We start from the raw sequence: 57,671 nt of genomic DNA on the forward strand, positions 1-57,671 counted from the left end.
TATTACCTTTTGCTAACAACTGAACTAATCGTTCATCGGTATTAATAAATAGGTCTAAGGTTTCTAGTATCGATAGTTGTTGACGGGTGATCTCGGCGATAGCAATTTTTTCGCGATAATCAGTGATGAAAAAACATAAGCTTAGCGATGTAAAAACAACTAAGCTTATGAGAATTTTTTTAATTATCATCAAATTTTGTCTGTAAATGCAGATTAAGGTTCACTACTTTCTAGTGTTGTTTCCCGCATTAAGTCTAATTCAAGTTTGGCATACCTGTGCTCAACAAATTCATATACGTTGGTACTAAGCGCCAGTTTAAAAAAGTTAATTGCCGCATTAACATCACCTTGCAGTTGACTGTACTTACCTAAATAAAAATAGGCTTCACATAAGCGTTCTGTGAGTGCTTCATTTGAATTTACATCGTCTGCCATCCGATCAATAAAAGTACCTTGGCTCATTTCGCCTAAGTAAAGTTTAATAACATTTTTTGCCCAAACACTTTCATCTATCTGTTGTGCATACACCACTAAGTCTTGATTGGCTTTTTGCTGATCTAATTCTACGTCCGCCAAATATTGCCACAACAGACGATAAGGATCGTTCTGCTGGTATTGTCTAAAGACTTTAAAGTCATCTGCAGCTAAATTTGGCCGACCACCATAATACAGCGCAATGCCACGATTTAAATAAGCGTATTCATGATCGGGAGCCAATTCTATCGCGGAATCAAAGGCATCGTATGCCTGATTAAATTCTTGTAACTGAGTAAAATGAATACCTAAAAAATTGTAGGCGTCTGACATATCAGGTTTTAGATTAATCGCTTGGTTAAAGTCAAAGCGAGCTAAAGCACGTAAACCCACTTTGTCGTATTCAACCCCGCGCTGATAAAACAATTCTGCTCTTTGGCCATCGCTGATTTCAGCGCGTTGTAACACTTGTGTTAATCGTGCCAGCGCTATTTCATTTTTATAACTAATGGCAATGGGTTCAGCAATAATCAAGTCGCCAATAACAGATTGCTCAGGGCTTGTTGATAAGCAACCTTGAGTGAGCAATAAACCTGAAATAAGTAACACTTTGGAAAGTAAAGCTTGAGAAAGTTGTGTTTTAGAAAGTAAGCGCACGAAAAGCAGTATCCTAGTGAGTATTTATGCTATTGAGTATATAAAAAAGGGAGCAATTAAGCTCCCTTTTTGTGTACAAGATGTCAGATAGGTTTTACAAACGTACCTGATATACTTGATTTATAACAAAAGAATTATTCTGCTGCGTCAGTTGTAGGCGCTGCAACAGGTTTTTCCATTGCTTCTTTCATGCTTAAACGTACGCGACCTTGACGGTCAACTTCTAGTACTTTAACCGTTACGTCTTGGCCTTCTGTCAATACGTCGCTAACGGCGTTAACACGTTCTTCAGAAATTTGAGAAATATGTACCAAACCGTCTTTACCTGGCAATACGTTAACAAACGCACCAAAATCAACGATACGTACAACTTTACCCGTATAAACAGTGCCCACTTCAATTTCAGCCGTTAATGCAGTAATACGTGCAATAGCATCTTTAGCTTGCTCGCCATCAGTCGCCGCAATTCTAACCGTACCATCGTCTTCAATTTCAATAGTCGTGCCGGTTTCTTCAGTTAACTGACGAATAGTTGCGCCACCTTTACCGATAATGTCACGGATTTTATCTTGAGGAACTTTCATGGTATGGATACGTGGAGCAAATTGAGAGATATCATCACGATGTCCGCCAATAGCTTCATCCATAACAGCTAAGATGTGATTACGCGCTGCTTTTGCTTGGTTTAAAGCAAGTTGCATGATTTCTTGCGTGATACCTTCAATTTTAATGTCCATTTGAAGTGCAGTAATACCACCGGTAGTACCCGCTACTTTAAAGTCCATATCGCCTAAGTGATCTTCATCACCTAAGATGTCAGAAAGTACAACAAAGTCATCGCCTTCTTTAACTAGGCCCATAGCAATACCAGCAACTGAAGCTTTGATGGGTACACCAGCATCCATAAGTGCTAATGACGTACCACAAACAGAAGCCATTGAAGATGAACCGTTTGACTCAGTAATTTCAGACACTACGCGTACTGAATACGGGAATTCTTCAGCAGAAGGCATAACAGCCAACATACCGCGTTTTGCAAGACGACCATGGCCGATTTCACGACGCTTAGGAGAACCAACAAAACCCGTTTCACCAACACAGTATGGAGGGAAGTTATAATGTAGCATGAAGCTATCAGTTTTCTCACCCATAATAGTGTCAAGACGTTGTGCATCACGTTGTGTACCTAAAGTAGCAACAACTAAGGCTTGGGTTTCACCACGAGTAAACACAGCAGAGCCATGAGTACGTGGTAATACGCCTGTCATTACGTCTAGTGCGCGGATCATTTCAGGATCACGACCATCAATACGCGGCATGCCTTTTGTAATACGACCACGAACTACTGTTTTCTCTAAGTCGTGGAATAAATCTTTGGCTTCTTGCACGTCAAGCGCAGGATCAGCCGCTAATAATGTTTCGATAACACCATTGCGAATTTCTTTAATTTTTTCGTAACGAACTGCTTTTTCAGTGATTTGATACGCTTCGTTTACCTGGCTTTCAGAAAGCTCTGTAATTTTAGCGATAACATCAGCGTTCTTAACCGGTGCAACCCAATCCCATTTAGGATTGTTAACTTCTGCAGCCATTTCTTTAATCGCCGTAATAGCTGTTTGCATTTGCTCATGACCAAACATAACAGCGCCAAGCATAACTTCTTCAGAAAGTACGTCAGCTTCTGACTCAACCATTAATACGGCAGAGTCTGTACCAGAAACAACTAAGTTCAACTGAGAAGCTTCTAATTCAGATTGTAATGGGTTAAGAATGTATTTTCCGTCAGTATAACCAACGCGCGCTGCACCAACAGGGCCGCTAAAAGGCATGCCTGAAATGGCTAATGCCGCAGAAGTACCTAATAAAGCGATGATATCTGGAGAAATTTCTGGGTTAGCAGAAACTACAGTGATGACGACTTGAACTTCGTTAGTAAACCCTTCAGGGAATAGTGGGCGAATTGGACGATCGATTAAACGACAGATTAATGTTTCTTCTTCTGAAGGACGGCCTTCACGTTTAAAGAAACCACCTGGGATTTTACCTGCAGCGTAAGTACGCTCTTGATAGTTAACCGTTAATGGGAAAAAGTCTTGTCCTGGTTTTGCTTCTTTTTTACCAACAACAGAGACTAATACTGAAGTATCGTCCATGCTAGCCATAACGGCACAAGTGGCTTGACGAGCAATAACGCCCGTTTCTAGAGTTACGGTATGTTGACCGAACTCAAATGTTTTAGTAACTGGATTAAACATTTAGTTAGTTCCTTAGATATTTTTGATTTTAATCAATCTGTACAATTATTTATTCACTTAGTTAATCATTAAATATTAAGGCGTTACCGATAAGTTACGCACTAAGCTGAACAAAAAATTATACAGTTTGATTGATTAGTTTTTTACAAATACGAAATTTGCACGCACATTATACTTAACACCTATGTTTTTACTAGCCTGAAAGCATAAATGATGGGTTTAAAAGAGAAAAACCTGAAGATTTTTGCCTATATTCGCTATTTTGACAATTTAAAAGCAAATGGCATTGATTTAGACTTATAAGGATAACCACTAGCATCAACTAGAATCAATTTTTGATACTCTATCGGGGAGTAGTAAAGCTGTCGCCCAAGCAATATAATCGCCTAACAAGTTACCTGCTAAGACACTTTTATTGATTTGCAATTTAACTGAAAAATGTATATTCCCTATATCTGATTTCTGATTTCTGATTTTAACGCTACGAATACCTTATACTTTTCAGTTTATGAGATCATCTCCATGGGTGACATAGGCATTATACTTTTGCATAAACCCTAGCTGTCAGACGGTATAGTACGAGCAATTTCGCTTATCTATCAGGCTTAAATTTAAATTTTATGCCCGATAACAGCTAAGTAGCTAGATTGTGCTGCTGATCGCTGTAAAACAGCGTAGACACAGTTTCATCTCCCTCAAACTTAGGTGAGTAAACTTAAGGGATAAAAAAGGAGCCATTAGGCTCCTTTTTATGATTTTTGCTTATTCTGTAATAAAGCTCGTCTTAACGACGTATACCTAATTTACCGATTAAGACAGTATAACGTTCAACGTCTTTGCCTTTTAAGTAATCAAGTAATTTACGACGTTGGCTTACCATGCGTAGTAAACCACGACGTGAATGGTGATCATGGATGTGCTCTTTGAAGTGACCTTGTAAGTGGTTGATTTGTATAGCTAACAAAGCAACTTGTACTTCTGGAGAACCAGTATCACCTTCAGATTGTCCGTATTCTGCAACGATAGCAGCTTTTTCAGCAGCATTTAAAGACATAATATTTACCTTAATTTTTAGTGTTTAAAATCGCGTCGAGCCGAACACTAAATCAGCAGGACGTTCTAAGAGCGCACAGTCTATCAATAACTGCTGTAATTGCAACCTAAACCTAGGGTATAAGGTTATCCAACAACAGTGATACGTTTAGGATTAACTAAACCATCATCATCGATTTCTCCAACGCCAATAAACTCACCCGTATCAACATCATCGCCAATGAATACTTGTACTAGACCATTTGCCGGCGTATTTGAGCACTGTACAGGGTTACCGTGGCGTAAAAAGTTTGCTGACATATCATCAACAAAAACCGCAGGAATACCATCACAAGCGGTTGTCATCGGTAATAATAAGTCATCTAAATACACCGATGGCGGAACATCTTCAGCGACGGCTTGTGCTAACAGAGTTTCTAATGTTTTGATTGTCACCATTTTTTCTGTCGGGTAATTACCCACAGCACTGCGACGTAAATGAGCAACATGAGCACCACAGCCCAAAAGCTCGCCTAAATCGTCAATAATGGTGCGAATGTAAGTACCTTTAGAGACATGAATATCTAAATCAACTTCATCACCTTCAAAGCGTAATAAGTCCAAGCGAAATACCCTAATGTCACGTGACTCTCTAGGTACTTGAATACCTTCACGAGCATATTTATATAAAGGTTGCCCTTGATACTTTAACGCTGAATACATTGATGGGATCTGTTGAGTTGTACCGCGAAATGAGTCTAATGCTATGGCTAATTGCTCAGCACTGACATCAACAGACTTTTCACTAACAACTTCACCATCCGCATCGCTAGTGGTAGTACGCACACCTAATTTAGCGGTAACTTGGTAAGTTTTATCGGTATCAAGTAAGAACTGAGAAAACTTAGTTCCTTCACCCAAACATATCGGTAACATACCCGTAGCTAATGGATCTAAAGCGCCGGTATGACCTGCTTTTTGCGCGAAATAAATGTGTTTAACTCGCTGCAGCGCATTGTTAGACGACATATCATAGGGTTTATCAAGTAATAAAACACCGTTAATAGCACGGCCTTTTCTTTTCTTCGCCATGGTTATTCGCTCTCTGGGGCCGGGGCTTCGTCTATTTCACCTTCGTGATTCTTCTCGTCTTCAGCAACCGCTTTATCAACTAGGTTACCCATGCGAACACCTTCAACCATAGAGCTATCATAAATAAATCGTAGCTCTGGCATAATGCGGGCATTAATACGTTTAGCTAACAAAGTGCGAATGTAACTTGCCGCTTCATTTAATACTTCGATTGAAACATCAACATTTTGACCTTCCAAAGTGAAGAAGGTAACAAATATTTTTGCATAAGCTAAATCACGGGTAATTTCTACCGCATTTACCGTCACCATGCCTAAACGTGGATCTTTTACTTCGCGCTGAATAATCATCGCGATTTCTTTTTGAATTTCTTGTGCAACTCGATCAGTACGAGCAAATTCTCTGGCCATAAATAATTCCTACAACGTAATGAGCTAATATTGATGACAGTATACCTGCATCAATATTAAGTATTACGTATATTTTGTAAATGAAAATGGAGGCTAAGCCCCCATTTTAACTAAACCATGAAAACTAAACGCGATTAAAGTGTGCGTTTAATCTCAACCGTTTCAAATACTTCGATTTGGTCACCAACACGTACATCATTATAGTTCTTAACACCGATACCACATTCAGTAGAGTTACGAACTTCTGCTACATCATCTTTAAAGCGACGTAAAGATTCCAACTCACCTTCGTAAATAACTATGTTTTCACGTAATACACGAATCGGTGCTGAACGTTTGATAATACCTTCAGTAACCATACAACCAGCAATTGCGCCAATTTTTGGTGACTTAAATACATCACGTACTTGTGCTAAACCAATGATCTCTTGCTTAAACTCAGGAGCAAGCATACCGCTCATTGCTGCTTTAACTTCGTCAATTAAGGCGTAGATAACGCTGTAGTAACGTAAGTCAATTTTATCAATCTCAATGACTTTACGCGCTGCTGCATCGGCACGAACATTAAAACCAATCACAATTGCGTTAGAAGCCGAAGCTAAAGTTGCATCTGTTTCAGTAATAGCACCAACGCCACTACCAATAATGCGTACTTTAACTTCATCAGTAGAAAGCTTAGTTAATGAATCTGAGATGGCTTCAAGTGAACCTTGAACATCAGATTTAAGTACTACATTAACTTCAGAAACTTCACCAGTTGCCATGCTTGCAAACATATTTTCAAGTTTAGCTTTCTGTTGACGCGCAAGTTTCACATCTCGGAACTTGCCTTGACGGAATAAAGCCACTTCACGCGCTTTCTTCTCATCTTTAACAACAGTTGCTTCATCACCTGATATAGGTACACCACTTAAGCCAATAATTTCTACTGGAATAGATGGACCTGCAGATTGAATAGTGTTGCCGTTTTCATCACGCATAGCGCGAACACGACCGTATTCTAAACCACAAAGTACGATATCACCTTGGTTCAATGTACCTTCTTGAACAAGTACAGTCGCCACTGGGCCACGACCCTTATCAAGTTTAGACTCAACAACCACACCATTAGCCATTTTATCAACAACAGCCGTAAGTTCTAGAACCTCTGACTGTACTAATATAGCGTCAAGTAATTCGTCAATACCTAAACCTGTTTTAGCTGATACATGACAGAACTGAACGTCTCCGCCCCACTCTTCAGAAAGTACGCCGTGCTGTGATAATTCACTCTTAACACGATCGGTATCTACACCTTCTTTATCCATTTTGTTGACAGCGATGATAATTGGCGCGTCAGATGCTTTAGCATGCTGAATAGCTTCAATTGTTTGTGGCATTACACCATCATCTGCAGCTACAACAATAATAATAATATCGGTTGCTTTAGCACCACGTGAACGCATGGCTGTAAAGGCCGCGTGACCAGGAGTATCAAGGAATGTGATCATTCCGTGCCCTGTTTCTACATGGTAAGCACCGATATGCTGGGTAATACCACCTGCTTCGCCATCAGCTACTTTAGCTTTACGAATGTAATCAAGTAATGATGTTTTACCATGGTCAACATGACCCATAATAGTCACCACAGGTGCACGTGTAATAGCTTCACCGGTATGATCGCGATCTGAAAGTACCGCTTCTTCTAAAGCATTTTCTTTCACTAACACAACTTCACGACCCATGTCTTCAGCAACTAATGCTGCAGTTTCTTGGTCAATCACTTGGTTAATGGTTGCCATAGCACCCATTTTAAACATGGCTTTAACGACTTCAGCGCCTTTAACCGACATTTTGTTCGCTAACTCTGCCACCGAAATTGTTTCGCCAATGCGAACTTCGTTTAGCTTAATTTCAACTGGCTTAGTGAAACCATGCTTTAAGCTTTGCGGTGAAGATAAGCCTGACTTGCCTTTACCTCTAGCATTACGACCACGGTTATTTCTATCTTGGCCAGCAGGTTTTTTCTTCTTGCGGCGACGACCACTTTCATCTGCCGAGTCACTTTTATCTTCAGCTTCTTGCGCGTATTTAGAAGAGGTTAAATGTACCACTTCTTTTTCTTTCGCTTTACGTTCTGCTTCTTGCTCTTTCCAACGTGATTCGTTTTCTTCAGCAAGTTTACGTGCTACTTCTGCAGACAAGCGGGCTTCTTCTTCAACTTTAGCGGCTAATTCAGCATCTTGCTGTAAGCGTAATTTTTTCGCTTCTTCAGTTTCAGCTACCACTGGTGCTGGTTTAGCAGCCGACTCTTCAATATTTTTTGCTTTCACTACAGCAGCTTGCTTAGCTTTAGCGTCTGCTTCAACTTTTGCTTCGGCTTTAGCTTCTGCCTGCACTTCTGCTTTTACTGCAGCTACTGCAAGCGCGTTTACTACTTCTTTAGCATCAGCTTCTGCTTTAGCTTTCGAGTCAATTTCTGCTTGAATGAGAGCTTCTTCAGCCGCTTTCGAATCAACTTCAGCTTGTTGTTGCTCTTCTAAATCGCTACGTTTTACGTAGGTACGCTTTTTACGTACTTCTACTTGAACCGACTTAGCTTTGCTGCCGTGACCTAACACCAAAGTAGACTTTTGCTTACGGCTAAGGGTCATTTTGCTTGGGTTAGCGGTTGAGTCATCACCATGTTGCTTTTTCAAGTGGTCAAGTAATGCTTCTTTTTCTTCTTGCGAAACAGAATCAGTTGCCGATTTATTCACGCCAGAGTCAGCCAATTGGCTAACTAAACGCTCCACCGGTGTACCGATCTCTGTGGCAAGTTGTTCTACTGTTACGTTTGCCATCTATATAATTCTCCCGGTGAGTTATTCTTCGTTAAACCAACAAATATTACGTGCAGCCATAATTAGCTCGCCCGCTTTGGTTTCATCTAATTCTTCAATGTCTGATATTTCATCAACACCTTGTTCAGCAAGATGTTCTAATGTTGTAATACCACGACTCGCTAATACAAACGCTAAATGACGTTCTAAACCGGCAAGATTTAATAAATCTTCTGCTGGCTCTGAACCTTCAAGTGTTTCTTCACTGGCTAATGCTTGCGTAGTAATTGCCGCTTTTGCACGTTCGCGCAATTCTTCAACCATGTCTTCATCCATGCCGTCAATATCAAGCATTTCAGCAACAGGTACGTAAGCAATTTCTTCTAACGATGTGAAGCCTTCTTCTACTAACATCAAGGCAAAGTCTTCATCAAGGTCTAGCTTGTCAATAAATAGCGTTAATACTTTATCGTTTTCAGCTTGGTGCTTTTCGTTCATGTCTGCAACGGTCATGACGTTTAGTTCCCAGCCCGTTAATTGGCTAGCTAAACGTATATTTTGACCACTTCGACCAATCGCCATGGCTAAGTTGCCTTCTTCAACAGCGATATCCATGGTATTTTTATCTTCGTCAACAATGATAGAGGCAACTTCTGCCGGTGCCATTGCATTGATAACATATTGTGCCGGATTGTCATCATATAAAACGATATCAACACGTTCACCGCCTAACTCACTTGAAACGGCTTGTACGCGTGAACCACGCATACCAACACAAGCACCAACAGGGTCAATGCGTTTGTCGTTACTTTTTACAGAAATTTTTGCACGAGAACCTGGGTCGCGAGCTGCGCCTTTGATCTCAAGCATTTCTTCGCCAATTTCTGGTACTTCAACACGGAAAAGTTCAATTAACATTTCAGGTTTTGTACGGCTAACAAATAACTGCGCACCACGTGCTTCTGGTTTAATTTCATAAAGTAAACCACGAACACGATCGCCTGGACGGAAACTTTCACGCGGTAACATGTCATCGCGGTAAATAATCGCTTCTGCATTATTTCCTAAGTCTAAAATAACACTGTCACGGCTGGCTTTTTTCACCACACCTGTGATTATTTCGCCAATTTGCTCTTGGTAAGCATCAACAATAAGACCACGCTCTGCTTCACGTATTTTTTGTACAATAACTTGTTTTGCCGTTTGCGTTGTTACACGGTCAAACTTAACAGATTCGATTTGATCTTCAACATAATCACCAACGTTTAATTCTGGTTCATCATATTGTGCTGCTGCCAAACTAATTTCAGCATACGGGTTTTCCATTGGTGTATCGCTTTCTTCAACGATTAACCAACGACGAAAAGTATCAAATTCACCCGTTGTACGGTCTATACTGACACGAACTAAAATGTCGCCTTCGTATTTCTTTTTTGTCGCTGTTTCTAAAGCGGTTTCCATCGCTTCAAAAATGCTTTCTCGTGGTAATGCCTTTTCATTAGAAACAGCATCTACAACCAGTAATATTTCTTTACTCATGCTAGTTAGCCTTTCTCAGTATTTTAAATTTATTTACGATGGTTATAAACAAGGTGAGCCTTATCTATGTTACTGATAACAAGTTCATATTCTTCGTTATCAACCATTACAATTAAACTGTCGTTTTCAACAGTAACTAATTTACCTTTGAATTTCCGACGGCCATTCAATGGCATTGAAATTTTTACTTCTACCGTTTCATCAACAACCGCTTCGAAGTGCGCTTTATCAAAAAGCGGGCGATCAAGCCCGGGTGATGAAACTTCTAAGCTATATTCACTACTGATTGGGTCTTCTACGTCTAGCATAGCCCCTACTTGACGACTGACTTCAGCACAGTCATCAACATCGATACCATTTTCATGGTCGATAAATATTCGTAAAACCGAGTGGTTACCCGCGCTATGAAATTCAACGCCTAATAACTCCTTACCCGTTTCTTCAACGGCAGGACGTAACATTGCGGTTAGTTTGTGTTCAAATTTAGCCAATCATTTTCTCCAATTTGGAAGAGTCCAGAAACAAAAAAAGGGCATAAAGCCCAGCGATATACCTTGCTGCTATTGCACCTTTTCACAAAGTTAAGATACAAAAAAGCCCCATTACGCGGGGCTTATTCACTGAACCCACGATGTAAACCAAGCAATAACTCTCTTGGTTCTGTATAACAATATCTTAGAAAGTTTACCTAATTGCGATAAAAATCTATTCAGTGAAATATTGCTACATTCAAGCTGCGCGTATTATATAGAATAGCTATTTTTATAGCAAGTTAATTTTCTTAAACACTATAAGGCTAAAGTAGTAAGCTAAGCGCGCGCTCGCGAAAAAATTTACTACAAACTTTACCGACATGAGTATAATAATTATGGTGGCATAATCAATTTGTTGACGACTGCCAGAGTTTCTATCTGGGTAAGCCCAGAGCTATTTCTTTGCTGTAGTGAATTAAACAACCTTAGCTAAAGCCACTGAAATACGGTGGCTTTTTATTTTTTCATTGGATTTTAAAAGCCATTAACTTGTGGCTTCATTGTTTAACTTTACTCGTTTTTTTTCACCACAAGTAATTAACCACACATTAAAATGAATATCCTTACGGTTCGTATGTTGTTTATTGCCAGATAAACACGGATAATAGCGCGAATTTCCACAGTAATGTATTGATCAAATGACTGATTATCTCTTGCTACTTGTTGGCACAGTATTAGTAAATAACTTTGTCTTGGTTAAATTTCTAGGCTTATGCCCATTTATGGGTGTGTCGTCTCGCACTGAAACTGCCATAGGTATGTCGTTTGCGACAACATTTGTTATGACGCTAGCTTCTTTACTGAGCTACATAGTCAATAGTTATATTCTAGCGCCCTTAGGTTTAGAATATTTAACCACAATGACCTTTATTTTAGTGATTGCTGTTGTCGTGCAATTTACTGAAATGGTTGTGCATAAAACCAGTGCAAACTTATATCGCTTGTTAGGTATTTTTCTGCCACTTATCACTACTAACTGCGCCGTACTTGGTGTTGCGCTATTAAACCTTTATGAGCAACATAATTTTTTCGAATCTATAATTTATGGTTTTGGCGCCGCTGTTGGCTTTTCTTTAGTATTAATCATGTTTTCAGCTATGCGAGAAAAACTGGCTAATGCCGATGTACCCGCGCCATTTAAAGGCTCAGCTATTGCCATGATCACGGCAGGTTTAATGTCATTAGCATTTATGGGCTTCACAGGATTGGTTAAGTTTTAATGAGTACAATCATCGCAATATTAGTACTGGGTGTTCTGGCCGCCTTATTTGGTGCCTTGTTAGGTTTCGCTTCAGTGCGGTTTAAAGTACAAGGTGATCCACTAGCTGAACAGTTAGATGCACTGCTGCCACAAACACAATGTGGCCAATGTGGTTACCCTGGTTGTAAACCTTATGCAGAAGCCGTTGCTAATGGTGAAGCTATAAACAAATGTGCGCCAGGTGGTGAAGACACCATTAAAAAAATTGCTGAATTAATGGGTGTGGAAGTACAGCCTTTAGATGAAAATCATGAAGCAGATAACTCACCTAAAGTCGCTTTTATTATTGAAGAAGACTGTATTGGCTGTACCAAGTGCATTCAAGCCTGTCCGGTTGATGCCATTATAGGTACAACTAAGCAAATGCACACGATCATTACTGATGAGTGCACGGGTTGCGATTTATGTGTTGCACCTTGCCCAGTAGATTGTATAGAGATGATCTCAGTTGCCACAACAACACAAAACTGGCAATGGGATTTAAATAGTATACCTGTAGTAAAAATAGATTAAGACGAGGTTTGGGTGGAATCGGTAATTGAACGTATAAAACGAGGAAGTTTTTCGCAGTTTCATGGCGGCATACATCCGCCTGAGCAAAAATTTCTCACCTGCTCTAAACCCATTGCAAGTGCGCAAATTCCTGAACAGTTGATTATCCCTATTCGTCAACATATTGGCCAAGCAGGTAATGTCATGGTCAAAGTCGGTGACAAGGTGCTTAAAGGACAAATGTTAAGTGATTGTGACAGCCCAATGTCGGTGCCGATTCACGCCCCTACCAGTGGTACAATCACGGCAATTAAGTCAATGGCAATCCCTCACCCTTCTGGCTTGAGTGAAGCTTGCATTATATTAACACCTGACGGTGAAGACACTTGGCAACAGCGTCATATTTGTCCTGATTTTCACTCATTAAGCAAAACGCAAATATTAGAAAAAATAGCCAATGCAGGTATTTCTGGTATGGGAGGCGCAGGCTTTCCAACACAAGTCAAAGTAAGCACCTTAGCTAAAATAAATTATTTAATTATCAATGCTGCTGAGTGTGAGCCCTATATCACTGCTGATGATTTATTGCTCCAAGAACATAGCCCAACCATTCTAGATGGCATTAAAATTCTTGACCATTTATTAACACCAAAAAACATTCTTATTGGTATCGAAGAAAATAAAACTAAGGCTATTGCAGCCTTAAAAAAAGCCACCGCAGATACTGACCATATCGACGTTTGTGTTATTCCAACGAAATACCCAAGTGGTGGTGAAAAACAACTGATACAAATATTAACCGGTCAAGAAGTCCCTAGTGGCGTTTTACCAAGCTCTTTGGGTATAGTGATGCAGAACGTTGCCACCTGCTTTGCTATTGCTGACGCCGTTATTAATGACACACCACTGATCAAACGCGTTGTTACCGTTAGCGGCCAAGCGCTAGAAAAACCACAAAATATCTGGGCACTTATTGGCACTCCCGTTGGTTTTTTAACGGGTCAATGTGGCTACAACAATAGTCAAAATAGGCATTTAATCATGGGTGGCCCTATGATGGGTTTTAGTTTACCTCATGATCAAATTCCGGTGATAAAAACCACCAACTGTATATTAGCGCCTAGTGAAATTGAAATAGCCTCACCCTTTTCGTCAACGAGTAGTAAAGAGGTTGAGTGTATTCGTTGTGGTCAATGTGCCGATGTATGCCCTGCACAGTTGCTACCACAAGAATTACTATGGAGTGCAAAAGCAAAAGATCAAGCACAACTTGCAAAGCTTAATCTATTTGACTGTATTGAATGTGGTGCTTGTGCCTACGTTTGCCCAAGCCAAATCCCTTTAGTGCATTATTATCGTGTTGCCAAAGCTGAAATACGTCAGCAAAAATTACTCGATATCAAAGCCGAAAAAGCCAAAGTTAGATTTGAAGCGCGTAAGCAAAGACTTGAACGCGAAAAAGTTGCCCGAGTAGAAAAACATAAAAAAGCTGCCGAGGCGCGCAAAGTCAGAATGAATACAGATACAAGCGCAGCAAAATCAGAAAAATCTGCAGTAGCTGACGCACTTGCTCGCGTAAAAGCAAAAAAAGCTCAAGCCAGCATAAAGCAAAATACTGCTGAGGCTTCTATTACCAGTACTGTTGAGATGACTGCTGAATCAGTTGCACCCGTTGACGATAGTAAAAGCCAAGTGGCCAATGCTATTGCAAGAGCAAAAGCGAAAAAGATAGTACAAAAAAACCAAACACAAATAGAGTCGTTGGATACGCTGCAAAACAACGAGTCACCAAGCTCATCGCAAGCAGCGCCCGTTGTCATTGATAAAAAAGCTAAGCTTGACCTAGCTATTGCAAAAGAAAAAGAAAAAGAAAAAAAACCTCAAGCAGAAACAATATCAGACAGCTCTAATGCTGAAGTTGACGCAACAACAAAAGCATTTCCCACTGAGGTAGTTAACTTAGCATCAGTTTCAGATGACAAAGCCACTCAAACACTAAATAAAAAGGTGAAAGTGGCCGCTGCAATTGCAAAAGCAAAGGCTAAGGCGAAAACTAAAACAGCAGCAAGTTTAGCGGCTGAAACATCGTTTGACAGTGTCGAGCCATCAACAACGCCCGCTAACATTGATGTAGTGCAAGACAGTAATACAGCAGCACAAGCGGATATTGCTGCCACTAAAAAAGCGCGCGTAGCGGCAGTAGTTGCTAAAGCAAAGGCGAAAAAACTAGCCGCTTCATCCAACAAATCAACAACTTCAGAGTAATTAAGCACCATGGCCTTTTGGATAGCAAGTTCACCGCACAATCATCAACAAAATGAAACATCAAGTCTAATGAGGCTGGTGATTTATGCCACCATTCCAGGAATATTTGCACAATGGTACTTCTTTGGCTGGGGTAACTTAATTCATATTTCTTTAGCAGTAGCCGCCGCAATTATCGCTGAGTTTACCGTACTATCATTAAGAAATAAAAAAATAACGCCCCAGTTATTTGATGGTAGCGCCATATTAACCGCTGTTTTACTGGGTATAAGTTTACCTGCCTTAGCCCCTTGGTGGATATCAGTTATTGGTAGCGTTTTTGCGATTGCACTGGTTAAACAACTCTACGGTGGCTTAGGACATAACCCTTTCAATCCAGCCATGGCCGCCTATGTGATGCTGCTGATTTCATTTCCACTGCAAATGACTCAGTGGCAACCACCACTATCATTACTGGCCATGGATATACAATTAACTGACACGCTTGCCGTTATTTTTTCTGGCTATACGCCACAAGGTTATTCAGTTGAACAAATTCGTACCCACATCGATGGTTTTACCATGGCGACCCCACTAGATACGGTTAAAACTAATATGACTTTAGGGTTAACTGTCGTTGAGAGTATGCAAGCGCCAACTATAGGTAAACATTTTGGCGTGGGTTGGGAATGGATCAATGCTGGCTTTTTACTTGGCGGCTTATTTTTATTGAGTAAAAAAGCGATTCCTTGGAGCACCCCCGTAAGTTTTCTATTAAGTTTATTTGTTTGTAGTTTCATTGCCTTTATGATTAGTCCTGATAGCAATGCCTCAACTATGTTTCACTGGTTTACTGGCGCAACCATGCTAGGGGCATTTTTCATCCTGACCGACCCTGTTTCTGGTGCAACGAGCGTTAAAGGTCGACTCGTCTTTGGCGCGCTAGCTGGCTTATTAGTTTTTCTGATCAGAAAGTTTGGTGGCTATCCTGATGCTGTCGCCTTTGCCGTTTTACTCTGTAATATGTCTGCGCCTTTAATTGATCAATATACCCGCCCTCGCACTTATGGCCACGACTTAGGAGTGAAAAAATAATGTCTGAGTTAACGCCTGCAATAAGTAAAAACTCAAAAATATTAGCCTTATTCGCGGTAGCCTGTACGGCAACCGTTGCTTTAGTGCAGCTACTGACAGAAGATCGCATTGAGCTTCAGTCTCAACAACAATTAATTCAACAATTAAACCAAGTTATTCAAAAAGATAGTCATGATAATGAAATGTTCCGTGACTGTATTATAGCCCCTACTGGCAAGGACACAGAGTTGTTAATCGATGTAATTTACCGGGCGCGATTAAATAACATGCCAACAGCTGCCGCCATTAAAACAGTGGCTCCCGATGGCTACAGTGGCAATATCGAATTGTTAATTGCGCTAAACATTGATGGCAGTGTGAGTGGCGTTAGAACATTACTACATAAAGAAACACCCGGTTTAGGTGATAAAATAGAACTCAGAAAAAGTGACTGGATAACCACATTTGCTGGAAAAAAAGTCTTAGATAAAAACGATAATCGCTGGGCGGTTAAAAAAGATGGTGGTATGTTTGACCAGTTTACCGGTGCTACCATTACCCCCAGAGCTGTAGTGAAAACAGTTAGAAAAACCATTGACTACTTTCAAGCTAATCAAAAAGTCATTTTTAATGCCGCCAGTAACTGTGGAGTGGAACAATGAAAATAAATCCAGAATATAAAGCATTAGCTTGGCAAGGTTTATGGAAAAACAACCCGGGCTTGGTTCAGTTGCTTGGCCTTTGTCCCTTATTGGCGGTAACCTCAACGGTTGTTAACGCTTTAGGCTTAGGCATAGCAACCATGTTTGTCCTGATTTGTTCAAACGCCACCGTCTCAGCTATCAGACAATGGGTGCCCAAAGAAATCCGGATTCCAATTTTCGTGCTTATTATTGCCACTTTTGTTACCTGTGTGCAGTTGCTGATGAACGCGTTTACTTACGACTTATACCAGTCGTTGGGTATTTTTCTGCCGCTGATCGTCACCAACTGCGCTATTATTGGTCGGGCAGAAGCCTACGCCTCAAAGAACCCCATTAAGCAATCTAGTTTTGATGGCTTAATGATGGGGCTTGGTTTCTTAGCCGTATTAGTTGTCTTAGGGGCAATTCGTGAAGTTTTAGGTCAAGGGACATTATTTGATGGCGCAAACCTGCTTTTAGGACAATGGGCCACAGGGTTACGCATAGAAATTTACCAGCTTGATAGCCAGTTTTTATTGATGATATTACCGCCAGGTGCATTTATTGCCATGGGATTTTTAATCGCAGGTAAAAATGTTATTGATCATAAAGTAGCACAAGCAAAGCCTAAAAAATTAGAACAAGCGATTGAACGTGTTCGTGTAAACTTTGAAAATTAACTAAGCACACTTAAATAAGCATACCTAAATGAAAATAATAAAAAATATCTCTGATGAATAAAGCAACACGACTAGATATGTTAACTCGGTTGCGAGACAAGGACCCTAGCCCAACCACAGAGCTTAATTTCTCCAGTGCTTTTGAGTTATTAATTGCGGTGTTATTATCCGCTCAAGCCACTGATGTCAGTGTCAACAAAGCCACTGACAAACTTTATCCTGTCGCTAATACACCACAAGCACTGCTTGACCTTGGTCTGGATGGCTTGAAGTCTTATATCAAAACCATAGGTTTATTTAACACCAAAGCAGTAAATACCCTTAAAACCTGTCAAATGATAATCGATTTGCATGGTGGTGAAGTGCCTGAAAATAGAGCGGCCCTTGAAGCCCTACCCGGCGTTGGCAGAAAAACGGCTAATGTGGTACTCAACACAGGTTTTGGTTGGCTAAAAGATAATGAGGGTAAATACTTTATTGCCGTTGATACCCATATCCAACGCGTCGCTAACCGCACTGGCTACGCCAAAGGCAAGACAGTAGAAGAAACAGAAAAAAATATCATCAAACACACGCCAAGAAAAACAGAATTTTTCTTTAATTTACATCATTGGCTCATTCTTCATGGCCGCTACACCTGCATAGCTCGCAAACCAAAATGCGGTTCATGTATTATTGAAGACTTATGCGACTTTAAAGACAAGACTGAAGACTAAAAGTTTACTTAACTTATTTAAGACCAGTACAAGTGCAATATTAGCCATTGAGCTTAAGATTTTATCGTTAACGCCAGTAGCGAAAGTAGATAAAAACCACCTTGTTAATCCTGCTATGTTTTTCAACACTTTGCTAATAACTTAGCGGTTTTTATTGACAAACTAAACCCATCAAACTGCCTATGTGTTAATGACAATCACTTAGCCGTCTAATTTAATTATCTGTAATTTTTGTTTCATAAAATCGATAAACATACGGTTTTTATTGGGCATATATTTACTTTGTACATACTGCAAACAAATATCACCGTGATAACTACATTGTAACTGCCAGTCTTGTAATAGCGGGATCAACCTTCCCGCTTCAAGCCCTTGCTGCGCGGTGTAATCTGGTAAAGAGCCAATACCAAAACCCTGTTCAATCGCATCTCGACGCATTTCACTTAAGTTCAGCTAATTTTTTGATATGTGCCGGTGAAATCCCACAACAGCCACCGATAATAGAGGCACCAGATTTAAGCCAAGATGATGCAAATTCGCTATACGTTTCTGGTGAAACATCATCTCTGATACCAGAAATACCATTATTTTTATTTGCTTCGTGTAGCTCACCAATGGCTGGAAAATTATTAGCGTACACACCCAGCTGAACTTCGTTTTCAATTCCTTGATCTAATAACGCCTGTTTAGCGTTAATAAGTGCGGTCTGCATTACTTCGACACAGCTACAATTAAATAATATTGCCGAAACATTTTGCCCTGCAATTTGGCTAACAGCATCATAAACTGACTCTCCTGAACGTAGAGTCGACTCGGTGGATATTTCATCTTTAACAGTAAAGGCAATCCAGGTAGGTTTGCCGGTGACAAGAGTGCGAGCCTTGATCATTGCCGCTTCTGCGATAGAAGATATCGTTTCGGCTAGCCATAAATCTACATCAACGTCCTGATTTTTTATTAATAACTCAAGCAAGGGCTGCGCTTGTGCGACTGAAAAAAGATCCGGTCGGTAAGAGCCTAACACTGGCGGAATACAACCCGCGACTAACAAACCTGAATTATCCTTGACGCACTCTCGTGCTAACCTAGCGGCTAGTTTAATGAGCTCAACCCCTTGTTCGTTAAAGCGTTTCTCACCAAGATGAAAAGGCACTAACGCGTAGGTATTGGTAGTGATAATTTCAGCACCGGCCTTGATAAAGCTACGATGCACTTGAGAGATAAAATGTGGCGCTTCAATTAACGCTTGAGCTGACCATTCTGGCTGTTGAAAAGGGGCACCAATACGTTGCAGTTCACGGCCCATACCACCATCAAGAATTATCGGTAATGTAAAGGGTAATTTCATACTCATTCTTTCGTCTGTTATCTATAAAAATAACAGCAGAATAACCATGCGGTTGGCGTAAAGCAAGCGTAAATAGGACATTGATAAAATTGTACGCTTTGCGCTTTTGGATGTTGATCTCTAGTAGCAAGCTACTGACCTAGTTAATTAAAAACATGCCCTTGCCTACTTAAATCATATAAAAATCATTATACGGGCATTAGTTACCCTATTATTTACCGAAAACAGATTGACCTTTAATATCAATAAAGCTAAATTGAAAGCGCTTCCAAATACTAAAAGAACTGAAAGTTCTAAAAATCACTAACGCTAACTAAAACCACTAACAATAAATCATTAAGAATAAATAACTATGAAATTGACTTTACCTTATAACTCAAAAATGAATTCAACAGATTTTATTTATGGTGTTGCTACTGCCTCATTTCAAATCGAGGGCGGTATCAAACAACGATTGCCCTGTATCTGGGATACATTTTGCTCTTTAGAAAACACTATTGTCGATGGTTCAAATGGAGACGTTGCCTGTGATCATTACCATAGATGGCCTCAAGACATCGAAATGATTGAATCTCTCGGCGTTGATGCTTATCGTTTATCTATTTCGTGGGGAAGAATTGTTAATCAAGATGGCAGTATCAATGAAACAGGTGTCGCATTTTATATTGCCTTGTTAGATAAATTAGTTGAGAAAAACATTAAATCCTTTGTTACGCTTTATCACTGGGATTTACCTCAACACCTTGAAGATAAAGGGGGTTGGTTAAACAGAGAAACGGCTTATGAATTTCAAAAATATACAGAAATAGTGATTAAAGCATTTGGCAATAGTGTGCATTCATATGCCACGTTAAATGAGCCTTTTTGTAGCGCTTATTTAGGCTATGAAATTGGCATTCATGCACCAGGTATTAAAGGTAAAGAGTTCGGTAAAAAGGCAGCTCATCATTTATTACTTGCGCATGGTTTAGCGATGCAATCACTTAAAAAATTAAGCCCGAACACACTTAATGGCATAGTACTTAATTTTAGCCCTAGCTACCCTGCTTCCCAAGACCCCGCGGATATAGCAGCAGCTCAGTTCGCCGATGATTATTTTAATCAATGGTATATAAAGCCTATTTTTGATGCTCAATATCCAGAAATACTGTCGCAACTGCCATTATCACAACATCCTGATATTATTGCAGGTGATATGGACATCATTGCGGAATCTGTTGATTTTTTAGGTATTAATTATTATACACGTGCAATATATCAAGCTGATGAAAATGAAATATTTGCTCAAATTACCCTTAAAGATGTTGCATTAACCGATATGGGTTGGGAAATATATCCATCAGGGTTTTCTGATTTATTGATTTCTTTAAATGCCAAATACACCTTACCCCCTATTTATATCACTGAAAATGGCGCCGCAATGCCTGACAGCATCAAAGATGGCAAAGTAGAAGACGCCCACCGAGTCGCTTATTACCAAAGCCACCTTAACGCGGTAAATACAGCCATTGAATCAGGTGTCGACATCAGAGGTTACTTTGCTTGGAGTTTAATGGACAATTTTGAATGGGCTGAAGGCTATTTAAAAAGGTTTGGTATTGTCTATGTCGATTATCAAAGCCAAGAAAGAACAATAAAAGCCAGTGGTTATGCCTATCGTGATTTAATCCATCAACGAAATAGCAATTACTTATCAAATAGTTAATTGAAAAATATAATATTTTAAACACCATTATTATTAAAATAAATGTTATTTCCATATGATACCCATAACGCTATTTCCAGTGTTTATAAACTATGCTTTGAATATAATTGAACAACGTAAAGTGTCATTGTATATAAAATAAGAAGAATATTAATTTTAAAACAAAGAGATTCACATGCTGAAAATTAAAGAAAAAATAGCTTACGGTTTAGGCGATACGGCCAGTAATATCATCTTCCAAACCGTGATGATGTTTTTACTTATTTATTATACCGATGTGGTTGGCCTTTCTCCTGCACTTGTTGGCACTCTTTTTCTTGTTGTTAGAATATTTGATGCCATCACTGATCCCTTAATGGGGGCAATGGCTGATAGAACAAAAACTAAGTGGGGACAATTCAGGCCTTATTTATTATGGCTAGCCCTGCCTTTTTGCCTGATCAGTATTTTAGCTTTTACCACCTTTGATTTATCTGAAAATGGTAAAATTGTCTATGCATTTGCTACTTATACTTTGTTAATGATCGCTTATACCGCGATAAACATTCCTTATTCGGCGCTAGGTGGTGTACTGACCGCTGACCCTGAAGAACGCGTATCAGTACAATCATACCGATTTGTTTTTGGTATGTTAGGTGGTCTAATAGTTGCCGCAGGGACTATGCCCTTAGTCGAGTGGTTTGGTGCTGGAGATAAAGCACAAGGCTATCAGTACACTATGATAGCCATGAGCTTGCTCGGCTTAATGCTTTTTCTGCTTTGTTTTGCCGGTACTAAAGAAAGAGTCAGCCCGCCAAAAGATCAAAACTCAAGCTTTAAAGAAGATTTGTCTGCCTTATGGAAAAATGATCAATGGCGCATTCTTTGCTTAGCTGGATTATTGTTATTAAGTGGCCAAGTACTGCGCGGCACACTGGCGGTTTATTATGTGAAGTATTATTTAGGTCGTGCTGATCTGATCACCTTGTTTATGACTTTAGGGATGATAGGTAGCATTCTAGGTTGTGCACTGGCATTACCACTCTCTAAAAAAGTATGTAAAATTAAAGCCTATATTAGTTTACAATCAATCGCTGCTTTTATTTGTATTATCAGTTATTTTGTTGGCAGTGAACAAACCGTTATGGCCTTCACTTTATTCTTTCTTTGGAGCTTTTTCTTACAGATGGCTACCCCCTTACTTTGGGCGAAAATGGCTGATACCATCGATTATGGACACTGGAAAACTGGCGTTAGAATAACGGGCATGGTTTATTCAGCTATCGTTTTTTTCATCAAACTTGGTGTTGCCATTGGCGGTGCATTAGCGGGTTGGTTATTGGCCTATTATGGCTACCAAGCTGATGTAGAACAAAATACTATCACGCAACAAGGCATATTAGCTGCTTTCACTATTTTTCCTGCTGTAGGTTCGATATTAGTTGCCTGGGTAATGCGCTGGTACATACTTGATGCAAAAAAAGTGCAGTTTATTCACCAAGCTTTAAAAAAAACATCAAGTTAGTTAATTTTAAAAATGTAAAGCGCTAGCCTAAAAACAATAGCGTTAGCGTTTTATTAGCGAGTTAACCTCGCCTCTATCAAGTAAATAAACGCACGCTAAATATAGCAACTAGACAAGATTTTAACTTAAATTTAACGAGTAAAAGCTCTAAAATAGTTAACCCTATTTATTAAAATACGGTTGACCTTATTAGTAAAATATTTTAAATTGTGGAAGCGCTTCCTGAATAAGGGTTGTTTTTTTAAATTACACTGGAAGCGCTTCCAAAGATATAATTATCATAATATGAAATGCCTCGGGGAGAAACACGATGAATTCAACTTTTAAGAAAACTCAACTTGCTACAAGTTTATCTATAATTTTAGGCGTAACGGCAATAACGCCAGTTTTTGCTGCTGAAGAAGTTATAAAAGATAAAGTTGAAGTGATCGAAGTTACGGGGATCCGTAGCAGTATGATCAAATCAATGGATATTAAGCGCTCTGCAAGTGGTATTGTCGATGCGATTAATGCGGAAGATATAGGTAAATTCCCAGACTCTAACTTAGCAGAATCGTTACAACGTATTACGGGTATTTCTATAGAAAGATCAAACGGCGAAGGCAGTAAAGTAACCGCTCGTGGTTTTGGTCCTGAACGTAACTTAGTTACGCTTAATGGTCGTCAACTTCCGACGACTACCGGTGATCGTTCGTTTGATTTTTCCAATCTTGCCGCTGAAGGTGTTAGCGGTGTTCAGGTATACAAAACCTCAAAAGCGGATGTTCCTACCGGTGGTATTGGTGCAACAATCAATATTACTACCCATCGTCCTCTTGATAATCCAGGCGAAAAAGCGGTATTTAGCGCAGAAGCATTAAAAGATCAAACAACCAAAGAAGGCTCTACTACACCACAATTTTCGGGCTTGTATTCAAATACATTTGATGATGGTAAATTTGGTGTTTCAATATCAGGTAGTTATTCAGAGCGTGAAAGTGGCAGTCAGCAAGGTAAAACAGCTTTCTGGCGAAGTTTTTCAGGTGTAACGGATAATGACTGGGGTGGCTCTAATGCAGCATGGGGTGGTGTAGGAAGAGATGATAGCCAAACTAATCGCCCAGGCGACGATGACATTTATTCAGTACCACAAAATACTATTTACAAGTTTGAAGAGCAACAGCGTAAAAGAAGTAATGCCCAATTAGTGCTGCAATATAGCCCAACAGATGCTATCACTGCGACACTTGATTACACCTATGTAAAAAAAGAAAATGACACACAATTTAACGACATTTCAGTATGGTATAACTTTGGACCAAGCGAAAATATTTGGACAGATGGCCCGATAAGTTCTCCTGCTGTTTATTCTGAAACTTTTGATCCAAATAACCCTACCGATCTTGCGATGGGTGGTGGTGACTCTAGTATTAAAGATGAAACTAAATCACTTGGTTTAAATATAGAATGGCAAGTAAATAACAGCTTAAATCTAAGATTAGATCATCACGACTCGTCAGCTCAAAGTGATCCAAATAGTCCTTTAGGTTCAAGTAACACTATCGGTATGGCTGCTTTTGTTCGTACCGCTTCTGCAACTGATTATACGGGTGATATTCCCGTACTATCTGTTACTGGCGGTAATGCAGTTCAAGCCTCAGACATGATTGTAACCGGTAGTTCTTTTATCAATATCAAAAACCGTGCTGATATTACGCAAACTCAACTGCATGGTAATTATATTCTTGAAGAAGCGGGTAGCATAGATTTTGGTCTATCATTGACCAGTTCTGAAAGCCGACATAGAGAAAAAAATGTTCAACGAAATAACTGGGGTGGTGAAGGTACTGCTGGTTCATTCGATGAGTCATTATTTCCACGTAGAAGCATTCAGGACCAATTTGACAATCTAAGCGGTGGTAACTTTGAAGGTTATAATGGCGATGTCGAAATTTTAGAAAATTATTTCGCCTTTGATTTTAATGGCGTTAGAGAACGTGCAGTTGATGTATTAGGTGTACAGGCATCTGCTTTAGGTGATTGTGGTAATTCATTTTGTCCATCAAGCGACTATGCTTCACAGACTGACCAATATACTAAAGAAGAAATGACTTCAGTTTACTTCCAATATAACTACGAAGGTGAAATTGGTACTATGCCATTTGATGTTCATTTTGGTATCCGTTATGAAGAAACAGATGTTACTTCAACTTCTTCAGTGCCTGAATTTACTAATGAACCTCGTTGGGAAGGTACCAGTGAAGTATCACTATTAAGCTCTGGTAATGTTATCTACGGTACACAAGAAGCAAGCTATGATCATTTGCTGCCCAGTATTAACTTCAATTTAGAAGTTACTGATGATGTTATTCTTCGCGCTGCTTACAGTGAAACTATTGGCCGTCCTCAATATAACAATATGATTGGTGGCACACTGTTGAACCCTGGTGCTCGTGTAGGTGGTGGTATAGGTTCTACCGGTAACGCTGGTTTATTACCACTTGAATCTGAAAACATCGATTTATCAGCAGAATGGTACTACGGCGAAGGTAGTTACGTTTCATTAGGTTATTTCACTAAAGACGTAACAAACGATATATTAGTAGACACGGTAAATACTACCACGGGTATTGTTAACCCTGCAGACGGTCCTTATACAGAAGAAGCACGTGCGGCTGTAGGCAATGATGGTTTGGCACAGCGTCAATACATCTTTGATACCTATGCGGCAACAGACCCAGAACACGTGTTCATGGAAGGCGGCAACATTATTATTTTAGGTAATGCTGAAACTGATAACTTGATGAACTTCGGTATAAGTACTCCGATAAACTTAACTGAAAAAACCGGTTATGACGGTATTGAGTTTGCCGTACAACACTTATTTGGTAATAGCGGTTTTGGTACTATTGTTAATTACACTAAAACAAATACTGACAATGAACATGATGACTTTGACATTGGCGCTCAAGCGGCTGAATTAGGTATTAGTGATTCGGCTAACCTTGTTGGCTTCTACGAAAAAGATGGTTTATCAATTCGTATTGCTTATAACTGGCGTGATAAGTTCTTAGTAGCGCTTGTACAAGATGGTCAAGCAGGTCCTGGCCCACGTTATATTGAAGAATATGCTCAAGTTGATATGACCGTAAGTTACGATGTACCACAAGCAGAAGGATTAACTGTTTTCTTCAATGCCATTAACATTACTGAAGAAAATGCTCGTACTAGTGGACGTGATGAACGACAAGTATTAGATTCAATTCAACAAGGTGCACGCTACTCTTTAGGTGCTCGCTATACATTCTAACAGCCCTTTATTGAGCTAATAAGAAAGTAAATTAAAGGTCGTATAAATTATTCGATAATGTATTTGATATTTTATACGGCCTCTTTATATATGATGTAAAAATAGAATTATTACAAAAAATATCGGTCTTAAACAAATATTTTCAAACGGTTTAATAGCTTAAATATGCAGTTAGTCGTTAACTAGCGCTAGATTGCCGAAAGAAAGCGCGATATAGTTTTAGTTGAAATATGTCCTTATGTTTTTTGTAAATATTTTAATTTTAAGTAAATTTATGAATAAACCATTAAAGAAAATTGTCATTGTTGGTGGTGGCTCGGCTGGCTGGTTGACCGCTGGAATAATTGCTGCAGAACACGCCACTGCTCAAGATTCGGGTATCGAAATCACCCTAGTTGAATCAGCAGATGTTGCCACTATGGGGGTTGGAGAAGGTACTTGGCCATCAATGCGTACTACCTTGAAAAAAATGGGGATTTCAGAAACCGAATTTCTCATCGAGTGTGATGCTAGCTTTAAACAAGGGTCAAAATTTACTCATTGGATTACCAATACTCATGAAGGCTATTATCATCCTTTTACCTTGCCACATGGCTTTAATGACATAAACCTATCATCCTATTGGCAACCCTTTCGAGATAAAATCAGTTTTGCTGATGCCGTTTGCGAGCAAAGTCATTTAGGCGCTCATGGTTTAGCGCCAAAACAAATAACCACCGCTGAATATTCATTTGCAGCCAATTATGGTTATCATTTAGATGCAGCTAAATTTGGTCGGTTTTTACGCAAACACTGCACTGAAAAATTGCATGTTAAACACATTGTTGATCATGTCAGTAAGATCAACTCAGCAAAGAATGAAGATATAGCCTCAATTACCACCACAAAACATGGTGATATTTCTGCTGATTTATTTATTGACTGTACAGGCTCAGCATCGATTTTATTAGCTAAACACTACAAGATTCCTTTCATCAGTAAAAAACATATTTTATTTAATGATTCCGCTCTAGCGGTTCATGTTCCTCATGAAAATGAAGATAGCCCTATTGCTTCTTTTACTTCATCAACCGCGCAAACTGCCGGTTGGATTTGGGATATAGGCTTACCTTCACGCCGTGGTGTTGGTTACACCTACTCCAGTGCTCATATTAGCGATACAAAAGCTGAGGAAGAGTTAATAGCGTACATTACTCCTCTTATGGGTAAAAAGTCTGCCAACGCGGCAATGATTCGTAAAATAGCACTAAACCCTGGACACAGAGAAAAGTTCTGGCATAAAAATTGTGTGGCTGTAGGAATGTCTGCTGGGTTTCTTGAGCCGCTAGAAGCTTCAGCATTAGTGTTAATAGAGCTCTCAGCTAAAATGATCAGTGAACAATTACCTGTAAACCGTCAAGCAATGGACATTGTGGCTAAGCGCTTTAATAGCAAGTTTTTACATCGTTGGGACAACATCATTGATTTCCTCAAATTGCATTACGTTTTAAGTAAAAGAACGGATTCAGATTATTGGTGTGATAATAAAAATGAAATGCATATTCCAGAGAGCTTAAGAGAACAATTGGCATTATGGCAATATCAAGCGCCATATAAGTACGATGCAATTCATACGGAAGAAATGTTTCCGCCAGCAAGTTTTCAATTCGTTTTATATGGTATGGGCTTTGTTACCCAAGCTCCCCATAAAAAAAGAACAGACCAATCAGCAAAAGCAGAGGCTTTGTTCAATGAAAATGTACAACGAACAAAACAACTATTATCTGCCTTGCCAACCAATCGTGAATTAATTAATAAAATTAAAAAATATGGCTTACCAAAAATATAGCGATACCAAGGCTTAAAAAATCTAGCCACGCATCTGTAAACAACATAATTTGGAATGAAAATGGCAAATCACGTATTACTAAATAGTACCGATCATCAAAATTTAAAAGTTATTACCGAACGTGAAGAAAAATACGGCGATAATGTTTGGTTTACCCCAACCTTCCCCACTGAATTTAGAAGCGTTCAGGCCTATTATCCGATATTTTTTAATAAAGACTCAAGTACAGGTCAATTTTATGCGGTTGCGCTATTTGGTTTTCAAGAAAATGAAAACTTATTTTTATCAAAAAATGGCTGGCAGGCACCTTACATCCCATTAAGCATAGCAAGACAGCCGTTCTTAATTGGTGTACAAAAAGTTGTAGAAGACGGCGAAGAAAAAGAACAAAGAGTGTTACATATTGATCTTGACCACCCAAGAGTGAGCCAAGAAAAAGGTGAAGCACTGTTTTTAGAGTTTGGTGGCAATACCCCTTACTTAGATAATGCCGCCGATATACTCGAAACTATGCATCATGGCCTTATCGACAGTAAGTTATTTATGGAATTACTGATTGAACATGAGTTGTTAGAGCCTTTCTCGCTAGATATGACATTAAACGATAAAAGCCAAAATCAAATGGTTGGTTTTTATACGATTAATGAAGATAAATTAAAAACGTTAACCCCGGATACTTTGGCCAGACTGCATGAACTGGGATATTTACAAGCCATTTATATGGCGATTGCTTCGCAATCAAATGTTCGAGCGTTAATGAATAAAAAAAATAAACAGTTGGGTTTGTAAAACCATTAATACAGAGCTAAATAAGGTGATTAGGTGCTAACAATTAATCATAAGGTAAAAGAAATTCACCATTGCCAGCCCGGCAATATTCCAGAATTTGTCTTGTCTTCTACTGAGCCCATGATTTTGAAGAATTTTGGCAGCCATTGGCCCGCAGTTATTGCGGGTAAAACCTCGCCACAATCGGCTGCTGATTACTTAAGAAAGTTTTATACCAATGCGCCTATAACTGCCTATTATGGTGAGCCTAAAAATAATGGCCGTGTTTTTTACAATGAAAACATGACAGGTTTTAATTTTAACAGTTCAAAAGCCAACCTGAATCAAGTGCTTGATAAGTTACTTGAGCATGTCAATGATCGACAGCCACCGACAATGTATGTGGGTTCGACCGAAATTAACCATTGCTTACCGGGCTATAATGAAGAAAACAATGCCTACATCGACCATTTAAAGCCGTTAACCAGTATATGGTTAGGCAATAAAAGCAAAATAGCCGCACATTTTGATTTCCCTAATAATTTAGCTTGTTGTGTGGTGGGTCGTCGTAAATTTACTTTGTTCCCACCCGAGCAGCTTGAAAATTTATACGTTGGCCCGATGGAATTTTCCCCCGGCGGACAAGAAATTAGTTTAGTGGATTTTGACCACCCTGATTTTGTTAAATATCCAAAGTTTAAACAAGCGTTAGCCTCGGCACAAGTTGCCGAATTGGACGCTGGCGATGCCCTATTTTTACCTAGTATGTGGTGGCATCATGTTGAAAGTTTAACCGCGTTTAACGTGCTAGTAACCCATTGGTGGCGTGATAGCCCGGCATTTATGGGACGCCCTAACAATGCCCTTATGTTGGCGATGTTAAGCTTAAAAGACTTGCCTTTAGCTCAGCGAAAAGCATGGCAAGCGCAATTTAACTATTATATTTTTGAGCATGACCAAGAAGATTTTTCTCATATTCCTACGGCTGCTCAAGGGCGATTGTCAAAACCCCTTGATGCATTATTAGCGAAACAAATACGCGCAGATTTACTGAATAAATTAAAACGATAGTAACTAAGTACAACAAATCATCCTACTAAAGTTAATTAATAAGGTTTTATTTTGAAAACACAAAACAAAAAAATTAAAAAAGTCGTTATTGCTGGTGGTGGTACTGCGGGTTGGATGACAGCAGCAGCACTCTCAAAATTATTAGGTAAAGGCATAGAGGTTGTTTTAATAGAATCAGACGAAATCCCTACGGTTGGCGTTGGTGAAGCAACGATTCCTACCTTACATATTTTTCACCAATTATTAGGCATTAATGAACAAGAGTTTATGGCAGCAACCAATGCCACTTTTAAACTGGGCATTTCTTTTGAAAACTGGCGCGACATCAATAAAGATTACATTCATTCCTTTGGTTTTCTAGGTCAAGGTTGCTGGGCCGCTGGTTTTCAACATTTTTGGCTAAAAGGCCGTGCAAAAGGCATTGTTTCTGAGATTGGTGATTATGTTCCTGAACATTTGGGCGCAAGAGCAGGAAAATTTGCCGTTTTAGCAAATCAAGAGTTAAACCATGCTTATCATCTTGATGCTGGGCTCTATGCTAAGTTTTTAAGAAGTCTTGCTGAAAAACATGGCACAACACGCGTTGAAGGTAAAATATCCCAGGTTAACCTAGATAACGAATCCGGCTATATAGACTCAATTACTTTAGCATCAGGTGAAATTGTTGAGGGTGATCTCTTCATCGACTGTACCGGCTTTAAAGGTATGTTAATCGAAGGAGCACTAAATACAGGTTTTGAAGATTGGAGTCATATCTTACCTTGTGACAGTGCTATCGCGGTGCAAACTAAGATGGTCAGAAAGCCGGTTCCATATACCCGCGCTATCGCTAGGGACTCTGGTTGGCAATGGCAAATACCGCTGCAAAATCGCACCGGTAATGGTTTAGTCTTTTGTAGTAAATACATGACAGATGAAGAAGCTAAGCAAACACTGTTAGCGAATATTCAAGGTGAGTTGCTCAACGAACCTCGTGTGATCAAATATAAAACCGGCACACGCCGTAAACATTGGAATAAAAACTGTGTTGCTATTGGCTTATCTTCTGGTTTTATCGAACCATTGGAGTCAACCGGTATACATTTATTTCAAAAGTCCATTGTGCGATTAATGCAAATGTTTCCTTCTCAGGGTATTAATCAAGCTGATGTTGATGAATTTAATAGCCAAGCTAAAACTGAAGTCGACAACATTAAAGACTTTATTATTCTTCATTATCATTTAACAGAGCGCACAGATTCACCATTTTGGCGCTATTGCAAAAATATGGAAATTCCAGATACCTTAAAACATCGTATGTCCTTGTTTAAGGAAAGTGGCCAGGTATTTAAAAAAGCAGAAGAGTTATTCGGCGAAACCTCTTGGATACAAGTGATGATGGGACAAGGCTTAATGCCTGAGCAATATCACCCTATTGTAGACTTGATGAGCGATGAAGAATTAACGAGCTTTTTAAATAATATAAAATCAGCCGTAAAGCGCAAAGTGGATAACTGGCCTGACAATAACGATTTTATCAATCATTATTGTAAATCTACTACGATGTAACGGATTAAAAAATAAATATTCCGGCATACTTTACTGCTCTGCCGGTTAATTTTTCTATTGTATGATATAAAAAATGAATGACTTAGCTATACAAATCAAGCGCGATATTAAGCTTAAAATAATGACCGTCGGTGTTGATAAAACACCGGTGATCATTATTGATGATTTTGCTATTGATACCCATGATATTATTGCTCACGCTTGTGCTCATGCTGAATTTAAAGCCCTTGATAATACTTATTATCCAGGCATAAGAGCGCCTTTACCTAAAAACTATGTCATCAATGTACTACAAGCGATTTATCAAGATATTTGCCATATCTATAACATTCCTCAGCACTTGCAATTAAAACCTCAAGAAGCTTATTTTTCTTTGATCACTACAGCCGCAACCGAGTTAAACTTACTGCAGCGCATGCCTCATTTTGACACCAGTCGGCCATTTTACTTTGCTATTTTGCATTACCTCAATAATGATAAGCACGGAAATACAGGCTTATTTCGTCACAAACCTACGGGGTTAGACAAAATTGAAACGCATAATGTGGAATATTATTTAACTTCTGCTCAACGCTTTATCAATAATAATGGCGAGTCTGCTCAGGAATATTGTATTCGTTCAAATGAGCATTTTGAGTTATATCAACAAATTGAATATAAACCCAATCGTTTAGTGATTTATCCTGGACAATTACTCCATTCGATCATTATTTCTCCTGAAAAAGATATTGACCCAAATCCCGAAACAGGTCGGCTCACGGCAAATGTTTTTATAGAATTCACATAACTTGAAGACGATGACCATAGCGATATGAGCAATATTTATTTGCTCAAACGCATCCACTAAGATAATTTTCAAATGACCTAATCATGCTAAAGTCGCTATTAGTCTTGCTTATGATGATGCATTAATAGTCAGTTAGATATTTATATATAAAAATGCTAACTAGCATCATAAAGATATTAGTTAGCAGAAATTTCAATTTAGTCAATTCTATATTAACGTTACAATGCAGGTGCTTGTTTACCTTCCACTAGCATAGCGTCATCACCGATTGTTGCACAGCCGGCACCTGTGAGAGGTGACACTGAGCATTCATAAACTCGGACATAATCTATTGCTAATGATTGTGGAAATACACTCTCATTAATGCCTTTGTCGTTAACCGAAGCGGACCAATTTCCCCCGACAGCAAAATTTAATAATAAATGAAATTTTTGATCAAAAGGTGCACCACCCTCACCGTGTATCAATAAACCCTCATCATTCATATATTGGCTATACCAACCGGTATCACGCTGGGTAGCAAAATGAATATCATCGACATACCAACGCATTTCCCCTGCTTGCCATTCAATGGCGTATTCGTGGAAACCATCTGCAGGGTTGACCCCCTCAGGTAAGTTAAATCCTTTACCTGAATAAAAATTCTCAGGCCAGGCACGGCCATAATGAAGCGTGCCATGTATACGTGATTCTTCTTCTCCTGAGCTCGCACCCGCTTCATCTGATTGTGTTTTTAAATTCACCGCTTCCATGATATCAATTTCACCCGAGCCAGCCCATCCACCATAAGCCCAGTCAGTAGGCAGCATCCAAATGGCTGGCCAGGTACCTTGTCCTTGCGGTAATTTAGCGCTAATTTCAAAGCGTCCAAAAGTCCAGTCACCTTTGTTTTTGCTGCTTAACCGTGCTGATGTATAAGGTAGAGTGCGGGTATTTCTAGGGTTGTAATTAGTGTCATCGTCATGTGCCGCAGGACCGGTGAAATTTTCTTTTAATGCCACTATTTTCAAGATACCTTGTTCAATAAAAGCATTATCTTCTCGGTCGGTATAACATTGTTGTTCATCATTACCCCCACCAAAACAATTGACCTCAAAACTCCATTTGTTTAAATCAATATTGTTATCATTAAATTCATCCTGCCAAATTAACTGCCATTGATTATTCACTACAGAAGCAGTTGTTGGGTCTTTACTCTCTTCACTCGCATGATCAGAAGGTATGTCTGTAGCTAGCGTGGTTGATATATGAGTCGTGTCATTACCCGATCCGCCACCACATCCGAGTAAAGTCATTGAACAGGCTATGAGGAATAATGTTAAATGCTGCATAGAAAAGTCCTTGTTACATATGTTTTTTATTGATGAATTGCAATCAGTAGTTACCGCCGTAATTTTAGTCATACGGCGGTTTAATTTAACGCGTCAATAATAATTTAGTCACAGCGCATGGTTGCTTTATCAATACCTTGTGGCATTAAATTTATATCAGCGAAGCTTAATGAAACTTTGCCATTAGTAGACAAGTTAAATGGCGACATAATTTTGGAGAAATCTGTGCCTGCTTTTTTAAAGCAAGCCAAGTCTATCGTCACTTTATGCCATTCATTTAAACTCTGGTTAATTAACAATGAGGTGATATCAAGAGAGCCTTTGCAATCACCTTCACAACTCATAGCTAAATTAATCGGTGCTACTGGTGTAGTTTCTAAGCGCACGCTAAAACTTAATACCGAGTCAGCCTCACTATATGCCCGCAAATCTTCTGGAAAGTTACTAAAGATATTGACACTTGCCAGCTCACTGCCATCAAAGGTTATTGTTCTAGCATCTTCTTGTACCATTTTGTCCATAGTTCTTAAGGTAATAGCCCCTAATGACTGCGTATTTGAAGTAACAGGAGATGACTGTTCACCTGATTGCAACGCAATACTCCATGGCTGCTTAATCGCTAATTCAAATATTTTAAAAGTGGCTAACTCATCAGAAGCTATTTTAGAGACTTCACTTAACTGATCAGACAATAGGGTCATTTTTTTATTATCTTGCTGCTGATAGCTTAAACCAAAACCATAAGGTAATAAGGGTTGATAGTTTTCGTCAAATCGATTAACCGATGTTTGATCCGCACTAGCAGGCCAAGAATATGAAAGCTTACCCTTAAAGTCATAACGTAAACTGCTATCCGCTTTACTAAATAAAACGTCAGCGACGCCATTGCCTTCTGAACCCGGCAACCAAGCAGCAACAAAAGCATTTGACGCATTAAGTTCCGCATTTACCCACATTGGTCGTCCACTAATAAAAACAGAAACAACAGGTATCCCTTGTGCTTTTAAATGTTTGAGTAAAGCTAAATCGGTTTTATTACCGCGTTGATACTCAAGGTTATCTAAGTCGCCATTACCCTCGGCATAAGGTTCCTCACCAAAAACAACAATAGCAACATCTGGTTTTTCAGTGAACTCACCTGTAGGGCTTAATTGCACTTTACCGCCAGCCGCATTAACAACTTGCTCTATACCGTCATAAATCGAAGACCCACCCGGAAAATCAGCGTTAGTGTTACCTGTACCTTGCCAAGTAATACTCCATCCTCCTGACTGCTTACCAATATTGTCAGCGCCATCTCCTGCAACTAATACATTTGCACTCGGCGTTAAGGGTAATAAGTTAGCTTTATTTTTAAGCAGAACTAAAGATTCACGTACAGCTTGACGAGCGACTAAACGATGTTCTGCTGAGCCAATTAAGTCAGTTTTACCTGACAATGGACGATTTTTTGGACTGGGTTTAGTGAATAAACCTGCACGTATTTTTACTCTTAAAATACGACTAACCGCATCATCTATTCTTGATAAGCTAATTTCACCCTTGTTAACTTGTTTAATGGTATTTTCATACAAAGGTTTCCAAGCAGCTGTTGGCACCATATAGATGTCTAAGCCCGCATTGACTGCTTGTGGACAGCTTTCATTAGTACAGCCTTTTACTTGGCCATGACCGTTCCAGTCACCTACAACAAAGCCGTCAAAGCCCATACGATCTTTTAAAACATCGGTCATTAAATACTTGTTGCCATGGGTTTTAGCACCATGCCAGCTATTGAATGATGCCATTACCGATTGCGCGCCAGCCGCTAAGCCACCAACATAACCTTGGGCATGATGTTTAAAAAGATCACTTTCGCTATCTAAGTTATCCCCTTGGTCATCACCACCTTGTGTACCACCATCACCAATAAAGTGCTTAACCGTACTGATAACGCGAGTGTCACCTAAAAAGTCATCACCTACAGCACCTTGCAGCCCTTTTACAATAGCGGCCGAATATAAGCCGACTATTTCAGGGTCTTCAGAGTAACCTTCATAGGTTCTGCCCCAACGATCATCTCTAACAACGGCAACCGTAGGAGCAAACACCCAATCAATGCCGGTTACCATTACTTCTTTAGCCGTGATACTGGCGATATTTTCCATAAGTTCAGCATTATTTGCCGCGCCTAAGCCAATGTTATGAGGAAATAATGTTGCGCCAATCACATTGTTATGACCATGTACTGCATCAGTACCCCACATAGTTGGAATATTTGTCCCATCTACCGAGTCATCGATTGATGCTTGATACAGAGCTTCAGCTAGTTTTATCCAATCAGCTGGCGTGGCATGTTTATTATTATCAGGGAAAGCACCACCACCATTTAAATATGAGCCAAAACCATATTTACGCATATCTTCAACCGTAATGTCTCGGATTTCAGGTTGGATCATCTGAGCAACTTTTTGCTCTAACGTCATAGTCGCTAGAATTTTGGCAACTTTAGTTTCAACTTTATTGTCTTTTTTAACTTCAATATCAAGTACCGGCCAAATGGCTATATTGTTTTCGCCATAAGGGGCAAGATCAACCTGAGCTATGTCCGAGTTCGCGTTATCAGTACAAGCAAAAAGTGACAGGGCAACAGCAATCCCCATGAAGGGTTTAGCAACACTTTTAAGTGAATTCATTTGAATAAACATAACAATATTTATACCTTTACTGATACAGGTTTACTACCTGACAAGCCATAATAAGCAATAAATACATAGCAAATAATGGGTAAGAAAAATGAGTTTTGTAGGCCAATACTGTCGGCTAAAACACCTTGGATAAGTGGTAAAATAGCACCACCAACAATCGCTAAACATAAAATACCTGAGCCTTGGCTGGTATGTTGGCCTAGGCCATTAATGGCCAAACTAAAGATGGTAGGGAACATAATTGAATTACATAAACCTACTAACAGAATGGCCAACATCGCTACTTGTCCAGATGCAAGGATAGTAATAATAATAAATACCACCGCCATAAAAGCGTTGAAGGCTAATACTTTTCCTGCGGCTAATTTTTGCATAACCGCGGCACCAATAAATCGTCCCACCATCGCACCGCCCCAATAATAGGCAATATATTTTGCGGCTTGGGATTCTTCTAAACCAGCAATGTTCGGATCATTAAAAAAACTGACTAAAAAGCTGCCAATAGAAACCTCAGCACCAACATAAACAAAAATACCAATGGCACCTAAAACTAAATGACGATATTGCCAAGCGCTACCCGCTATCGGTTTTTCAGCCACTGACTCTTCAATATGCTCAATGACAGGTAATTTTATATAAGAAAAAATAGCCGCAAGTATTAATAATAAACCGGCGAGTAAAACATAAGGTAATTGTACAGATTCTGCTTGTTGAGCGACCGACATCGATTCTGCTACTTGATCTAAGATCAAATAAGCACCAAAAAATGGCGCGATCGTGGTGCCAAGTGAATTAAATGCCTGTGTCATCGTCAGACGTGAAGAGGCTGTTTCAGGGTTCCCTAAAATACTCACATAAGGATTAGCTGACACTTGTAATATCGTAATACCACTGGCTAATATAAATAGTGCCATTAAAAATACTGGGTAGCTGTGCATGGCTGCTGCTGGGTAAAAAGCAAAACAACCAATGGCAGCAACAATCAATCCAAGCACAATGCCTTTTTGAAAACCTACTTTTTTAACTATTTTTCCTGCAGGAATAGAAACGAGAAAGTAAGCACTAAAAAAACAAAACTGTACCAGCATTGCTTGGCTATAAGATAAATCGAAAATAGCTTTCAAATGAGGAATTAAAATATCATTTAAGCAGGTAATGAATCCCCACATAAAAAAGAGTGATGTTAATGATGTAAGTGCAAAAGTATAATTTTTGTTTTCAGTGTTTGATGAAAACCTATTCACATTTGATTGAATCGGTGTACTAGCCATATAATTCCCCTAATAATTATGAACAACAGGTCATTGCTGCTGCTGTTGTTATTTTTATAATTCTCCACTTTAATACACTCAGGTAGTCCTTAAGTAAGTATTTTTAAAACAAACTGGAAGCGCTTCCATATTGAATGTCATTAAGATAAAAAGCAACTATTATTTATAGCCATAGGAAGCGCTTCTAAAATAGAAATTATTTGTGTATCTTATAACATTGATAACTATAGGCTCAGTATTTGGTTTAGCTAAGACCTTTTATGTTTAAGTCCTCTACAGCAGCATTAATAAAAAAGATGAAGGAATAAAATGGCGACTATATACGAAGTTTCCGCATTAGCGGGAGTCTCATTATCATCTGTATCTCGCGTACTGAATGATCATGAGCATGTCAGTAAAAAAACTAAAGAAAAAGTCGTGGCAGCAATGAACGAGTTAAACTATCGCCCAAATACTATTGCCCGATCATTAGCTTCCAATCGTTCAAACAGTGTTGGTGTACTAGTTTCTGAGTTACATGGTCCCTTTTTTGGTGCCATGTTGAGCAGCATTGAATTAGAGCTCAGAAAGGCAGGTAAACATGCGGTTATTACTGCAGGTCATAGTGATGAAAAAAGTGAAATTAATGGCTTAGATTTTTTAATTGATCGAAAATGTGACGCACTTATTTTACTGGTTGACGCCATTTCAGATGACTACTTAATTAAATTAAGTAAAGGTAATACCCCTTTTGTTATCTTGAACCGCAATATCTCAGAAATTAGTGACCATTGCTTTTATTTAGATAACGAACTAGGGGGTTATTTAGCCGCAAAATATTTAATTAAACAAGGCCATAAAGAGATTGCTTATATATCTGGGCCTTTAACAAAACAAGACTCGACTGAACGCTTAACTGGCCATAAAAAAGCATTAGCTGAAGCCAATATTCCCTTTAAAGAAAGTTTACTCTATGAAGGTGATTATTTAACAAAAAGCGGTCGAGATGGTATCAATTTCCTCATCAAGCATAAAACCACATTTACGGCTGTTGCTTGTTCAAATGATGAGATGGCATCTGGGGCGATGCGAGGAGCCAGGGATCACAAATGGTTAATCCCCGAACAATGTTCATTTATTGGTTTTGATAATGCTTTTTTCACTGAGTATCTCTACCCTCAATTAACGACGATTAATTTTCCAGTTAACGATATGGCGAAAATGTCTACTCAATGGATCCTGAAAAATGTCTATAAGCAAAAAGAGTTAGACATCACCAACATGTTTATTCCTGAACTTATTGAACGACAATCAGTCAAAAAAATTAACATTAATTAAAATTAGATGTAATCATCCATGAGCTTAACTTGATGCGATTTAACTTGATGCGACTACTGAGCTAATTAATCTTTCAAAATCACAAGTTCTCTTCAGTAAAAGATACCAAGAGTTAAAACACGACAGTAAATAAAACGCTAGTGTAAGTATGGTGTTTAAACTTGAACTCAATAATTTTTACCTGTTAGCAAAGCAAAAAAACAATACGTTTATGAGGGAAGTGAATACTGGAAGAGATCTTTTGACAATAAACAACTTAAAAACCTTATCAAATAGTCATATCAAAGACTAGAAATGATAAGGTTATCAATTTTATCATTAAATATAAAATGGACGAGTAAACTATGAAATTTTTACATACTATGATTCGTATTACGGACTTAGACAAGTCACTAGATTTTTTTATTAAGCATTTAGGCTTAATAGAAACCCGCCGTTTTGACGTTCCTGCAGGTAAATTCAGCTTAATATTTTTAGCAACAGAGCCAGGTGCCGCTGAAATAGAACTTACCCACAACTGGCATTCAGCAGAAGAATATACTGTCGGTAGAAACTTTGGCCATTTAGCCTTTGAGGTTGACGATATCTATGCCTTATGTGAAAAGCTAATGGCCGCAGGTATTACTATTAACCGACCACCACGCTGTGGCCACATGGCATTTGTTAAATCACCTGATAATATTTCAATCGAATTATTACAAAAAGGCGAGCGATTAGCGCCACAAGAACCTTGGTTAAGCATGGAAAATTCAGGTAACTGGTAAAATAGTCGACACAAGCTGAAGATTAATTAATTCACTTGTTATAAGTTGCTATCACAAGGACTTAATACGCGTTAATATACTGAATTAATTAATCAAAAATAATACTCAGAATCTTCATGGCCTTAAAAGCAACCATCAAAAAAGCGACCATCCATCTCTCTGATATGGATCGTCACTATTATGACACCATACAATTAACCATAGCACAGCACCCTTCTGAGAATGACCGTCGTATGATGATCAGACTCATTACCTATGTACTCAATGCCAGTGAAAACCTACAATTTGGTAAAGGTGTTAGTGATGAGGACGAAGCGGCCATTTGGCGAGTTAATTACAGTGACGTCATTGAACTATGGATTGAGCTAGGCCAACTCGATGAAAAAAGACTGAAAAAAGCCTGTAATCGCGCCCAACAAGTGAAGCTTTATTGTTATGGCAGCAGCGTAGACACCTGGTGGCAACAATCTAAAAGTAAACTAAATCAACTCAATAAACTATCGGTAGAAAGCTTTAGTGAAGAAACATCACAAGCTTTGGAGCTACTCGCCAATCGCTCGATGGAATTTCAAGTGAGTATACAAGATGGCCAGTGCTGGCTTACCTGTGGTGAACAGTCACTATTAATTGAACTCAATAAACTTAAATAGTCTTAGCCTAATAGGCGCTAATTGAATAACAACACTTAGCGTTAGCACTTGATTATTTTGCAATAATAAAATATTTAAATACTATGGCAATACCAATAACTATGATGCGCATATTTAACTCTTCACTAGAGAAACACACCGATTATAAACTCAAAATTTTCTCGGTTATGCTAGCGATTACCTGCTCATTCTCTAGTGTTGCAGCGACAATACCGTTAAAACAAGTGGTCAAAGATATTACCTATTTAGCCGCTGACAATTTAAAAGGTCGGGCAAGTTTTAGCCCTGAAATTGACCAAGCGGCAAATTATATTGCTCAGCGTTTTGCTAATATTGGCCTAAAGCCCCTGCAAACCAATTTCCCGTTAAGTAAAGCAACCATTAATGCGACTCTTGACTCCAAAGATAAACCTGCCCTGTTCTTACAAGCTTTTACCGTCAATCAAATCCAAGCTCAAACGCTTAACGTGGTGTTAAATAGTAAAAAAATTAGTCCTGAATACTTGGCTATAGCGACAACAATGGAGCAAGTAAATTGGCAATTCGGTAATGCACAAAGCCATAGGGTTGAGAAAACCGATGATCTAGGTAAAATATTAACTGAGTTAAACCAAGCCGGTGGTCAACACTTAGTTATTATCAATAGCGCACATGCGAAAAGCTTTAAGGCCTATCAAAATTATTTTAATCGTGGCTTAACTAAGCTTTCACTTGAACATCCTGGTGCTATTGTCATGGTATTAAGTGACGAAAATGAAATTGAAAACTATAGCGTTAACGCCAGTGCAATAATCACTAAACAATCGCTAACCAATGTAGTGGGTGTCTTACCTGGTATTGAAAGCCCTAAAGAAATCGTTTTATACTCATCACATTACGACCATTTGGGTATTACAGACGATGGTAAAAAAATCTATAATGGCGCTGATGACGATGCATCCGGTACAACAGCGGTATTAAATTTAGCGCAATATTACGCCGAAAAAGGCGATAACAAACGTACGTTAATGTTTAGTGCTTTTACGGCTGAAGAGATTGGTGGCTTTGGCTCTAGCTATTTTTCACAGCAGCTTAACCCTGATAACGTGGTTGCCATGATCAATATTGAAATGATTGGTAAACCATCGAAATTTGGCCCAGGAACCGTTTGGATGACGGGTATGGAACGCTCTAATTTAGGCGCATTACTCAATAAAAAACTCATCGCACTTAACACAAAAATATACCAAGACCCCTACCCAAAACAAGGGCTATTTTATCGCTCAGACAATGCAACTTTAGCGCGTTTAGGGGTACCTGCACACAGTTTTAGCAGTACACAACTCGATAAGGACCAACATTATCATCAAGTGAGTGACGACATTAGTAGTTTAGACTTATCATCGATGCATAAAGTCATTGAATCGTTAGCCACAGCAACACAGTCGCTTGTTGACGGCGCAGTAACACCAACGCGGATTGATAAAGCGCAAATAGCCATTGAAGGTAAAATTTACTAAACTGATCATGCTTTTAACTTTAAAGTCAGTGTTAGCCTTCAAAGCTAATATTGACCTTAGGTCTAACCTTAGGTCTAACTTAAGATCTAACCTTAGGTCTAACTTAAGACTAATTTTAATGAGTCAGGCTTTAATTAGAGAAAAGTCAATCCAGCGTATGATGAGCAAGTAGCCGAGCTTTAACCGCTTAAAAATCTACAATATTGAGCAATCATTCGATTAACCATTTTTTAAATTAGAAGTCTGGGGCAAGGATTATAATACGGGGATGAACTATTAACATAAAGTAAACAACTCTGGAACAGGTTCTCCCAATAAGCTTGCTTACTCTAAATTTGATTTAGCAACTATTCCTTTAATGCCACCAGAATTTAATGTCTTTAATGAACATTGTTATGGTATGAATAAAGAAAATTGGAGTGTGCCAACAGGAGATGTTACAAAATATGAACTTTGGGCTTCACAATCATCTGATTTTAGCTTTCCTTGGTTGTACTATACTGGCTTGGCTACACTGGCTTGGCTACTTAAAATTGAGCACTGCGCAGCATCCAAATCGACATTGTTTGACGACTTAATTCAATGCCAATATCGCTAAACATCGTTTCTTGGCGGTATAACGGTAAGTCAAACGGGTATTTACACGCGATGATTTGGCTGAGTAAGTTGGGCATTGCCATACTTTTTGGTTTCGTTTTTGTTGTCGCGTCAGCGTCTAGAGCGGCCAGAAGCTTTTTGTCGTGCTCATCAAGCACAAATTCTACTTCATTGAATACTTCATCATCACCCGGCATTTTCTCTAAATTTTTACCGTATTCGTTGGCAAGTTTGAGATTATAGCGCTCAAGAAATTGTTGATAAGCAACGTATTTTTCTGCTAATTCTCTTTCCATACGTTGCTGCAACTCAAGCAGCATTTGCTTAAGTTGTTCAGGGTCATTGGGGAGTGAATTTTCATTAAATTTCATCCAATGATTTTAAGCTTACCTTGTATTGAGTGACAAGTTCTGTTTTATGAATCATCTAATAAGATACTATTTTTAACAATAGTATTACGACAAGGGGGATTTTAAGCGCGGTCGGTTGGTCAAAATAGGAAATGATGACATGGCCTAGAGGAAAAGATTTGTATATTGACAACTGGCGTCGTCAATATACAAATACACGTGAAACTACATATCGATTAAGAAATTTTTGATGACTTCTCGATAATTACGACTCACTTTAACTTGATCATATTCACCCAACTTAAGAAAAAACTCACCTTTAGTATGCGGCATAACTTTTTGAATATAATTAAGATTAACAATGGTTGAACGATGAACTCGCTTAAATATTTTAGAGTCTAAGTCTTCTAACAAGTTTTTTAAAGTACAACGTTTTATGTGAGTGACACCCTGAGCATGCAAACAAACATAATCTCCTGCAGCATCGATCCATTCGATATCTGTTTGTTTCAATAAGGTGATATCGTCTCTGTTTTTAATGACGATTTTACGCTCAACTTTGTTGGTATTAAGCTTAGGAAGGCTCATACTCTGCGTAAAAACACTATCAGGGTTTTCCATTTCATTGATTGAGTCTATCGCACTAATAATGCGATATTTGTTTAAAGTGTCTTCATCACTTTCACAACGGACCAACGCACGCTGAATGGCTCGCTGAATTCGTTCATCATCAATAGGTTTAAGAATATAGTCAACGGCATGCACATCAAACGCATCTAAAGCATATTGCTCAAATGCGGTCGTGAAAACCACCAGAGGAACAATATCAGATTGTAATTTTTTAATGACGCCAAAACCATCAACACCTGGCATCTGTATATCTAAAAAGAGTAAATCAGGTGCTAAGGCCATCGTTGCTTCAATCGCTTCACGACCATTTTTACATTCTGCAATAATGTCTATTTCAGGAATTTTATTTAACTTTGCACGCAAGAGATTAAGCGCTAAAGGCTCATCATCAACAATAATTGTTCTTAACTTATTCATAAATTTAACTCACCGTCATTGAGTTTGGTACTGGCTAGCAGATGTTATTTCATCAAGCGTTTCAAAAGGCAGCTTAATGATAGTTTTTAAACCACCTGATGGGATAATATTAAGGTTAAATACGTAGTCATCTACATATAATACTTTAAGTCTTTCATCTATATTACGTAAGCCGACACCTCGACTCCTTTTTCCTTTCATTTTACTACCATCAACCGCGGTTCCAGAACCGGTATCGCTTAACTCTAACACCAACATTTTATCAACAACATCAGCCCATAGACTAATAGTGCCACCCTCTTCATTTTGCGCGATAACATGCTTCATTGAGTTTTCAATGATAGGTTGTATTAATAAACTCGGTATTAAAGCTAACTTTGCTTTATCAGAAATTTTAAAATCTAATTTAAGTCGCTCGCCAAAACGGGTTTTCTCTATTTCTAAATATAAGTTAAGTGCGATAATTTCAAATTCTAACGCAATTTTAGTATCAGGGTTATTGTCCAATGAATAACGTAAAAACTTACTTAATTGTACGGTCATCCGCTGAGCTTTCTCTGGAGCTTCACATTCAATCAGAGAATTAATGGCATTGAGCGCGTTACAAAGAAAATGAGGGTTTAGTTGGTAACGTAACATTTTTATTTTTGCATCTCGGGCTACCGATTGCGCTTTCACTCTTTTTAATTGCTCTTCTTTAGCTTCTGCTGCTTTTGAAAGCAACATTTTATGCTCAAATTGCAACAATTGATAATAACGAATACCATGAAAAAAACCGGTCCAACAAAAGAAAATAAAGATACTACTAAAATACCAGCCGCCAAACTCGGCCCAATTACCAGCAGAGCTGGTCAGCTCTATATAAAGTTTGACTCGAATAAGTGTCCAAATAAAGGAAATAAAAATCACTGAAACGATGGATATCAGTAAGCGGGTAAAAATAGGTGAGTGCCAACACCTCATGAAAATCCAATATAGTGGCAATGAGCAAAATATACCAACAACAGACTGCCAAAAAGTGTGATTAAGGTGCTCGACATCGATTTGGACATACCAAAGTGTCAGTGATATCAGGCTAATTAATGAAACGAAAGACCAAAAGCTGATTTGTAAAACCCAAAATAGATACTCTGGCTTTTTTGAAATAAATTTATTGAAACGTAATAGTGGGTGGTCAGACATATTTGCTCCGAAATGATCTGATATTATACTACCCCTTCCGCCACTGATGGTCGAATAAAAATTTCCTTACTATCGTTGCTAAAGACTGTTTGATCTCATCGAGGTAAAAATAAATTAACTTAACTGAGGAATTAAGTAATTAAATCAATAGTTCATTGTCCTCAAAAAGTATTTTAGGGACTTAATTCAAGTGATTTTATATTTAATCAGCTGAAATTATTAGCTATCTTGAAAGAAAGTTAAATTGTTGTTGTTTTAAATGGTCAGACTACATGGATATGTTGAGCTCAAGTAAATTGAGAGCGAATCTATTTTAAAACCCTTATAAAAAAGATTTTATGGATAAATCGCCGTAACAGCAAAGTTTGTAGAAAACTTTCAAATAGGATCTATTTAATGAGATTTTTAACCACCCTTTCTATCCAATCTAAGTTAGTCATTGTCATGTTAATGGCCGTTGTTATATCGACCAGTATTGTTGGCTTTGTCGGCTAGTCAAAAGCCAAAGAACTGCTTATATCCAGACTACAACAATCAGATTGACCTAATCTGCTGCGCGTTTGTAATGAAGTCGACAGCGAAATTTCTGAAATGAAAATGTTAACAAAATCAATTGCCACTAACCCTTTTCTACTTGATTGGATAGGATCTGGTTCCAGCAAAGATAATAAAGCTAACGTTATTAGTATGCTGAGTAACATCGCTAAAGATAACAATTTGAGTAATGCCTCCTTCGCCGATCGAAAAACAGCTAAATATTGGAACCAAGATGGCTTTCTTCGTGTTCTCAAAGATGGCAATCTTAATGGTTGGTTTTTTGCATTCACCAATGGTAATAAAGAAGAGTCGGCAAGTACCTACGCTTATCCGAATGGTAATGTAGATGTTTTTAAACTATCAACAACTTAATGGACGAGGTGTGTCTGGATTATCTAAATCATTTAATGACATGGTTAGTTACCTAAACAGCTTTAAAATTGAAGAGTCAGGTTTAGTGTATCTTGTTGATCACTCAGGGGTTGGTAAAAATTCATCAAGATAAAGCAAAAAGTGAAAAGGCGAACCTGACTGATATATATATAAAGATATAAATTTTCAAACGCTGCTATCAAAAGAACAATTTTATTTTCAAGAAACAGAAAGTTTAATCGTGGCGACAAGCTATGTCTCAAGCTTGGGTTGGTATCTTGTTGCAGAAGCCCCTGTGTCAGGGTTGTTGTCGCCTCACTTAATTTTATAAATAAACAGGGTGTGTAAGTTAACTTCATGCGTCCAGTTTTGACTGTTTATTGTTCTTGCATCAAACTCATCATTCCACACCATTTTCCAATCAAAGACAGGCTGTTGTGGATCAATAATATCTGCTTTAGTTTCCGTGGCTGCACCACCACAGCCAGCAAGTCCTAAGGTGACCGTTAGCCCTATTAACGCGGCCAAGCCTTGTGTTTTAAATTTAACACTGCTTTTATCTACAAAGCTCACGTAAATACAAATACAATCGTAAACAAAATACTGTTATTAATTGAATATCTGTCAGCACAACGATTTACTAATTAGCATTTAAATACGGTCAGATGGGATAGTGCAAAGTTGAAATGAACAAAACAGGGTCGAACAACTTTTTTTGTTGAACTTTTTGGCTTTTGTAATGACCGCTTTATTTAGGTTTTGTATTAAGAGGCTAATACAACTTTAAAGCAAGGTGAGTAATCATCTATATAATATGATGAAGACTAAGCTCAGTGCTCTCTTTACCTATAGCTTTTTAATAATTAACACCAAAAAATAGCACCTTGATAAGTGTTAAACCTTAGTCTCTTGCCATCACACTAATAAATACCTACGCATTATCTTAAGGGTTGATTGCGCCATGAAATCGCCCATTGCGTCCAAAAAACCGCTAACAATTAGCGGATAAAATCTATTATTTATCTCCTTATACCTAACCAATCCGTGCATTTTAAATTCAAACTGTTCAATAAAAACTCAATTAATATTCAATTAATATTCAACTTTAGTGCATATTTAATAAAAACCCACTTGACCATGAAATTAGGGACGACTCACCGCTTTCTGATTGTTTTCATCATTTTTTACTGTAGTTTGTTTTTGGCTTTCTACGGTTAATCTCAGTTAAATTTAACAAGAGATGCATCATAAAATAAAAAAAAGAAGAACAAGTTTGCCTATTTAATTAGCCAAGTGAGTAACTTTAACTAAGCAGCACTGCTGCTATATATAAACCAAAGTATAACGACATAAGCTTGGTTTTATATTGTAAATACGACAAATAATTAAATGATAATTGAACAGTTTATAGGGGATATAAATGACTAATATAAAAAATAAAAAAAGCTTCAACAAAAGCATTATCGTACTGAGTTTAGGCTTAGCTTTATCTGCATGTGGAGGAAGTTCAGACGATAAAGTTGTAGAAATTATAGAAGAAATAACAAATTCCGCACCAACGATTAGTAGCTCAGCGATTACAACCGTTGAATCAGGTACAGCTTACAGCTACTCGTTAGTTGCTGCTGATGCTGATGGTGATACCTTAACAATGTCAGCCGCGAACTTACCTACTTGGTTATCTTTCGATGCATCAACAGGCGTATTATCTGGTACACCAGCAGATAGTGATGAAGGTGATATAGCGATTACCTTAAGTGTCAGTGATGGCACTGACGTTATAACACAATCATTTACCGTTTCGGTAACGGTTCCAGCTGCAATAAATAATGCCGCAGTAATTACCAGTACGGGCGTAACTTCTGCAACGGTTGGTGAAGCATATTCTTATACGCTTACTGCGACTGATGCTGACAGCGACACACTTACTATGTCTACAACAATTCCTGGAACGCTCTCTTGGTTAACGTTCGATGACACCACTGGCATATTATCTGGCATACCAGCGTCAGGTGATGTTGCAGCTACTGAGATAACCTTAACAGTAAATGATGGTACTGAAGATACTATGCAAACATTTACTATAACTGTTGCTGACGTTGCAGAAGAAAGTACAGTTGATGTCATCTCATTTGAAAATGCATCTGAAACTTATACATTTAATGATTTTGATGGTGGTGCAGCCGTCGTTATTGCTAATCCAGATGCAACAGGTATCAATACCAGCCTTCAAGTTGGACAAATGACAAAATCTGCTGGTCAAACTTGGGGCGGTTCAACATTAACATTAGCAACACCCGTTGTAATTCCTGCTAACAGCATGGTTACCATGAAAGTTTGGGCTTCACGAGCAGTTCCGGTGTTAGTTAAGTTTGACGATATGAATGCCGAGAGAACGGTTAACCATACGGGCTCAGGTTGGGAAGAGTTAAGCTTTGACTTTACTGGCGATATGAGCACAAGTGAAAGCAGGCTGACACTCATTTTTGATAATGGTGTGATGGGCGATGCTGCAGGTGATGCTGCTAATTGGACGTTCTATTTCGATGATTTCACTACACCTGCTGCGGATGAAGAGGAAGTTATAGATACTCCTGATAGTATTACTGACTTTGAAGCTGCATCTGAAACTTATACATTTGGTGATTTTGATGGCGGTGCAGCCGTCGTTATTGCTAATCCAGATGCGACAGGCATTAATACCAGCGGGCAAGTTGGGCAAATGACAAAATCTGCAGGTCAGACGTGGGGTGGTTCAACATTGACATTAGATACACCCGCAGCAATTCCTGCTAATACCATCGTTACGATGAAAGTTTGGGCTTCACGCGCCGTACCAGTATTAGTTAAATTCGATGATATGAATGCAGAGAGAACTGCAAATCATACGGGTACAGGATGGGAGTTATTAAATTTTGATTTTTCTGGCGCTACAAGTGCCAGTGAAACCAGACTAACACTCATTTTTGATAATGGTGTGATGGGCGATGCTGAAAATAACTCAGCAGACTGGACGTTCTATTTTGATGATTTTACTACCCCTGCTGCTGAAGAAGTTGTTGAAGGTAACTTTATTACTGTAGGTACACCCTATGATTTTGAAGCCGCTGGTTTAGGTAGTGATTTTGTTTGGGCTATCTTTGAAAATGAAGATAATCCAGCACTAGAGTTTGTTGCTAACCCAGGTTCGTCTTCAGTAAATGAATCAGCAACTGTTGCTATGTTTACCGCTAGAATGGCAGGTCAACCATGGGCAGGTACTGAAACAACGGCTGAAAATACTCCGCCGTTCACTATGGATGAGACTAATAGCATTGTTAAAATTATGGTTTATAAGTCTGTTATCAGTGATGTTGCTTTAAAATTCTCAGTTGGCGCTGCAGCACAACCAGAAATTAAAGTCGCTAATACTAAAATAAATGAGTGGGAAGAGCTTACTTTTGACTTCTCTAGCCGCATTGGCATGGCTGAAACCATTGACATAGATTCAGTGATAGTTTTCCCTGACTTTACTGACGGTAGAGCTTCTGATACAGAGAGTTACTTTGACAATATTACTTTTGGTCATAATGAATAACCCTAATTTTTCATAATGAACTTTGTTTTAAAAAGGGTTTACGGTGATGACTGTAAACCTTTTTTTTATTTTAATTGTTGTTCTATTTAATAAATAGGAATCAATATTATGAATAAATCAAACATTTTAGCGAATATAGTTTTTGTCTTAACAATTGTTTTAATTAGCAACATCACATTGTTTGCTCTTGCTCAAGCAAAAGAAGCTAATGCCACACAAAACAATAGTAAACAATATCAGCTGAACACCAAGCACTTTCTGGCGATAAAGAAGCCGCCCTGCTTATTTTTTATTTCCTTGGTAAGAACTTTATCTAAATCAGCTATTAACTTAGTCGATTTTTAACTGAGATCGATTAACTAACTCCACAGTATTTTTAAAAGTACGAGATTAAAAATAAATAACAAAAAGAGACACACCAAAATGAAGCAACAACTGTTCAGCGCCACTAAAAAATGGTTATCAATATCATTACTACTTGCCATAACAACAGGCTGTGGTGGTGGCGAAACTTCAGATCCTGTAATTAATAACGATATTGATAATGATGGCATTATTGATAATATTGATGCCTGTCCTAACAGCCCTACTAATACGATTGTTGATGCGACTGGTTGCGAGATTGTTGTCAACCTAGATGCTGACAGCGATGGTGTTAATGATGAAAATGATTCATGCCCTAACACTACTGCTAATACGATTGTTGATGCGACCGGTTGCGAAATCACTGTTGTTGAAATGGTCGATATAACCATTCAAGCAGAAGATTACATAAACTATTTTGACATCACGCCTGCTAACGACGGTGGTGCAAGCTATAGAAATGATCAAGTTGATATTGAAGTTACCACAGATGTTGGTGGTGGTTATAACATTGGTTATACCGATGCGACTGAATGGTTAGAATATTCAATTACCTTAGCCGCAGGTACCTATGCAATCAACACACGTGTTGCTTCAGAATCTGGTGGTGGTAGTTATACTTTATCGATAAATGGTAATACCATTGGCAGTGATACTGTTAGTAGCACAGGCGGTTGGCAAACTTTCACAACGCACAATGTCAATTCTTTTAATGTAAACAGTGGCACACATACCTTACGCCTTGATGTTAATTCTGGGCCATTTAATCTCAATTGGCTGCAAATTGTCAGTATCATTGATGACGATAACGATGGTATTGCCAACGATTTAGATAGCTGTCCAAATACACCATTAAACACCTCTGTTAATGAAGTGGGTTGTCCTGATTCAGATAATGATGGCGTTTTTGATAATCGAGATAATTGTCCCGCTACCCCTGAAGATACCTTTGTTGACTTTTTTGGTTGTGAAACGGTAAAACAACTAATTGAAGTAGCCTTTAATAATGACATCCTTGTTGGTGGAGCTGATAGTGAACAACCTGGCTTTACTTTATATGTTTTTGACAATGATATTGGCTCCCAAGGCAGTAATTGTAATGCTAGCTGTGCAACAAATTGGCCACCTCTGCTGGTTAGCGATGGTATCGCTTCAGGTGTTCCTAATTTATCGGTAATTAGCCGCGATGATAGTACCAAACAAGCTGCTTATAATAATAAACCGTTATACTTTTTCGTTGGTGATACTGCAAAAGGCACAACGGAAGGCGCTAACATAGCCGGTTGGGATACCCAAGAATATGGCCTTTTTGGTGATATAACTCCTTTATATACATCAAGCACTGAACTAGAGCATGCCTTAATCTATGAAACAAATGATTCAGTGATCACCAAGTTTGCCGATAGAGGTCGTGATCGTCACGCCAAAGAAGACCAGTTTCAGCAATACGATCATTACTTGTCTCATTACTGGACGCACAGAACAGCCCGTTACAAGTTTACTGATTATGTTGCCAAAGGCGGAGCTTCAATAGTCATAGAATGGGTAACTGAATGGCAACTTGAAGCATTAGAATTTAGAGCATGGTATTCAGGTATGAATACCGTCGCCCAATACCACGGTAATTATGAGCCTAATGTTGTTACTGAGGGGTATGGTACTTATAACGATGACCTTGTTCAAACAAGTACCAGTGGTGATCAATATAAGTATTCCTTAACAATAAATGAATTTCGAGGTCTCAACGGTAGTAACGAGCCATTAGCTATTGGCCAACACATGGAAATTGAAGTGAGTCAATTTTTACTTGGTGTGCCTGAAGGTCGTTCAAATTATTACGGTACAACTTACCTTTATCAAGTAGGTAAGGGCGGCATGGTTCCTTGGAAAACAGTGGGTGATTTTAACAACAAAGCATCAGAACGTGAAAATTCACATCCAATTGCTAAAGCAGGCTGGTTAGGCGGAAATACAACGCTACCCTATCAATATACGAATGAACCTAATGATCACTTTATGCAAATGGCTACCAATTTATCCAGCTTAAATGGTCAACCATTTGTATTAGGGCGTCGAATTCACCACACTTCTTTTGTGGATGGACTTCACGATGAAGATCCAGCCAATGGTGTTTTTACTGAAATGATGGGTAAAGCAGGGACGCATTTTGTTAATGAAAGTTGTGCAAGTTGTCATGAACGAAATGGTAGAGCAGCACCAGCCCCTATAAATATCCCTTTAGATAAATGGGTATTTAAAATTGCTGATGCTAATGGTAACCCAGATGCACAGCGCGGCAGTGTACTACAACCTTCAAACACAGGTAATGTACAAACTGAAGGCACTGTTGCCATTTCATCTTGGACAGAAAGCAATGGTTTACGTTCACCTAATTATAGTTTTTCAAGTGGAACTCCTGAGAAGTTTTCCGCTCGTATTGCACCGCAATTAGTGGGTTTAGGTTTATTAGAAGCGATTCCAGAGGAAGCCATTTTAGCGTTAGCTGATGTAAACGATGAAATAGCACCTTTTGGCATTTCAGGTAAAGCGCAAAGTTCAATTGATCCACTAACGCAAGAAGTTCGATTAGGTCGCTTTGGCTGGAAAGCAGCCACATCAAGTATAAAACATCAAGTGTCTGCCGCACTTAATACCGATATGGGCGTGATGACCTCGCTACTCACTTCTCCTGATTGTGGATCTGCGCAATTAGACAGAAATGAATGTGGCAATGCCCAACAAGAGTTAAGTGACGATCATTTGAATAATCTTACCAAATACATTGCTTTACTTGGCGTGCGAGCGCAACGTGGTCTTGATGAACCACAAGTGCAATTAGGGCAAGCCTTATTTAGCGATATTGGCTGTGCTGATTGCCATACACCAACCTTTCAAACCAGTCTTTATCACCCATTTAGTGAGCTTAGAGATCAAACGATTCACCCTTATACAGACATGTTATTACACGACATGGGCGAAGGGCTAGCTGATAATCTTGGAGAAGCTAATGCTACAGGGGCTGAATGGCGAACAACACCGTTATGGGGCATAGGCCTGTCAGCCTGTGTTACAGGTGGTGTTATTAACCCCGTTGGTGGCCAAGGTAATGAAATTTGTACACCTGTTCATAGTTATTTACATGATGGTCGAGCCAGAACCATAGATGAAGCTATTCTGTGGCACGGCGGCGAATCGAGCAGTTCAAAAATGAAATATGAAGCGCTGTCTGACTCTGAAGAAGAGGCGCTACTCGCCTTTTTGAAATCGCTATAACAGGCTTAACTAAGCCGGTTATTAACTCATAACCGGCCAATTAATTACAATGGCATATAGTAGGAAGTATGAAATTAAAATGAAAAAAGTTAATGGATGCAAGAACACATATATTTCAATAATAAAACAAAAAACCAACCAAAAAATGAAATTACTGCTTTGTTTATCAAGTATGGTCATTACTCCTGCTTTTGCTGGTTGGGAAGTTGATTTTATAGATAAATTTTCGGGCACCGGTGTTAATTGGAATAACTGGAACGCACAAATAGATGCTAATTTTAATAACGAAGTACAGTGTTATACAGACGATGATAGCTCTACTAATAAAAACTTTGATGTATCCAACGGTACCTTAAAAATTATAGCGCGCAAACAACAAGTAAATTGCGCAGGATTAAATAATCAATTAAAGAATTGGACGTCAGGTAGGCTTAATGGCAAAGACAAACAAGAATTTCTTTACGGTCGTATTGAAGCGCGTATACGCTTTCATAATTTGGAGGGTGGCACATGGCCAGCGTTTTGGATGCTAGAAAACCGTATTGCCGAGAGCCCAAGAAAAAATGATGATGATTTTTCTCACTGGCCAAACCCTGGCGCAGGTGAAATTGATGTTTGGGAATGGTTTTCCAATAGCCCAAGTACCTATATCACCAACTTCTTTAATACTGGAGGTGGTAACTGTGGTAATGAAATTAGATTTAATTACCCTAAGGGCGCCAGTGATGTGCTCAGCTGGCATGACTACGCGATAGAGTGGGATGACAATAACATCGCCTTTTATATGGATGATACCTTAGTAACCTCGCATAATGTTGCAAATTGCCCACAATATAAAGAGCCTATGTTTGTTTTGCTCAATGTGGCTATGGGTGGAAACCTAGGGGGTAATATTGACTCAAATCTTACCAAGGCAACCATGGAAGTTGATTATTTAGCACACTGTACAGCCACTAATCAAAATAATGCTGACCGTTGCAATGAAAGCACCCCTCTGGTTTATACTGATGATGATAACGATGGTATATCCAACGATATTGACTTATGTCCAAATACCGCTTCTGGCGATACAGTTGATGTTAATGGCTGTTTACTTAATGTTGACAATATAGCCCCGGAAGTCTCGTTATCAATGAGGCAAAATAATATTGTTGTTTCTTCAATAGACATATCTGATGGATTAGTCGAAATTATTGCCAATGGCACAGACGAAAATCCTAGCGATATTCTCGGTTATTCATGGATAATGGGAGGAGCTATCCCATCTCCTGCCATTATGGGTGAAGCCATTAGTTTTGATCCTGCTTTTATGGTTGAAGGTAGCGTACACAACATTGATGTTACCGTGAGCGACAATGGTGAACCTGTGCTTTCAACGTCTACGAGCCTACAATTTAGGGTAAAAGACAGCCAAGTTTCTCCTATTGCGGGGGCGACTGATAATGAAAGCAGCTCAAAAAGTAGCGGTGGTACATTCAACTACCTACTATTACTGATGTTAGTCTTGTTTCGACGAAAACATCATTAGTAGCACAAAATTTCTAGTGCAGAGTTAGTAGCAAACAGTTAGTCGAAAAGGTGTTCTGTTGTTTGGGCTTTACTCATCAAGTAGGCAAGCCCTTCATAGCATAGCAATAAAACACCCATAGAACATTTCAAGCTGATTTTTAATTATTACCACTATATGAATGGCGGTTTTTTATCAAAGCCGTTTGTTATTCCTTTATCATTTCGTTAAGTGAGGAAATGATAAAGGTTAACTATTTTGGCGTCGGCTTGCTGTATTGATACACTTCAACGTGACTCTACTTTTGTAAACTCAATGTGAAGTGGTCAAGTAATAGTACAACCAAGGAAAGCTAAAATCAGATGATTGTGAAGCCCAAAGTTCATATTTTGTAACATCTCCTGTTGGCACACTCCAATTTACTTTATTCATACCATAACAATGTTCATTAAAGACATTAAATTCTGGTGGCACGAAAGGAATAGTTGCTAAATCAAATTTAAAGTAAGCAAGCTTATTGGGAGAACCTGTTCCAGAGTTGTTTACTTTATGTTAATAGTTCATCCCCGTATCATATCCCTGCCCCAGACTTCTAATTTAAAAAATGGTTAATCGAATGATTGCCAATATTGTAGATTTTTAAGCGGTTAAAGCTCGGCTATTTTCTCATTATGGCTGACATTGCCAGCGCATTTGATACTCGAGTTTATTGCTATCCATCACCACAAAGTCATGGCGTAAATATAACTGCTTAGCCGGATTTTTTAACAATACATTTAAGGTAATAGCGAGCTGTTTTTCTTGAGCTTTACGCTTAACTAACTCAAGCACTCTGCTGCCGATTCCTAAACCTTGATATTGCGGTAATAACTGTAATTGACGCAGGTGAATTTTATCAGCAAACAAGCCTAATTTTAATAATCCAATCGCTTTACTTTGGTATGAAATAATATACGAATCAGAAAAAAAATCATCAATGCGCAGCATATGGGCCGTATCATCAAGATACAGTCCAGCATATTGTAAATGCTTGTTCATCGTTACTTTTCGTAAGCTTAACAGAAAAGCTCTATCGTTTATTATTGCCCGTCGAAAGCTAACCATAGCTGCACGCTTTTGGCTAAGGTTATTACTGGCCAATACTTTATTTATTTGTCACCTCGAAGGCGAATAATTTATCCATCAATGACACTACTATAGCAAGTTGATTAATGAGGTAAACCATAAATTTCTTATTTGAACTATGAGAGAATAACTGAAAGTCATCGCAAAAAAACCACCATTGGGCGCGGCATGCTTGATCGCTAACGAAAGATAACGGCAATATAGCGCATAAACTAAAATAGGACTTCAACATGACCTTCAATAAATCACTTCTTGTTATATCTATTACCGCGGTACTATCCGTTGCTTGCAGTAATGAGACTATAACACCCGTTGTTAAAGGCAATAATGCGCTTGCAATGCCATCTACATCAGCACAACTTAATAGCACAGCTGAGGCTTCTCAAGCAGCAAATGAGTTATTTGACACTATTTTTATGGAAGGCGTTAATCGTAATCCTGTTAGACAAACCTATCTTGGTATTAAAACTGACTACGATAAGTGGCAAGATCTATCAGAGGAAAATAGTGCTCAAGAGCTCGAATTTGCTAAACAAGCGCTGCAACGAATTCAAGTCATTGACATCAATAATGTCGATAAACAAACCCAGTTGAGCTACCAGCTACTTTCACAAAAATTAACACAAAAAATTGCTGACTATCCTTGGCGTCACCATAACTACCCTGTTAACCAAATGTTTGGGGTTCACTCACAAATACCCGCATTACTGATTAACCAACATAGTATTCAAGACACTAAGCAAGCCCATGACTATATTGCCCGGGTAAAAAACTCAAAACTGTTACTGGAGCAATTGGTTGATCAACTTAAAATCAGAGCGGATAAAGGTATTATTGCCCCCAAATTTGTTTTTTCTCATACCATACGCGATGCAAGCAATTTACTGGTAGGTGCCCCATTTGATAATAAAACTGACAGTACTTTATTCGCAGACTTTAATAAAAAAATAGCACAATTAGAGCTCTCTGATGAAGAGCAACAGTCCTTAACTGATGAGCTAGCAAACGCCTTAACCACAGAGTTTAAGGCCGGCTATCAAGCATTAGTCAGCTACTTAACTGAACTTGAAAAACAAGCTGATGATAACTACGGTGCCTGGAAATTTCCACAAGGCGATAAATTTTATAATAATGCCCTAAACCGAACAACCACCACTGAATTAACCGCAGATGAAATTCATAAAATTGGTTTAGATGAAGTTGCACGCATACATGATGAAATGCGCGTGATCATGAAAAAGGTTAACTTTGAAGGCTCATTAAACGAGTTTTTCCAATTTATGCGCCACGACCCACAATTTTATTATGCTGGCGATGAAGCTGGCCGTCAGCGTTATTTAACTGAAGCAACTGACATCATTAATACTATGAAAGGTGAGCTAGATCAGTTATTTATTACTAAACCAAAAGCAGACTTAAAAGTTAAACAAGTTGAAGCGTTTAGAGAGAAATCTGCGGGTAAAGCCTTTTACCAACAACCCGCCCCTGATGGCTCACGCCCTGGTATTTACTACGCTAACCTTTACGATATGGCAGCCATGCCAACTTATCAAATGGAAGCACTCGCTTACCATGAAGGCATTCCTGGCCATCATATGCAAATAGCGCTAAAACAAGAACTTGAAGGTATTCCAAAATTTAGAAAATTTGGTGGTTACACCGCTTATAGTGAAGGTTGGGGTTTATATTCAGAGATGATCCCAAAAGAGATTGGCTTTTATCAAGACCCTTACGCTGACTTTGGCCGTTTGGCAATGGAGCTATGGCGCGCCTGCCGTTTAGTGGTAGATACTGGCATGCACAATAAAAAATGGGATCGTACAAAAAGCCTAGCGTATTACATGAATAATACACCAAATGCAGAGTCTGATGCGATAAAAATGGTTGAACGTCATGCCGTTATGCCTTCACAAGCCACAGCATATAAAATTGGCATGTTGAAAATTGTGCAGTTGCGAGCCAAAGCAAAACAACAGTTAGGCGATAAGTTTGATATTCGCGAATTTCATGATGTTGTCTTAACCAATGGCGCAGTACCGCTTAACGTATTAGAAGCTATGGTTAATGACTACATCGCATTAAATCGTTAACGCTATGATGAGTTAAGCTTATAATAGCTTAAGTATCGCCACTCTTTCACATTCATGTGATCTCGGCATTGCCGGGATGGATGTCGGTACTTAGCTTTTGTCGAGAACATAAAAGCTGAGCATTCATCCTGAATATAAAAAACGCCAAGTGCATAAGCAGTTGGCGTTTTTATTTTAGTGGTAATTATGCTTAAGCTGACCATTAAACGGGTTTTATTTTTCGCCACTTATTTTCCGCCGCTTTTTTTTCGCCATTTAGTTTTCCCGCCCCACGACACCATGCTAAACCACACCTAACCAATAATGCCCCAAAAACTAAAAATAAACTTACGGGCTCATTA

General features: G+C 38.7%; 46 protein-coding genes (2 of these 46 cut by a window edge). 26 read left to right on the forward strand and 20 right to left on the reverse strand.

Features of this window, described 5'->3' with window-relative positions:
• The 9 genes from H4J54_RS00475 to rimP form a co-directional block, all read right to left on the reverse strand.
• A protein-coding gene (locus H4J54_RS00475) for a lipopolysaccharide assembly protein LapB (RefSeq protein ID WP_182188880.1) crosses the window boundary here: on the reverse strand, window positions 1–190 show its 5' end (the start). The gene continues 1,232 nt to the left of window position 1, outside the view; 190 of the gene's 1,422 nt are visible here — the first part of the coding sequence; it begins with the start codon at window positions 188–190; the stop codon falls past the left edge of the window.
• 23 nt (window positions 191–213) lie between these two features.
• Window positions 214–1,131 (reverse strand): lipoprotein NlpI, encoded by a 918-nt coding sequence (nlpI, locus tag H4J54_RS00480; RefSeq protein ID WP_182188881.1) that lies wholly within the window; start codon window positions 1,129–1,131, stop codon window positions 214–216.
• A 134-nt stretch (window positions 1,132–1,265) separates the two neighbouring features.
• Complete coding sequence (gene pnp / locus H4J54_RS00485; protein ID WP_182188882.1) at window positions 1,266–3,386, reverse strand: polyribonucleotide nucleotidyltransferase; 2,121 nt, start codon at window positions 3,384–3,386, stop codon at window positions 1,266–1,268.
• A gap of 784 nt (window positions 3,387–4,170) precedes the next feature.
• On the reverse strand, window positions 4,171–4,440 hold the full coding sequence (gene rpsO / locus H4J54_RS00490) for a 30S ribosomal protein S15 (protein ID WP_182188883.1): 270 nt from the start codon (window positions 4,438–4,440) through the stop codon (window positions 4,171–4,173).
• Between the two features lie 125 nt (window positions 4,441–4,565).
• Window positions 4,566–5,510, reverse strand: coding sequence for a tRNA pseudouridine(55) synthase TruB (truB, locus tag H4J54_RS00495; protein WP_182188884.1), 945 nt, complete (start codon window positions 5,508–5,510; stop codon window positions 4,566–4,568).
• Between the two features lie 2 nt (window positions 5,511–5,512).
• Window positions 5,513–5,920, reverse strand: coding sequence for a 30S ribosome-binding factor RbfA (gene rbfA / locus H4J54_RS00500; RefSeq protein ID WP_182188885.1), 408 nt, complete (start codon window positions 5,918–5,920; stop codon window positions 5,513–5,515).
• A 134-nt stretch (window positions 5,921–6,054) separates the two neighbouring features.
• Window positions 6,055–8,742 (reverse strand): translation initiation factor IF-2, encoded by a 2,688-nt coding sequence (infB, locus tag H4J54_RS00505; protein ID WP_182188886.1) that lies wholly within the window; start codon window positions 8,740–8,742, stop codon window positions 6,055–6,057.
• 21 nt (window positions 8,743–8,763) lie between these two features.
• Window positions 8,764–10,260 carry a transcription termination factor NusA gene (nusA, locus tag H4J54_RS00510; protein ID WP_182137681.1) on the reverse strand — a complete coding sequence of 499 codons (1,497 nt, stop codon included), beginning with the start codon at window positions 10,258–10,260 and terminating at the stop codon, window positions 8,764–8,766.
• A 29-nt stretch (window positions 10,261–10,289) separates the two neighbouring features.
• The gene (rimP, locus tag H4J54_RS00515) at window positions 10,290–10,751 is read right to left on the reverse strand and encodes a ribosome maturation factor RimP (RefSeq protein WP_146878039.1); all 462 of its coding nucleotides are present in this window, start codon (window positions 10,749–10,751) and stop codon (window positions 10,290–10,292) included.
• 680 nt (window positions 10,752–11,431) lie between these two features.
• On the opposite strand from rimP, the gene rsxA reads away from it, so the two are divergent.
• From rsxA to nth, 7 genes are read left to right on the forward strand one after another with little or no spacing between them, the layout of a single operon-like run.
• Window positions 11,432–12,013 carry an electron transport complex subunit RsxA gene (gene rsxA / locus H4J54_RS00520; RefSeq protein ID WP_081153075.1) on the forward strand — a complete coding sequence of 194 codons (582 nt, stop codon included), beginning with the start codon at window positions 11,432–11,434 and terminating at the stop codon, window positions 12,011–12,013.
• On the forward strand, window positions 12,013–12,567 hold the full coding sequence (gene rsxB / locus H4J54_RS00525) for an electron transport complex subunit RsxB (RefSeq protein WP_182188887.1): 555 nt from the start codon (window positions 12,013–12,015) through the stop codon (window positions 12,565–12,567). The genes rsxA and rsxB overlap by 1 nt, the downstream gene beginning before the upstream one ends.
• A 12-nt stretch (window positions 12,568–12,579) precedes the next feature.
• Window positions 12,580–14,811, forward strand: a complete 2,232-nt coding sequence (gene rsxC / locus H4J54_RS00530) for an electron transport complex subunit RsxC (protein ID WP_182188888.1) — start codon at window positions 12,580–12,582, stop codon at window positions 14,809–14,811.
• Window positions 14,812–14,820: 9 nt separating this feature from the next.
• Window positions 14,821–15,885, forward strand: coding sequence for an electron transport complex subunit RsxD (gene rsxD / locus H4J54_RS00535; protein WP_182137677.1), 1,065 nt, complete (start codon window positions 14,821–14,823; stop codon window positions 15,883–15,885).
• Complete coding sequence (rsxG, locus tag H4J54_RS00540; protein WP_182188889.1) at window positions 15,885–16,526, forward strand: electron transport complex subunit RsxG; 642 nt, start codon at window positions 15,885–15,887, stop codon at window positions 16,524–16,526. Before rsxD ends, rsxG begins: the two co-directional genes overlap by 1 nt.
• A complete protein-coding gene (locus H4J54_RS00545; RefSeq protein ID WP_182188890.1) occupies window positions 16,523–17,227 on the forward strand; it encodes an electron transport complex subunit E in 705 nt (234 codons plus the stop codon). Before rsxG ends, H4J54_RS00545 begins: the two co-directional genes overlap by 4 nt.
• Before the next feature lie 53 nt (window positions 17,228–17,280).
• Window positions 17,281–17,943 (forward strand): endonuclease III, encoded by a 663-nt coding sequence (gene nth, locus H4J54_RS00550; protein WP_182188891.1) that lies wholly within the window; start codon window positions 17,281–17,283, stop codon window positions 17,941–17,943.
• A 201-nt stretch (window positions 17,944–18,144) separates the two neighbouring features.
• Here the strand turns inward: nth and H4J54_RS00555 are convergent, their stop codons facing one another.
• Both H4J54_RS00555 and H4J54_RS00560 read right to left on the reverse strand, forming a co-directional pair.
• Entirely contained in the window at window positions 18,145–18,381 is a 237-nt protein-coding gene (locus H4J54_RS00555) for a LysR substrate-binding domain-containing protein (RefSeq protein ID WP_259366967.1), read from the reverse strand.
• 1 nt (window position 18,382) lies between these two features.
• The gene (locus tag H4J54_RS00560; RefSeq protein WP_182188892.1) at window positions 18,383–19,291 is read right to left on the reverse strand and encodes a homocysteine S-methyltransferase family protein; all 909 of its coding nucleotides are present in this window, start codon (window positions 19,289–19,291) and stop codon (window positions 18,383–18,385) included.
• A 352-nt stretch (window positions 19,292–19,643) separates the two neighbouring features.
• On the opposite strand from H4J54_RS00560, the gene H4J54_RS00565 reads away from it, so the two are divergent.
• The 8 genes from H4J54_RS00565 to H4J54_RS00600 all read left to right on the forward strand — a co-directional run bounded on the left by H4J54_RS00565 (window position 19,644) and on the right by H4J54_RS00600 (window position 31,791).
• Complete coding sequence (locus H4J54_RS00565; protein ID WP_182188893.1) at window positions 19,644–20,996, forward strand: GH1 family beta-glucosidase; 1,353 nt, start codon at window positions 19,644–19,646, stop codon at window positions 20,994–20,996.
• A gap of 175 nt (window positions 20,997–21,171) precedes the next feature.
• On the forward strand, window positions 21,172–22,500 hold the full coding sequence (locus H4J54_RS00570; protein WP_182188894.1) for a glycoside-pentoside-hexuronide (GPH):cation symporter: 1,329 nt from the start codon (window positions 21,172–21,174) through the stop codon (window positions 22,498–22,500).
• 310 nt (window positions 22,501–22,810) lie between these two features.
• Window positions 22,811–25,789 carry a TonB-dependent receptor gene (locus tag H4J54_RS00575; protein WP_182188895.1) on the forward strand — a complete coding sequence of 993 codons (2,979 nt, stop codon included), beginning with the start codon at window positions 22,811–22,813 and terminating at the stop codon, window positions 25,787–25,789.
• Between the two features lie 274 nt (window positions 25,790–26,063).
• Window positions 26,064–27,617, forward strand: a complete 1,554-nt coding sequence (locus H4J54_RS00580; protein WP_182188896.1) for a tryptophan halogenase family protein — start codon at window positions 26,064–26,066, stop codon at window positions 27,615–27,617.
• Window positions 27,618–27,677: 60 nt separating this feature from the next.
• Window positions 27,678–28,406 carry a SapC family protein gene (locus H4J54_RS00585; RefSeq protein WP_182188897.1) on the forward strand — a complete coding sequence of 243 codons (729 nt, stop codon included), beginning with the start codon at window positions 27,678–27,680 and terminating at the stop codon, window positions 28,404–28,406.
• A gap of 33 nt (window positions 28,407–28,439) precedes the next feature.
• Window positions 28,440–29,456 carry a cupin-like domain-containing protein gene (locus H4J54_RS00590; protein WP_182188898.1) on the forward strand — a complete coding sequence of 339 codons (1,017 nt, stop codon included), beginning with the start codon at window positions 28,440–28,442 and terminating at the stop codon, window positions 29,454–29,456.
• 51 nt (window positions 29,457–29,507) lie between these two features.
• A complete protein-coding gene (locus H4J54_RS00595; protein ID WP_182188899.1) occupies window positions 29,508–31,004 on the forward strand; it encodes a tryptophan halogenase family protein in 1,497 nt (498 codons plus the stop codon).
• Between the two features lie 73 nt (window positions 31,005–31,077).
• Complete coding sequence (locus H4J54_RS00600; protein ID WP_182188900.1) at window positions 31,078–31,791, forward strand: DUF6445 family protein; 714 nt, start codon at window positions 31,078–31,080, stop codon at window positions 31,789–31,791.
• Between the two features lie 218 nt (window positions 31,792–32,009).
• On the opposite strand, the gene H4J54_RS00605 is transcribed toward H4J54_RS00600, so the two are convergent.
• The 3 genes from H4J54_RS00605 to H4J54_RS00615 form a co-directional block, all read right to left on the reverse strand.
• Window positions 32,010–33,122 carry a glycoside hydrolase family 16 protein gene (locus tag H4J54_RS00605; protein WP_259366966.1) on the reverse strand — a complete coding sequence of 371 codons (1,113 nt, stop codon included), beginning with the start codon at window positions 33,120–33,122 and terminating at the stop codon, window positions 32,010–32,012.
• Between the two features lie 104 nt (window positions 33,123–33,226).
• Window positions 33,227–35,809, reverse strand: a complete 2,583-nt coding sequence (locus H4J54_RS00610) for an exo 1,3/1,4-beta-D-glucan glucohydrolase (protein ID WP_259367390.1) — start codon at window positions 35,807–35,809, stop codon at window positions 33,227–33,229.
• Window positions 35,810–35,817: 8 nt separating this feature from the next.
• The gene (locus H4J54_RS00615; RefSeq protein ID WP_182188901.1) at window positions 35,818–37,080 is read right to left on the reverse strand and encodes a sugar MFS transporter; all 1,263 of its coding nucleotides are present in this window, start codon (window positions 37,078–37,080) and stop codon (window positions 35,818–35,820) included.
• Window positions 37,081–37,389: 309 nt separating this feature from the next.
• Between H4J54_RS00615 and H4J54_RS00620 the strand changes: the two genes are divergently transcribed.
• The 4 genes from H4J54_RS00620 to H4J54_RS00635 all read left to right on the forward strand — a co-directional run bounded on the left by H4J54_RS00620 (window position 37,390) and on the right by H4J54_RS00635 (window position 41,310).
• Entirely contained in the window at window positions 37,390–38,397 is a 1,008-nt protein-coding gene (locus tag H4J54_RS00620; protein ID WP_182188902.1) for a LacI family DNA-binding transcriptional regulator, read from the forward strand.
• A 344-nt stretch (window positions 38,398–38,741) separates the two neighbouring features.
• The gene (locus H4J54_RS00625) at window positions 38,742–39,161 is read left to right on the forward strand and encodes a VOC family protein (RefSeq protein WP_182188903.1); all 420 of its coding nucleotides are present in this window, start codon (window positions 38,742–38,744) and stop codon (window positions 39,159–39,161) included.
• A gap of 116 nt (window positions 39,162–39,277) precedes the next feature.
• Entirely contained in the window at window positions 39,278–39,811 is a 534-nt protein-coding gene (locus H4J54_RS00630; RefSeq protein ID WP_182188904.1) for a YaeQ family protein, read from the forward strand.
• A 101-nt stretch (window positions 39,812–39,912) separates the two neighbouring features.
• Window positions 39,913–41,310, forward strand: coding sequence for a M28 family metallopeptidase (locus H4J54_RS00635; RefSeq protein ID WP_182188905.1), 1,398 nt, complete (start codon window positions 39,913–39,915; stop codon window positions 41,308–41,310).
• Window positions 41,311–41,837: 527 nt separating this feature from the next.
• On the opposite strand, the gene H4J54_RS00640 is transcribed toward H4J54_RS00635, so the two are convergent.
• The 3 genes from H4J54_RS00640 to H4J54_RS00650 all read right to left on the reverse strand — a co-directional run bounded on the left by H4J54_RS00640 (window position 41,838) and on the right by H4J54_RS00650 (window position 44,486).
• Window positions 41,838–42,278 carry a transposase gene (locus H4J54_RS00640; RefSeq protein ID WP_220464142.1) on the reverse strand — a complete coding sequence of 147 codons (441 nt, stop codon included), beginning with the start codon at window positions 42,276–42,278 and terminating at the stop codon, window positions 41,838–41,840.
• Between the two features lie 204 nt (window positions 42,279–42,482).
• On the reverse strand, window positions 42,483–43,304 hold the full coding sequence (locus H4J54_RS00645; protein WP_182188906.1) for a LytTR family DNA-binding domain-containing protein: 822 nt from the start codon (window positions 43,302–43,304) through the stop codon (window positions 42,483–42,485).
• A gap of 15 nt (window positions 43,305–43,319) precedes the next feature.
• Window positions 43,320–44,486 (reverse strand): sensor histidine kinase, encoded by a 1,167-nt coding sequence (locus H4J54_RS00650; protein ID WP_182188907.1) that lies wholly within the window; start codon window positions 44,484–44,486, stop codon window positions 43,320–43,322.
• A 597-nt stretch (window positions 44,487–45,083) separates the two neighbouring features.
• Between H4J54_RS00650 and H4J54_RS00655 the strand changes: the two genes are divergently transcribed.
• On the forward strand, window positions 45,084–45,395 hold the full coding sequence (locus H4J54_RS00655; RefSeq protein WP_182188908.1) for a hypothetical protein: 312 nt from the start codon (window positions 45,084–45,086) through the stop codon (window positions 45,393–45,395).
• Window positions 45,370–45,528, forward strand: coding sequence for a hypothetical protein (locus H4J54_RS00660; RefSeq protein ID WP_182188909.1), 159 nt, complete (start codon window positions 45,370–45,372; stop codon window positions 45,526–45,528). The genes H4J54_RS00655 and H4J54_RS00660 overlap by 26 nt, the downstream gene beginning before the upstream one ends.
• Before the next feature lie 182 nt (window positions 45,529–45,710).
• Here H4J54_RS00660 and H4J54_RS00665 read toward each other — a convergent pair whose 3' ends face one another.
• Window positions 45,711–45,968, reverse strand: a complete 258-nt coding sequence (locus tag H4J54_RS00665; RefSeq protein WP_182188910.1) for a hypothetical protein — start codon at window positions 45,966–45,968, stop codon at window positions 45,711–45,713.
• An 847-nt stretch (window positions 45,969–46,815) separates the two neighbouring features.
• On the opposite strand from H4J54_RS00665, the gene H4J54_RS00670 reads away from it, so the two are divergent.
• The 4 genes from H4J54_RS00670 to H4J54_RS00685 all read left to right on the forward strand — a co-directional run bounded on the left by H4J54_RS00670 (window position 46,816) and on the right by H4J54_RS00685 (window position 54,136).
• Window positions 46,816–48,972, forward strand: coding sequence for a putative Ig domain-containing protein (locus H4J54_RS00670; RefSeq protein ID WP_182188911.1), 2,157 nt, complete (start codon window positions 46,816–46,818; stop codon window positions 48,970–48,972).
• Window positions 48,973–49,080: 108 nt separating this feature from the next.
• Window positions 49,081–49,317, forward strand: a complete 237-nt coding sequence (locus H4J54_RS00675; protein WP_182188912.1) for a hypothetical protein — start codon at window positions 49,081–49,083, stop codon at window positions 49,315–49,317.
• A gap of 78 nt (window positions 49,318–49,395) precedes the next feature.
• Window positions 49,396–52,608 (forward strand): di-heme oxidoredictase family protein, encoded by a 3,213-nt coding sequence (locus H4J54_RS00680; protein WP_182188913.1) that lies wholly within the window; start codon window positions 49,396–49,398, stop codon window positions 52,606–52,608.
• Between the two features lie 79 nt (window positions 52,609–52,687).
• The gene (locus tag H4J54_RS00685; RefSeq protein WP_259366964.1) at window positions 52,688–54,136 is read left to right on the forward strand and encodes a glycoside hydrolase family 16 protein; all 1,449 of its coding nucleotides are present in this window, start codon (window positions 52,688–52,690) and stop codon (window positions 54,134–54,136) included.
• A 648-nt stretch (window positions 54,137–54,784) separates the two neighbouring features.
• On the opposite strand, the gene H4J54_RS00690 is transcribed toward H4J54_RS00685, so the two are convergent.
• The gene (locus H4J54_RS00690) at window positions 54,785–55,153 is read right to left on the reverse strand and encodes a GNAT family N-acetyltransferase (RefSeq protein ID WP_259366963.1); all 369 of its coding nucleotides are present in this window, start codon (window positions 55,151–55,153) and stop codon (window positions 54,785–54,787) included.
• Between the two features lie 317 nt (window positions 55,154–55,470).
• On the opposite strand from H4J54_RS00690, the gene H4J54_RS00695 reads away from it, so the two are divergent.
• Entirely contained in the window at window positions 55,471–57,330 is a 1,860-nt protein-coding gene (locus H4J54_RS00695; RefSeq protein WP_182188915.1) for a DUF885 family protein, read from the forward strand.
• A 202-nt stretch (window positions 57,331–57,532) separates the two neighbouring features.
• Here the strand turns inward: H4J54_RS00695 and H4J54_RS00700 are convergent, their stop codons facing one another.
• A protein-coding gene (locus tag H4J54_RS00700) for an EamA family transporter (protein WP_259366962.1) crosses the window boundary here: on the reverse strand, window positions 57,533–57,671 show its final stretch. It continues 164 nt past the right edge of the window; only the last 139 of its 303 coding nucleotides appear in the window; its start codon lies beyond the right edge, outside the window; the stop codon is at window positions 57,533–57,535.

Origin of the sequence: Colwellia sp. MB3u-8, from assembly GCF_014076985.1 — a bacterium.
Lineage (GTDB): Bacteria > Pseudomonadota > Gammaproteobacteria > Enterobacterales > Alteromonadaceae > Cognaticolwellia.

Excerpts from the sequence above, each read along its gene's own strand:
- pnp (WP_182188882.1), bottom strand. The coding sequence starts at position 3,386 with ATGTTTAATCCAGTTACTAAAACATTTGAGTTCGGTCAACATACCGTA.
- rpsO (WP_182188883.1), bottom strand. The coding sequence starts at position 4,440 with ATGTCTTTAAATGCTGCTGAAAAAGCTGCTATCGTTGCAGAATACGGA.
- truB (WP_182188884.1), bottom strand. The coding sequence starts at position 5,510 with ATGGCGAAGAAAAGAAAAGGCCGTGCTATTAACGGTGTTTTATTACTT.
- rbfA (WP_182188885.1), bottom strand. The coding sequence starts at position 5,920 with ATGGCCAGAGAATTTGCTCGTACTGATCGAGTTGCACAAGAAATTCAA.
- infB (WP_182188886.1), bottom strand. The coding sequence starts at position 8,742 with ATGGCAAACGTAACAGTAGAACAACTTGCCACAGAGATCGGTACACCG.
- nusA (WP_182137681.1), bottom strand. The coding sequence starts at position 10,260 with ATGAGTAAAGAAATATTACTGGTTGTAGATGCTGTTTCTAATGAAAAG.
- rsxA (WP_081153075.1), top strand. The coding sequence starts at position 11,432 with ATGACTGATTATCTCTTGCTACTTGTTGGCACAGTATTAGTAAATAAC.
- rsxB (WP_182188887.1), top strand. The coding sequence starts at position 12,013 with ATGAGTACAATCATCGCAATATTAGTACTGGGTGTTCTGGCCGCCTTA.
- rsxD (WP_182137677.1), top strand. The coding sequence starts at position 14,821 with ATGGCCTTTTGGATAGCAAGTTCACCGCACAATCATCAACAAAATGAA.
- rsxG (WP_182188889.1), top strand. The coding sequence starts at position 15,885 with ATGTCTGAGTTAACGCCTGCAATAAGTAAAAACTCAAAAATATTAGCC.
- H4J54_RS00545 (WP_182188890.1), top strand. The coding sequence starts at position 16,523 with ATGAAAATAAATCCAGAATATAAAGCATTAGCTTGGCAAGGTTTATGG.
- nth (WP_182188891.1), top strand. The coding sequence starts at position 17,281 with ATGAATAAAGCAACACGACTAGATATGTTAACTCGGTTGCGAGACAAG.
- H4J54_RS00555 (WP_259366967.1), bottom strand. The coding sequence starts at position 18,381 with ATGCGTCGAGATGCGATTGAACAGGGTTTTGGTATTGGCTCTTTACCA.
- H4J54_RS00560 (WP_182188892.1), bottom strand. The coding sequence starts at position 19,291 with ATGAAATTACCCTTTACATTACCGATAATTCTTGATGGTGGTATGGGC.
- H4J54_RS00565 (WP_182188893.1), top strand. The coding sequence starts at position 19,644 with ATGAAATTGACTTTACCTTATAACTCAAAAATGAATTCAACAGATTTT.
- H4J54_RS00570 (WP_182188894.1), top strand. The coding sequence starts at position 21,172 with ATGCTGAAAATTAAAGAAAAAATAGCTTACGGTTTAGGCGATACGGCC.
- H4J54_RS00575 (WP_182188895.1), top strand. The coding sequence starts at position 22,811 with ATGAATTCAACTTTTAAGAAAACTCAACTTGCTACAAGTTTATCTATA.
- H4J54_RS00580 (WP_182188896.1), top strand. The coding sequence starts at position 26,064 with ATGAATAAACCATTAAAGAAAATTGTCATTGTTGGTGGTGGCTCGGCT.
- H4J54_RS00585 (WP_182188897.1), top strand. The coding sequence starts at position 27,678 with ATGGCAAATCACGTATTACTAAATAGTACCGATCATCAAAATTTAAAA.
- H4J54_RS00600 (WP_182188900.1), top strand. The coding sequence starts at position 31,078 with ATGAATGACTTAGCTATACAAATCAAGCGCGATATTAAGCTTAAAATA.
- H4J54_RS00605 (WP_259366966.1), bottom strand. The coding sequence starts at position 33,122 with ATGCAGCATTTAACATTATTCCTCATAGCCTGTTCAATGACTTTACTC.
- H4J54_RS00610 (WP_259367390.1), bottom strand. The coding sequence starts at position 35,809 with ATGTTTATTCAAATGAATTCACTTAAAAGTGTTGCTAAACCCTTCATG.
- H4J54_RS00615 (WP_182188901.1), bottom strand. The coding sequence starts at position 37,080 with ATGGCTAGTACACCGATTCAATCAAATGTGAATAGGTTTTCATCAAAC.
- H4J54_RS00620 (WP_182188902.1), top strand. The coding sequence starts at position 37,390 with ATGGCGACTATATACGAAGTTTCCGCATTAGCGGGAGTCTCATTATCA.
- H4J54_RS00625 (WP_182188903.1), top strand. The coding sequence starts at position 38,742 with ATGAAATTTTTACATACTATGATTCGTATTACGGACTTAGACAAGTCA.
- H4J54_RS00630 (WP_182188904.1), top strand. The coding sequence starts at position 39,278 with ATGGCCTTAAAAGCAACCATCAAAAAAGCGACCATCCATCTCTCTGAT.
- H4J54_RS00635 (WP_182188905.1), top strand. The coding sequence starts at position 39,913 with ATGATGCGCATATTTAACTCTTCACTAGAGAAACACACCGATTATAAA.
- H4J54_RS00640 (WP_220464142.1), bottom strand. The coding sequence starts at position 42,278 with ATGAAATTTAATGAAAATTCACTCCCCAATGACCCTGAACAACTTAAG.
- H4J54_RS00645 (WP_182188906.1), bottom strand. The coding sequence starts at position 43,304 with ATGAATAAGTTAAGAACAATTATTGTTGATGATGAGCCTTTAGCGCTT.
- H4J54_RS00650 (WP_182188907.1), bottom strand. The coding sequence starts at position 44,486 with ATGTCTGACCACCCACTATTACGTTTCAATAAATTTATTTCAAAAAAG.
- H4J54_RS00655 (WP_182188908.1), top strand. The coding sequence starts at position 45,084 with ATGTTAACAAAATCAATTGCCACTAACCCTTTTCTACTTGATTGGATA.
- H4J54_RS00660 (WP_182188909.1), top strand. The coding sequence starts at position 45,370 with ATGTTTTTAAACTATCAACAACTTAATGGACGAGGTGTGTCTGGATTA.
- H4J54_RS00670 (WP_182188911.1), top strand. The coding sequence starts at position 46,816 with ATGACTAATATAAAAAATAAAAAAAGCTTCAACAAAAGCATTATCGTA.
- H4J54_RS00675 (WP_182188912.1), top strand. The coding sequence starts at position 49,081 with ATGAATAAATCAAACATTTTAGCGAATATAGTTTTTGTCTTAACAATT.
- H4J54_RS00680 (WP_182188913.1), top strand. The coding sequence starts at position 49,396 with ATGAAGCAACAACTGTTCAGCGCCACTAAAAAATGGTTATCAATATCA.
- H4J54_RS00685 (WP_259366964.1), top strand. The coding sequence starts at position 52,688 with ATGAAAAAAGTTAATGGATGCAAGAACACATATATTTCAATAATAAAA.
- H4J54_RS00690 (WP_259366963.1), bottom strand. The coding sequence starts at position 55,153 with ATGAACAAGCATTTACAATATGCTGGACTGTATCTTGATGATACGGCC.
- H4J54_RS00695 (WP_182188915.1), top strand. The coding sequence starts at position 55,471 with ATGACCTTCAATAAATCACTTCTTGTTATATCTATTACCGCGGTACTA.